The following is a 56,512-nucleotide window of genomic DNA, read 5'->3' on the forward strand; positions in this document are numbered from 1 at the left end:
CTGTCGGTGCCGAAGCGGCTCGTCGATAAATGATGCCGGTGTACCGCAGCCGCGACTAAGCGGCCTGGCCGCGCGCGACCGACAAGAAAAATGCCCCGAAAGCCGTCAGGCGTCCGGGGCATCGTTTTTTGCTGCGCGTGCCACAAGCGGCAAACGCCGCGCGTCACACCACGGTGATCGCGAGCGCGCTTTCGCGGTAGTGCTTCGCGGCCTTGTCGGTTTCGCCGAGATGCTCGAACAGCCGCGCGAGCGCGCGGTGCGCGCGCACCTTCAGCGCCTCGTTGTCGGCGAGCTTCAGCGCCGCCTCGAGGAACGACTGCGCCTTGCCCCACAGCTGCTGCTGCTGGCAGAGGCGGCCGAGCGCGAACAGCAGGTCCGCATCCTCCGGATGATCCTTCTTCCACCCTTCGGCCTTCTGGATCAGCGGCAGCGCATCGGCGCCGGCCGTGTCCGGATAGCGGCGCAGCAGACGCGCGTCCCAGTTGTGCGCGAGCGCATCCTCGACGATGCGGCGCGCTTCGGTACGGCGCTCGAGCGCGACCAGCAGCTCGGCCGCGAGATCGGCGAGGCGCGGCGACTGCCGCTCGGCCGGCGACAGCGACTGCCAGATCTCGAGCAGCGCATCCGCATCGTGACGGCGTTCGCGCAGCAGATTCTCGGCGGCCTGCTGCCGCAGCCGCACGGCCGCCGCCGGATGCAGCGCCTCGCGCTTCTCGAGCGCCTTCGCGAGCTTCAGCACTTCCGCCCAGTTCTTCAGCTGCTGCTGCGCGCGCAGCGCGACCTGCTGCGCATGAATGCGCTTGCCGCCCGCCTGCAGATCGGCGAGCGCGGCGAGCGCGCCGTCGGCATCGCGCGCGTCCGCACGCATGTCGGCCGTCGCGAGCAGCCGCGCGTCCTGCCATTCGGGCGCGTCGACCTTCGACAGCCACTCGTCGCGGCGCGTGTACTCGTGCATCCGATGCGCGGCGGTGGCCGCGACGAGGCTCGCCGCGCCCTGGTTCGCGTCGACGGCGAGCGCTTCGCGCGCGGCCTTCTCCGCACGCGAGAAACGGCCTGCGTACAGGTTCGCGATCGCATCGCGCAGCGATGCCTGGGCCTTCTCGTTGCGCGTACGCGCGCGATAGGCGGCGACCCGCTGCGGCATCCGCCAGATGTTGCGCACGATGCGCAGCAACGCATACACGACGATGAACAGCACGACGACGGATATCACGAACAGGTTCAGCGACACGTCGACGCGATACGGCGGATAGACGATCAGCACCTGCCCGGCGTCGAAACGCCCGACGGTGGCGAGCGCGACGGCGATCGCGAACAGGACCGCGAGCCAGACGATTCCTCGAAGCGTCATCGTTACCCCCGGCTCTTGAACTGCTGAACGGCGTTCAGGCTCGTGTTCAGGTTCGGCACCGCGACCGTCAGCGACGCGCCGTCGACCTGCTTGAGCAGATCCTCGACCGTCTGCGTGTCCTTCGACGCCTGATCGAAATACTTGCCGACCGACGCCTGCGCGGCGTGCAGGTCGGCCTTCATCGCGCTCTCGTTGCGCGCGAGCAGCGACAGCCGCGCGGCGAGCAGCCGCAGCTTCACGTTCTCGCGCACGAAGTAGCCCTGGTCGGGCGACGCGAGCATCGCGTCCGCGTTGTCGATCCGGCGCACCTGCACGAGGCCCTTCAGCTGCTGCGTCAGACCCGACGAGAAGTCGTGCCACCACGTCTTCCAGCGCGGTTCGCCTGCGGCGGCGGCTGATGCCGTGTCGGCAGGCGCGGCCTTCGGCGCCGCGTGCGGCACGATCGCCTCGCCGGACAGCGGCAGCGCGTCGATCCGCGCGATCGCGTCGTCGAGCTTGATCGCGAGCCCGGTCAGATCGGCCGACGGTGCGGCCTTCAGCTTCTCGATGTCCTGCGCGAGCGCCTTGCGCACCGTCACGGCCTGCGCGCTCTGCGACGTCGCGAGCCGCGCATCGGCATTCTGCAGCGCAATCAGCGCGAGCTGCGTATTGCCGGTCAGCTGCAGCTGCTGGCTCGCGCTCGACAGCATCTGATCGACTTCCTCGAGCATCCACGCATCGCGGTTGCGCGACAGATCCTGGTACTGCTGCTGCAGCGCCTGCTGCGCGCTTTGCGCATCGGCGAGCTTGCCGTCGAGCTGCGCGAGCTGCGTGTCGACCTGATGCGTGCTCGCGAGCGCCTGCTCGGTCTTCGTGCGCGTCTCGGCGACCTGCGCGTCGAGCGTCTTCTGGCGTGCGACGAGCGCATCGTCGAGCCGGTCGATCTTGCGGTTCAGCGCGTAGCCGCCGACACCCGCCGCGCAGCCGAGCACGACGACGACGAACCACAGCACCGCACTGCCGCCGCGGCGCGCGGGCGGTTCGGACGCGGTATACGAAGGTTGCGACGGCGGCGCGGAAGCGGCGGCCGGCTGGGAAGCGACGCTTTTGGAATCGTTGGTATCTGTCATGCGTTTAGTCACCGGTGCGGCTGTCGCCGGTTGGACGGCCTCGTCGGCCATCGTTCGAAACGCGCGGACGATGCGCTCATCGCCCGCGCCGGTCAGCGTAATCCTATCAAAACCCAATGCGCGCGCGGTCTGCTCGATCCGCGGATGCGGCGTCACGAGCGGCGCGTGCTTCAGCGCTTCGATCTCGGTGTCGTTCAGATGCGCGCGCGCGAGTTCGTGCAGGTTGCGCACGCCCTCCGAACTCGTGACGAGCCACGCGTGCGGCTCGCCGCCGAGCAGCGCATGCACGCGCTCCCACGTGCCGATGCGCGGCTCGGGCACGACGCGCCGGTAGGCGGCGACCAGCGTCACGTCGGCGCCCGCTTCCCGCAGTCGATCGGCGAGCCATTCGCGGCCGCCGTCGCCGCGCACGATCAGCACGCCCTTGCCGGCGAGCGCCGAGGCGCCGCCGAACGCGGCCTCGATGCTCGCGAACAATCCTTCGGAATCGTAGTGCGGTGCGCTGCCGTCGCTGCCCGGCTGCGGCGCGATCACGCGATACGCGGGCGGCGCGATGCCGTGACGCTCGAGCGCGGCGACGCTGCCGGGGCCGACCACGCCGACCGGCAGAGCGTTCGGCCAGATCGCGCCGTACTGCGCGAGTGCACGATCGATCGCGTTCGGCGACACGAAGATCACGAGCGCATAGTCGGCCAGCGCGGCGAACGCGGCCGCGAGCGGCGCCGGATCGTCGACCGGCGCGATGTCGATCAGCGGAAATTCGAGCACGTCGCAACCGGCGTCGGCCAGTTGCGCGGCGAGCCCGGCCGACTGGCCGTCGGGGCGCGTGAGAACGGCGGTGAATGCGCGCGCGCCGCCCGCCATCAGGCCTCGCCCTTGCCGGCCTGCGAGCCGGCGAGCAGTGCGCGGACGATCTCGAGCGCGCCCTGCGCCTCGAGTTCGTCGGAAACCGCGCGGCCGAGCGCGAGCGCATCGGCGACCGTCACGACGGACGCGCACTCCTCGGCCGTCAGCACGCGTGAGCCGTCGATCGTCGACACGCGGCCCGTCAGATAGAGCTCCCCGGCCCGCCACACGGCATGCGCGGCGAGCGGCACCTCGCAGCTGCCGCCGAGCGCGCGCGACACCATCCGCTCGGCCTCGACGGCGAGCGCCGTCTGCGCGTCGTGCAGCGGTTCGAGCCACGCGGCGACGTCCGCGCGGTGTGCGGCGATCTCGATGCCGAGCGCGCCCTGACCGGCTGCGGGCGGGCTGTCCTCGACGTCGAGCAGCGCGCGAATCCGCGCCTCCAGACCGAGCCGCTTCAGGCCCGCGGCGGCGAGAATGATCGCGGCGTAATCGCCGCGATCGAGCTTCGACAGCCGCGTATCGAGATTGCCGCGCAGCGGCAGCACCTGCAGGTGCGGATAACGCGCGCGCAGCATCGCTTCGCGGCGCAGGCTCGACGTGCCGACGACCGCGCCGGCCGGCAGCGCGTCGAGCGACGCGTAGTCGTTCGACACGAACGCGTCGCGCGGATCCTCGCGCTGCATGATCGCGGCGAGCGCGAAGCCGTCCGGCAGCATCATCGGCACGTCCTTCAGCGAGTGCACGGCGAGATCCGCGCGGCCGTCGGCGAGCGCGCTCTCGAGTTCCTTGACGAACAGTCCCTTGCCGCCGACCTTCGACAGCGTGCGATCGAGAATCTGATCGCCGCGCGTCGTCATCCCGAGGATTTTCACGTCACAAGCTGGATATAATTTGCGCAGCGCATCACGCACATGTTCGGCTTGCCACATCGCCAGGCGGCTTTCGCGCGAAGCGATCGTCAGCGTCGCCGGGGGCTGTGCCGGTCGCGGCCCGGCCGCGAGAATCTCGGAATTCATTGCAGGAACATCGAAGGACGGGATTGAAGATCGAACAATGGTAGCACGCACGCTTCGGCCCGCCCGGGCCGGGCGCCCGCGGCCGCCGCGCCCTCGCGCGGCCTGCGGCGCGGATGCGCGGATGCGCCGTACGTAGCTGGTTGCTTGACCGCAGTTCCCGCAGTTTCCGCAGTTCCTTTTGACTCGAGCTTTCCCAAGGAAACCCATCGTGAAGTCTTCCGGATCGGTGCGCGCGACGCGCCGCAATGCTGCCCTGCCCTCCTCCGACGCCCCGACGAGCGCCGTCGCCACCGCCGCGAACGGCCGTGCGAAACCGGCAACGAAACCGAAAGACCCGATACGTCGGACAAAACGTGCGGCCACGACGCGCACGGCGAGCGCGCGCACGGCAGCAACGCCGAAGTCGGGCGGGCGCACGCGCGAAGACAAGGATCGTCCGCTGTTCGAAGACATCCGTTTCCTCGGCCGCCTGCTCGGCGACGTCGTGCGCGAGCAGGAAGGCGACACGGTGTTCGACGTCGTCGAGACGATTCGTCAGACCGCGGTCAAGTTCCGCCGCGAGGACGACCGCGAAGCCGCGCAGACGCTCGAGAAGAAGCTGCGCAAGCTGACGCCCGAGCAGACGGTCAGCGTCGTGCGCGCGTTCAGCTATTTCTCGCACCTCGCGAACATCGCCGAGGATCGCCACCACAACCGCCGCCGCCGCATCCACGCGCTCGCGGGCTCGGCGCCGCAGCCGGGCACGGTCGCGCACGCGCTCGACAAGCTGAAGACGACCGGCAATGCATCGAAGCGCGTGCTGCAGCGCTTCTTCGACGACGCGCTGATCGTGCCGGTACTGACCGCGCACCCGACCGAGGTGCAGCGCAAGAGCATTCTCGACGCGCAGCACGACATCGCCCGGCTGCTCGCCGAACGCGATCAGGAACTGACCGCGCGCGAGCGCCAGCACAACGAAGCGATGCTGCGCGCGCGCGTGACCGCGCTGTGGCAGACGCGGATGCTGCGCGACGCGCGCCTGACGGTCGGCGACGAAATCGAGAACGCGCTGTCCTACTACCGCGCGACGTTCCTCGAGGAATTGCCCGCGCTGTACGGCGACATCGAGGCCGCGCTCGCGGAGCACGGGCTGGCGGCGCGCGTGCCGGCGTTCTTTCAGATGGGCAGCTGGATCGGCGGAGATCGCGACGGCAATCCGAACGTGACGGCCGCAACGCTCGACGAAGCGATCAATCGCCAGGCGGCGGTGATCCTCGAGCACTATCTCGAGCAGGTGCACAAGCTCGGCGCCGAGTTGTCGGTGTCGAACCTGCTGGTCGGCGCGAACGACGCGGTGAAAGCGCTCGCGGCCGCGTCGCCCGACCAGTCGCCGCACCGCGTCGACGAGCCGTACCGGCGCGCGCTGATCGGCATCTACACGCGCCTTGCCGCAAGTGCGCGCGTGCGGCTCGGCGAAGGCACGGTGCCCGTGCGCAGCGCAGGGCGCGGCGCCCCGCCCGTGCGCGCAACGCCGTATGCGGATTCCGACGAATTCGTCGCGGACCTGAAGGTACTGACCGCATCGCTCGCCGAACATCACGGCGCGTCGCTCGCCGCGCCGCGCCTCACGCCGCTCATGCGCGCGGCCGAAGTGTTCGGCTTCCACCTCGCGAGCATCGACCTGCGCCAGAGCTCCGACATTCACGAAGCGGTGGTCGCGGAGCTGTTCGCGCGCGCGGGTGTCGTGGCCGACTACGCGTCGCTCGAAGAGGCGGACAAGCTGCGCGTGCTGCTCGCCGCGCTGGCCGATCCGCGTCCGCTGCGCTCGCCGTACATCGAATACTCGGCGCTCGCGCAAAGCGAGCTCGGCGTGTTCGAAAAGGCCCGCGAAGTGCGTGCGCAGTTCGGCGCGCGCGCGGTGCGCAACTACATCATTTCGCACACGGAAACGGTCAGCGATCTCGTCGAGGTGCTGCTGCTGCAGAAGGAGACCGGCCTGCTCGAAGGCGCACTCGGCGCGCCGGACGGCCATGCGAAGAATGCGCTGATGGTGATCCCGCTGTTCGAGACGATTCCCGACCTGCGCGACGCGTCGCGGATCATGCGCGAGTATTTCGCGCTGCCGGGCGTCGATGCGTTGATCCACCATCAGGGCGACGAGCAGGAAGTCATGCTCGGCTACTCGGACAGCAACAAGGACGGCGGCTTCCTGACGTCGAACTGGGAGCTGTATCGCGCCGAGCTCGCGCTCGTCGAACTGTTCCGCGAGCGCAAGATCACGCTGCGGCTGTTCCACGGCCGCGGCGGCACGGTCGGCCGCGGCGGCGGCCCGACCTATCAGGCGATCCTCTCGCAGCCGCCGGGCACCGTAAACGGCCAGATCCGCCTGACCGAACAGGGCGAAGTGATTGCGAGCAAGTTCGCGAACCCCGAGATCGGCCGGCGCAACCTCGAGACGGTCGTCGCAGCGACGCTCGAGGCGTCGCTGCTGCCGCAGTCGAACGCGCCTGCGCAGCTGCCGGCGTTCGAGGGCGCGATGCAGACGCTGTCCGACACCGCGATGGCCGCGTACCGCGCGCTCGTCTACGAAACGCCGGGCTTCACCGACTACTTCTTCGCGTCGACGCCGATCACCGAAATCGCCGAGCTCAACATCGGCAGCCGCCCGGCGTCGCGCAAGCTGCAGGATCCGAAGAACCGCAGGATCGAGGATCTGCGCGCGATTCCGTGGGGCTTCTCGTGGGGCCAGTGCCGGCTGCTGCTGACCGGCTGGTACGGCTTCGGCAGCGCGGTCGCCACGTATCTGGACGGCGCGGCCGACGAAGCGGAACGCAGCAAGCGGCTTGCGTTGCTGAAGAAGATGAACAAGACCTGGCCGTTCTTCGCGAACCTGCTGTCGAACATGGACATGGTGCTCGCGAAGACCGATCTCGCCGTCGCGTCGCGCTACGCGGAACTTGTGCCGGACCGCAAGCTGCGCAACGCGGTGTTCGGACGCATCGTCGCCGAGTGGGAGCGCACGTCGCACGCGCTCGCGGAGATCACCGGACACGAGGAACGGCTCGCGACGAATCCGCTGCTCGCGCGCTCGATCAAGAACCGCTTCCCGTATCTCGATCCGCTGAATCACCTGCAGGTCGAACTGATCAAGCGCCACCGCGCCGGCGACACGAACGCGCGGCTGCGCCGCGGGATTCATCTGACGATCAACGGGATCGCGGCCGGGCTGCGCAATACGGGCTGACCCACGCGTGCCGCGCGCGCCGCATGGCGGGCGCTGCGCTGCCGAAGCCGCGACACGCGAATGCGCGTGTCGCGGCTTTTTTCATGCGCGGCGCGTCGATGCGCCGGGCGTCGATGCGTCGCGCGCGTTCAATGCGCGTCGATCAGCAGCGCGTCATGTTCGAACGATCCGTCGCCCTGCACCGCGTAGTACGCGCGCACTTCGTCCGGCGCGTGGGCCCAGAGCGCGCGAATGCCGGTCACGCTGTCGGCCGGCGTGCGGATCCGCGCGACCCACGTATCGAAATCGATCGGCAGCCGCCAGCGGCTCTTCACCTGCGCATCGAAGCCCGCGTCGCGGAACATCGCGAGCCACTCGTCGGCGCGATAGTCGCGCACGTGCGACGCGTCGCGCAGCACTTCGGCCGCCTGCAGATACGTGTCGAGCAACGGGTGGTCGTTGCCGGCGATGTCGATCATCAGCACGCGTCCGCCCGGCTTCAGCACGCGGCGCACTTCGGCGAGCGCCGCGCGCACGTCGTGCCAGTGGTGCGCGCTCATCCGGCTGACGACCCAGTCGAAGGTCGCCGCGTCGAACGGCAGACGCTCGGCCGGCCCCTGCCGCGTGCGAACGTTCGCGAGCCCGCGCTCGCGTGCGGCCGCATCGACGGTCGCGAGCATCGGCTCGGCGAGATCGTAGGCGACGACCTCGCGCACGTGCGGCGCGACCGCGAAGCTCGCGTGGCCCGCGCCGCAGCCGAGATCGAGCACGGCCGCCTCGGGTGTCGCGCGCACGGTATCGGCGAGCGTCTGCAGATCGGCGCCCGTCGCGTGAACGGTGCTCGTCAGATAGGCGGCGGCCGTCGAGCCGAATGCGTCGGCGACCTGATCGTGGTGTTTCATCGTGCACTCCTGTCGTGGGCGGGACGGGCGCTGACTCGCAGCGCGCGAATCGCTACAATAGGGCGGCGTTTGTACCAGTACAAGTCAAGCAGTTATTCTGGTATTCGTTACACCCGTCTGATCGTCGTGACGCTGCGGTCCGGTGCGTGTCGTGCGGCGCCCGTTGTACGTCGCACGTGGCCCGCGGCACATTGCACGTTGCACGCCGCCCCTTTTCTCATTTCCCGCATGAACCGTCCGTCCTCCGCTCCCACCCCGCCGCTCGATGCGACGCCCGCCCGCGCGCTGGGCGAATTCATTCGCGCGCACCGCGAACGCCTGTCGCCGCAGGCAGTCGGCCTGCCGCCCGGCCCGCGCCGTCGCACGCCGGGGCTGCGCCGCGAGGAAGTCGCGCAGCTGTGCGGCGTCAGCCCGACCTGGTACACGTGGATCGAGCAGGGGCGCCCGGTGTCGGCGTCGGCCGACGCGCTCGCACGAATCGCGGTCGCGCTGCAGCTGTCGAAGGCCGAGCGCGCGTATCTGTTCGAGCTCGCCGCGCAGCGCGATCCGGCCGAGCCCGACGTCGCGGCCGGCGACCTGCCGCCGACGCTCGCCGCCACCGTCGCGGCGATCGCGACGCCCGCGTACGTGCTCGATCGCCAATGGAACGCGCTCGCGTGGAACGCGCCGGCCGCCGCGCTGTTTACGGGCTGGCTCGACGGCGAGCACGACCGCAACCTGCTGCGCTTCACGTTCATGTCGCCGGCCGCACGCACGCTGATCGTCGATTGGGAAACCCGCGCGCGGCGGCTCGCGGCCGAATTCCGCGCCGATTCGATCCGTCATCTGACCGACGCGCCGACGCGCGCGCTGATCGATGCGCTGACGGCCGGCAGCGATGCGTTCGCGCAGTACTGGGCGTCGCAGGACGTATTCGAGCGCGAAGGCGGGCGGCGCGAATTCGACCATCCGGCCGACGGCCGGCTCGTCTATCAGCAGATCACGCTGAAGCCCGCGCATCGCGAGGATCTGAAACTCGTCGTGCTGGTGCGCGACTGACGCGACCGACCGACGCGCGCCTGCGGCGGACAGCAGCCGCGACAGCGGCGGCGGCCCTGCGCGCGAATGTTAGAATCGCGGGATTCCTCGGCGGCGCACGCCGCCCAACTCCCTCGAAGAATCGCCATGACGTCCCAACTGCACAAAAAGGGCGAGGCCTGGTCGGCCCGCTTCTCGGAACCGATGTCGGAGCTGGTCAAGCGCTACACGTCGTCGGTGTTTTTCGACAAGCGCCTGGCGCTCGTCGACATCGCCGGCTCGCTCGCGCACGCGAACATGCTCGCGGCGCAGAAGATCATCAGCGCCGACGATCTGGCCGCGATCGAGCGCGGGATGGCGCAGATCAAGGGCGAAATCGAGCGTGGCGAATTCGAATGGCAGCTCGATCTCGAGGACGTCCACCTGAACATCGAGGCGCGCCTGACCGCGCTGATCGGCGACGCAGGCAAGCGCCTGCATACGGGCCGCTCGCGTAACGACCAGGTCGCGACCGACATCCGTCTGTGGCTGCGCGGCGAAATCGACCGCATCGGCGGGCTGCTGAACGATCTGCGCGGCGCGCTGATCGACCTCGCCGAGCAAAACGCGGACACGATCATGCCGGGCTTCACGCACCTGCAGGTCGCACAGCCCGTCACGTTCGGCCATCATCTGCTCGCGTACGTCGAGATGTTCTCGCGCGACGCCGAGCGCATGCGCGACTGCCGCACGCGCGTGAACCGTCTGCCGCTCGGCGCGGCCGCGCTCGCGGGCACCAGCTATCCGATCGACCGTCATGCGGTCGCGAAGTCGCTCGGCTTCGACGGCATCTGCGCGAACTCGCTCGACGCGGTGTCCGACCGCGATTTCGCGATCGAATTCACGGCCGCGGCCGCACTCGTGATGACGCACGTGTCGCGCTTCTCCGAAGAGCTCGTGCTGTGGATGAGCCCGCGCGTCGGCTTCATCGACATCGCCGACCGCTTCTGCACGGGCAGCTCGATCATGCCGCAGAAGAAGAACCCGGACGTGCCCGAACTCGCGCGCGGCAAGACGGGCCGCGTGAACGGCCATCTGATGGCGCTGCTCACGCTGATGAAGGGCCAGCCGCTCGCGTACAACAAGGACAACCAGGAAGACAAGGAGCCGCTGTTCGACACGGTCGACACCGTCGCCGACACGCTGCGCATCTTCGCGGAGATGGTCGCCGGCATCACGGTAAAGCCGGCCGCGATGCGTGCGGCCGCGCTGCAGGGCTTCTCGACCGCAACCGACCTCGCCGACTATCTGGTCAAGCGCGGGCTGCCGTTCCGCGACGCGCACGAAGCGGTCGCGCATGCCGTGAAGATCTGCGACGACCGCGGCATTGACCTCGCGGATCTCTCGCTCGACGAGATGAAGCGCGAGCTGCCGAACGTCGCGCACCTGATCGGCGACGACGTGTTCGACTATCTGACGCTCGAAGGCTCGGTCGCGAGCCGCAACCACCCGGGCGGCACCGCGCCCGACCAGGTGCGTGCGGCCGCGCGGGCCGCGCGCGCCGCGCTCGGCAAGTAAGCGCAGCACCCTCACCGCGGACGCCTGCACGGCGTCCGTTTTTTTTCGCATGCGCCGCCACGCACCGCCCTTTTCCGGATGACCCCGATGACCTTCTCCGCCGCGCTCTTCGACATGGACGGCCTGCTCGTCGATTCGGAGCGGACCATCATGAACGCGTGGATCGACGTGTCGAACGCGCACGGCGTCGCGCTGACCGTGGCCGACTACCTGCAGATCGTCGGGCGCTCGTTCGCCGAGGGGCAGACGATCCTCGCGCGGCTGATCGGCGACGTGGACACGTTCGACGCCGTGCGCATGCGCGTACGCGAACAGCTGGCCGCGCCCGAACCGCATCCGAAGTTCCCGCTGAAACCCGGCGCGCTCGCACTGCTCGACACGCTCGCACAGGCCGGCATTCCCTGCGCGGTCGCGTCGTCGTCCGCGCAGGAGGTGATACGCGCGCGGCTCGACGCGGTCGGCGTGCTGCCGTACTTCCAGGCGATCGCGAGCGGCACCGAGGTCGCGCGCGGCAAGCCGGACCCGGCCGTGTACCGGCTCGCGGCCGAGCGCCTCGGCGTGCCCGCTCACGCGTGCGTCGCGTTCGAGGACAGCGACTTCGGCGTGCAGTCGGCGGCCGGTGCGGGCGCGTCGGTCGTCACCGTCCCCGATCTGAAGGCGCCGACGCCCGAGGTCGTCGCGCTGAGCCTGCACGTGCTCGCGTCGCTCGACGATGCGATCGCGCTGGTGCCGGCGTGGTTCGGCCGGCACGATACGCAGCTCGCCTAGGCACCGGTTCGCCGCGCGGCACGCGAGAGCGCCATGCAAAACGGGCACCGCAGGGTGCCCGTTTCGTTTTGCGTTTCGTTTGCGTTCCGCTTCGCGTCGCGCCGGAAAAAGCCGCGGCGGTCAGCGGTTGCCGGCCGTCTCGGACAGCCGCTTCATCGTCGCGATGCGTGCGCCGATCAGATCGACGCGTCCGTCCTCGCCGACGAGCGGCGCGGTCGCATCGCGAAACGCGAACCACGCGCGCTGCGCGCGCACGAGCGTCGCGGCCGAATGCGCGGGCATCTTGCGGCGCAGCTTCTGGTAATAGCGGTTCAGATCGAACACCGCGTGCTCGCATGCGGCGTCCTGGTCGCACGGCCGCACGCGGCCGACCGGCGCATCGCGCGTGACGTTCGCCGGCTTGCCGTTCGCCGGTGCCGCAGCGGCCTGCGCGCCGCTTCCGACCGCCGCCGGTATCGCGGCAGGCGGCGCGTAGCGTTCGGCCGCGGCACGCAGCGCGAGCGCGCGGCTGCGCACGGGCTGCAGCTGCATGTCGGCGCTCGCCATCGTGTACATCGTGCCGCTCGTCGTGTCGTAGACGGCCTTCAGCAGATGCGCTTCGTCCTTGCGCCACGTGAGCCAACGCCGCTGGCTCTCCTGCCAGCCGCGCTTCGCGTCGGCCGGTGCATTCTTCAGCAGGCGCGCGTAGGCGTCGTCCATCGCGGCCTGCCACTGCTGCTGCGCTTCGTTCATGCACTGGATCTGGCCGGCCGTCGACGACCGGTCGCGCCGCGCGAGGCACTGCCGCATCGCGACGTCGATCGGATCGGCCGCCGCGACTTCGGCATGCGCGAGGCCAGGCGCCGCCGAGCAGACCGCCCAGACGGCGAGCGCGGCGGCCGCCGCGCGCACCGCCCGGATTCGTCCCTGCGCCGCCATCAGTCGCGCACGCAGTCGACGAAGTACTCGACGCGGCCGTTCACCTCTTCCGCGACGAGACCGTGGATGTCGGTATGGAAGCCCGGGAAGCGCTCGTTGAAGTCGCGCGCGAACCGCAGGTAGTTCACGATCGTCTTGTTGAAGCGCTCGCCCGGAATCAGCAGCGGAATGCCCGGCGGGTACGGCGTCAGCAGGATGCTCGTCACGCGGCCTTCGAGCTCGTCGAGCGGCACGCGGTCGATCTTGCGGTGCGCGAGCTTCGCGAACGCGTCCGACGGCTTCATCGCGGGCTCCATGTCCGACAGATACATCTCGGTCGTCAGGCGCGCGATGTCGTTCGCGCGGTAGACGTCGTGGATCTGCGTGCAGAGATCGCGCAGCCCGACGCGCTCGTAGCGCGGATGCTGCGCGACGAATTCGGGCAGCACGCGCCAGAGCGGCTGGTTGTTGTCGTAGTCGTCCTTGAACTGCTGCAGCTCGGTCACCATCGAGTTCCAGCGGCCCTTCGTAATGCCGATCGTGAACATGATGAAGAACGAGTACAGGCCCGTCTTCTCGACGATGATGCCGTGCTCGGCCAGGTACTTGGTGACGATCGCGGCCGGAATGCCGGTCTCGCCGAACTCGCCGTCGACGTCGAGCCCCGGCGTGATGATCGTCGCCTTGATCGGGTCGAGCATGTTGAAGCCTTCGGCGAGCGGGCCGAAGCCGTGCCAGCGGTCGTTCGGCTTCAGCATCCAGGCTTCGCGCGAGCCGATCCCTTCTTCGGACAGATCCTCCGGGCCCCACACGCTGAAGAACCAGTCGTCGCCATATTCGGCGTCGACCTTGCGCATCGCGCGGCGGAAGTCGATTGCCTCGGCGATCGATTCCTCGACGAGCGCCGTGCCGCCGGGCGGCTCCATCATCGCGGCCGCGACGTCGCACGACGCGATGATCGCGTACTGCGGGCTCGTCGACGTATGCATCAGATACGCCTCGTTGAAGCGATGCTTGTCGAACGTGCGGTTCTCCGAATCCTGCACGACGATCTGCGATGCCTGCGAAATGCCGGCGAGCAGCTTGTGCGTCGAGTGCGTCGCGAACACGAGCGCGCCCGTGCGCGGACGGCCGTCGCCGATCGCGTGCATGTCGCGATAGAACGGATGGAACGCCGCGTGCGGCAGCCATGCTTCGTCGAAGTGCAGCGTGTCGAGCAGATCGCCGAGCAGGTCCTTGATCATCTCGACGTTGTACACGACGCCGTCGTAGGTGCTCTGCGTGATCGTCAGGATGCGCGGCTTCAGGTCGGGGTTCTGACGCAGCGCTTCGCGCGCGAACGGGTTCGCCTCGATCTTCTTGCGGATGTTCTCGGGCTTGAACTCGTCGCGCGGAATCGGGCCGATGATGCCGAAGTGGTTGCGCGTCGGCGTGAGGAACACGGGGATCGCGCCCGTCATCGTGATCGCGTGCAGGATCGACTTGTGGCAGTTGCGGTCGACGAGCACGATGTCGCCCGGCGCGACGGTCGCGTGCCAGACGATCTTGTTCGACGTCGATGTGCCGTTGGTCACGAAGAACAGATGATCGGCGCTGAAGATGCGCGCCGCGTTGCGCTCCGACGCCGCGACGGGGCCCGTATGGTCGAGCAGCTGGCCGAGTTCGTCGACCGCGTTGCAGACGTCCGCGCGCAGCATGTTCTCGCCGAAGAACTGGTGGAACATCTGGCCGAGCGGGTTCTTCAGGAACGCGACGCCGCCCGAATGGCCGGGGCAGTGCCACGAATACGAGCCTTCGTCCGCGTACTTGACGAGCTCCTTGAAGAACGGCGGCGCCAGCGAGTCGAGATAGACCTTCGCCTCGCGGATGATGTGGCGCGCGACGAACTCCGGCGTGTCCTCGAACATGTGGATGAAGCCGTGCAGCTCGCGCAGGATGTCGTTCGGCAGATGGCGCGACGTGCGCGTCTCGCCGTACAGGAAGATCGGGATGTCCGCATTGCGGCGGCGCACTTCGGTGACGAACGCGCGCAGCTCGATGATCGCGGTCGCGAGCTCGGGCAGTTCGCCGTCCGGGCCGATTTCGCCGAGCATGAGTTCGTCGTCGTCGATCGACAGGATGAAGCACGAGGCGCGGCTCGACTGCTGCGCGAACGACGTCAGATCGCCGTAGCTCGTGAGGCCGAGGACTTCCGCGCCCTCCTTCTCGATCGCTTCGGCCAGCGCCCGGATGCCGGAGCCCGAGATGTTCTCGGAGCGGAAATCTTCGTCGATGATCACGACGGGAAAACGAAACTTCATGGGCGATTCTCCAAAAAGAACGACCGCGGCGCGTCACGCGCAGCGGTCACCCGGAAACTGGTGAGACGTTATGCAAGCAGATCAGGTTTTCGGCAGCGTGACACCGCGCTGCCCCTGATACTTGCCGCCGCGATCGGCATACGACACGTCGCACACCTCGTCGCTCTCGAAGAAGAGCACCTGCGCGACGCCTTCGTTCGCGTAGATCTTCGCGGGCAACGGCGTGGTATTCGAGAATTCCAGCGTGACGTAGCCTTCCCATTCGGGTTCGAACGGCGTCACGTTGACGATGATCCCGCAGCGCGCGTACGTGGACTTGCCGAGGCAGACCGTCAGCACGGTGCGCGGGATGCGGAAATATTCGACGGTGCGGGCCAGCGCGAACGAGTTCGGCGGGATGATGCACACGTCGCCCTTGAAATCGACAAACGAGCCCTCGTCGAAGTTCTTCGGATCGACGATCGTCGAGTTGATGTTCGTGAAGATCTTGAATTCGTCCGCGCAGCGGATGTCGTAGCCGTAGCTCGACGTGCCGTAGCTGACGATCCGGCGACCGTCCTCGGACGCGCGGACCTGATCGGGCACGAACGGCTCGATCATCTTGTGCTCTTCGGCCATGCGCCGAATCCATTTGTCGGACTTGATGCTCATATCGGGGCGCCAGGAAACGCTGCGTGACGGTAAACGGAAACGAAGGCCGCCGGTTCGACGCGGCGGCCGCAGAAGGCGCACATTTTACGCGATCATCGGCGCGCGCACGCGGCGGCCGTCATCGGATCACGCCGCAGGCAAGCGCGGGCCCCGCGCCGTGCTGCGGAAACGCGGGGTCGCTCGCGTCGCGATGGACCAGCGCCGAGCGGTTCAGCGCCGAGCGCACGCCGTCGAGGGCCAGATCGGGCGCGACGATGAAACCGGCGGCGACGCCGTTCGCGTCGGCGTGGATGTTGCCGAGATCGCCGGCGACGCGCGCGCCCGCGCGCAGCCGATCGGCGGCGGGCGCGAACACCTGGCCCGCGCTCGAGCCGTCGCCCGCATTGCAGTCGCCGCGCTCGTGCACCTGCAGCGCATGATCGCTGTTCGGCGGCAGGCCGACGAGGTTGTAGGTCACCTGCACGCCGTCCGGGCGCTCGACGAACGTCACCGTGCCGCGCGTTTGCGAACCGACCGTCGGCTGCAGTTGCGCGTCCGCGCGTTTTTCGTGCGACGAGGAAAAGGAGGTGCAGCCGGCCAGCAGGCCCAGCACGGCGGCCGCCAGCAGCGCGCGTCGCGCGCGGCCCGCGTACGCGCCGAGATGTCGTTCGTTCATTCGATCCTCATGCCGGCCGGCGGCCGTTCGATGCGGCAGCCGTGCCGGGCGGGTAAAGGGACCCGGGGGAAAGTCGCCATGATACCGCGCCTTCCGGCGCCGTAAACAGCGGAAGGGCCCGCCCCGCAAGGGTTTTACGTATTTTGAACAACGATCGACGGGAACTTCGACGTCATGTCGCGCGCGCGCTCGGCAATCGCGAGCGCGACGCCGCGTGCGATGTCGCGATAGCGCCGCGCGAGCGCGCCGTCGGGCTCGGCCGCCACGGTCGGCGTGCCGCTGTCCGCGCGCTCGCGGATCGCGATGTCGAGCGGCAGGCTGCCGAGCACGGTGACGCCGTAGTCCTTCGCCATGCGCTCGGCGCCGCCGGCGCCGAAGATGTGCTCCTCGTGGCCGCAGTTCGAGCAGATGTGGATGCTCATGTTCTCGACGATCCCGAGGATCGGAATCCCCACCTTCTCGAACATCTTCAGCCCCTTCTTCGCGTCGAGCAGCGCGATGTCCTGCGGCGTCGTGACGATCACGGCGCCCGTCACCGGCACGCGCTGCGCGAGCGTGAGCTGGATGTCGCCCGTGCCGGGCGGCATGTCGACGATCAGGTAGTCGAGCTCGCGCCAGTTCGTCTGCCGCAGCAGCTGCTCGAGCGCGGACGTCGCCATCGGGCCGCGCCACACCATCGGGTTGTCTTCCTCGATCAGAAAGCCGATCGAGTTCGCCTGCAGCCCGTGGCCGACGAGCGGGTTCATCGACTGGTTGTCCGGCGATTCGGGGCGCTGGCCGTGGATGCCGAGCATCGTCGGCAGCGACGGGCCGTAGATATCGGCATCGAGGATGCCGACCGACGCGCCTTCGGCCGCGAGCGCGAGCGCGAGATTCACGGCCGTCGTGCTCTTGCCGACGCCGCCCTTGCCCGACGCGACCGCGACGATGTTCTTCACGTTCGGCAGCAGCTTCACGCCGCGCTGCACCGTGTGCGCGACGATCTCCTGCGACACCGCCACGCGCGCGTCGCGTACGCCCGGCACGGCCGTCAGCGCGGCCGCGATGCGCGCGCGCACGTCGTCGTACTGGCTGCGCGCCGGGTAGCCGAGCACCACGTCGACCGTCACGGCGTCGCCGTCGATCGCGACGTTGCGCACGCCCTTGTTCGCCGCGTACGGGCGGCCGGTATTGGGGTCGACGACAGCCGCCAGCGCGGCGTCGACTTGGGCCCGGTCAATGCTCATCGAAACTCCGTCAAAAACGTTTTTTTCGCGCGCAAACGTCAAGAAATATCAAATAACGCGGCGAATATCGAGAAAAGTGAAAGAATCTGTTGCATGCCATTGCGCGAACGCGCGAGCCGGCGCACTCTTCGCGTGCGGCACGCTATGGGGCCAAATCGGCCACCAACCGCCTATATTGTAGAGGCTGACGCGTCGCGCTGTCCGAACAGCCACGCTGGCGGACAGGGCATGCGGCCGCCTCGGCGGCTGCCGCCGGCGCAGGCCTGCCCTCCTTTTTCGGGCGGCCGTGCAGGGAGCCGTAACTGTTGTTGTTGTCGACTCGTTCAACCAAGAGAGGAATCCAAGATGAACATGAAAATCGCGACTCGCCTGTCCGTCTTCGCACTCGCCGGCGCCCTGCTGGCGGGCTGCGCATCGCAGCAAGGCACCAACACGGCCGTCGGCACGGGCACGGGTGCAGCGCTGGGCGCGGGCATCGGGGCGCTTGCCGGGGGCGGCAAGGGTGCGGCGATCGGCGCGGGCGTCGGTGCGCTGGTCGGCGGCGTGACGGGTTACAACTGGCAAGCGATCAAGAACAAGCTCGCGCCGTCGGCTGCGCAGACGGGCACGCAGGTCACCGAGCAGCCGGACGGCTCGCTGAAGCTGAACGTGCCGAGCTCGGTCACGTTCGCGACGAACCAGTACGCGATCACGCCGGCCTTCACGCCGCTGCTGAACGACCTGGCAACGACGCTGAACCAGAACCCGCAAGTGACGGCGTCGGTGATCGGCTACACCGACAGCACGGGCTCCGCGCAGCTGAACCAGACGCTGTCGCAGAACCGCGCGCAAAGCGTCGTCAACGCGCTGGTGCAGCGCGGCGTCGCGGGCAACCGCCTGTCGGCACAGGGCATGGGCCCGTCGAACCCGGTGGCCGACAACTCGACCGAAGCCGGCCGCGCACAGAACCGCCGCGTCGAGATCTACCTGCGCGCGCCGCAGCACCAGTAAATCGCGCACGACACGCCGGGCTGCGCCGCAGGATGCGCGCGCAGCCCCGCCGGACAAGGGATTGGAGGCGGCCGGTAACAAATCGAAAAAAATTTCGAACTTCTGTCGCGGTCCGTGGTCTTTCTTTACGGTACGCGGCTGGTGTTACCGGCGCGTCACCATTCTCCTCTTGTCGTTGTTGCTCCGGGGCCGAATTCGCCCCGGTTTTTTTTGCCCGCCGCTCGTCTGCTGCAACGCAACATCGTGCCGCACTGCCGGCCCGGCTGCCGAGCCGCCGCGCGCCCGCGCCGGCGCCGCGCCTGCCCGGTCCGCGCCCCTGCTAGAATCGCAGTTTCCGTCGTTTTCCGCTGTTCCTCTACAGACCCTATGTCCGCATCCGACCTCACTTCCGTGCAGGCCGCGGCGCCGCAAGGCCGCCGCCAGATCCTCGTTACGTCCGCCCTGCCCTATGCCAACGGCCAGATCCATATCGGCCACCTGGTCGAGTACATCCAGACCGACATCTGGGTGCGGACGCTGCGAATGCACGGGCACGAGGTCTACTACATCGGCGCCGACGACACGCACGGCACGCCGGTCATGCTGCGCGCCGAGAAGGAAGGCCTGACCCCGAAGCAGCTGATCGAGCGCGTGTGGGCCGAGCACAAGCGCGACTTCGACAGCTTCGGCGTGTCGTTCGACAACTTCTACTCGACCGATTCCGAAGAAAATCGCCAGCTGAGCGAGAAGATCTACCTCGCGCTGAAGGACAACGGGCTGATCGCCGAGCGCGAGATCGAGCAGGCGTACGACCCGGTCAAGGAAATGTTCCTGCCGGACCGCTTCATCAAGGGCGAGTGCCCGAAGTGCCACGCGAAGGACCAGTACGGCGACAGCTGCGAAGTGTGCGGCTCGACCTACCTGCCGACCGAGCTGCTGAACCCGTATTCGGTCGTGTCGGGCGCGACGCCCGTGCGCAAGACGTCGAAGCACTACTTCTTCCGCCTGTCCGACCCGCGCTGCGAGACGTTCCTGCGCGAATGGGTAAGCGGCCTCGCGCAGCCGGAAGCGACCAACAAGATGCGCGAATGGCTCGGCGACGCCGGCGAAGCCAAGCTCGCCGACTGGGACATCTCGCGCGACGCGCCGTATTTCGGCTTCGAGATCCCCGGCGCGCCGGGCAAGTACTTCTACGTGTGGCTCGATGCGCCGGTCGGCTACTACGCGAGCTTCAAGAATCTGTGCGATCGCAACGGCATCGACTTCGATGCGTGGATCCGCGCCGGTTCGAGCGCCGAGCAGTACCACTTCATCGGCAAGGACATCCTGTATTTCCACACGCTGTTCTGGCCGGCGATGCTGCAGTTCTCGGGCCACCGCACGCCGACCAACGTGTTCGCGCACGGCTTCCTGACCGTCGACGGCGCGAAGATGTCGAAGTCGCGCGGCACGTTCATCACCGCGCAGAGCTATATCGACACCGGCCTGAACCCCGAATGGCTGCGCTACTACTTCGCCGCGAAGCTGAACGCGACGATGGAAGACATCGACCTGAACCTCGACGATTTCCAGGCGCGCGTGAACAGCGACCTGGTCGGCAAGTACGTGAACATCGCGAGCCGCGCGGCGGGCTTCCTGATCAAGCGCTTCGACGGCCGCGTGCAGGACAGCGCAATGAACCATCCGCTCGTCGCGAAGCTGCGCGAAGCGATTCCGCAGATCGCCGCGCACTACGAGGCGCGCGAGTACGGCCGCGCGCTGCGCCACACAATGGAACTCGCCGACGAAGTGAACGCCTACGTCGACGGCGCCAAGCCGTGGGAGCTCGCGAAGGATCCGGCCAACGCGGTCGCGCTGCACGAAACCTGCAGCGTGAGCCTCGAAGCGTTCCGCCTGCTGTCGCTCGCGCTCAAGCCCGTGCTGCCGCGCGTGGCGGAAGCGGTCGAGGCGTTCTTCGGCATCGCGCCGCTCGCGTGGGCCGATGCCGCGAAGCCGCTGTCGTCCGCGCAGCCGATCAAGGCCTACCAGCACCTGATGACGCGCGTCGACGCGAAGCAGATCGAAGCGCTGCTCGCCGCCAACCGCGATTCGCTGCAGGCCGACGCAACGGCCGCCGGCGGTGCGGGCGCCGCGGCCGCGAAAGGTGCGAAAGCCGCGAAGGCCCATGCGAAACCGGTCGCCGGGAATCCGGTCGCCGCGAACGGCGCCGACGACGCAACGATCTCGATCGACGATTTCGCGAAGATCGATCTGCGCATCGCGAAGATCGTCGCGTGCCAGGCCGTCGAAGGGTCGGACAAGCTGCTGCAGCTGACGCTCGACGTCGGCGAGGAGAAGACGCGCAACGTGTTCTCCGGGATCAAGTCCGCGTATCAGCCCGAGCAGCTCGTCGGCAAGCTGACGGTCATGGTCGCGAACCTCGCGCCGCGCAAGATGAAGTTCGGGCTGTCCGAAGGGATGGTGCTCGCGGCCTCGGCGACCGACGAGAAGGCCGAACCGGGGCTCTATATCCTCGAGCCGCACAGCGGCGCGAAGCCCGGCATGCGCGTGAAGTAAGCAGCGCGCCTCGCCCGCCCGAACCGCCCCGCACCGCCCGTGCGGGGCTTTTTTTCGTCGGTCAGCAGCGCGGGCCGGCGAGCGTGTTCTCAGCGCCGCCCGAACCAGCGGTCGAAGCGCCGCGTGTAGTTGAGATCGACGCCCTGGAACGTGCCGCCGTACGCGGACACCGACCAGAAACGCGTCAGGTTGATCGTCGCCTTGAACGCGTTGCTCGCCGACTGCAGCCCCTGCTCGTAGCCGAGCACGAAGCGTTCGTTGATCGCCTTCGAGATCTGCACGACCTGCGGGTCGGTCAAGCCGACGTCGCTGCGGCCGATCGAGAATTCGTCGAGCCCGAAGGTCTGCGCGACGCGCTTGCCGGTCGCGCTGCCGAGCAGCGCGAGCGCGGCCGTCATCGTGTTCTGCTGGCCGATGTTGTTGCCCTGGTCGGTGCCGTGGCCGAACAGCAGCCACGACAGCTTTTCGTTGTCGGTCACGTTCGGCTCCGACACGAGCTTGACCGTCGGCGACTGGATCGTGCCCGTCACCTGCACGCCCGCTTCGACTTCCTGATTGCGCCGCATCGCGAGAATGTTGACGCCCGGATTCGATACCGGGCCGTTGAACGTGAAGAAGCCGTTCTCGATCGCGAGCTTGCGGCCGAACGACGTGTAGGTCGACCCTTCCGTCACGCGCACGTTGCCGATCGCGCGCAGCGGCACGCCCGGCGCGCTCATCACGGTGATCGTGCCGCGCAGGCCGAGATCGGCGCCGTGCCCTTTGAAGCGGAAGTTGTCGCCGAGGCCGATGTCGATGTTCGCGCGCGGCGCGAGCGACGGCGCAGGCTTGTCCGCGGCCTTTTGCGGCTTCGCGGCCGCGGTGCCGGTCTGCGTTTCGCCGCGCACCGTGCCGTCCGGCCGCACGATCACGACGTCGTCCGACAGATGCGGTGCCGATTCTTCCGGCAGATCGAACAACGCGCGATCGACGACGAACTTGCCGTCGATCGACAGCGCGCCGCGCGGCCCGTCGTTGGCGACCGTCGCCTTGCCGGACAGCGACAGCTTGCGGTCCGGCGCCGCGAACAGTTCGAGCTTGTCCGCGACGATGCTCGCGGTCAGGTCCGGCGCTTCGCCGTCCAGACGCACGCGACCGAGCGCGCGCAGCGTGCCGTCGCCGCCGTGGAACTCGACCTGCTGGAATTCGACGAGGTTTTCCGCGAGCCGCACGCGCACGACGCCGTCCTTCAGCTGCACGCCCTGATCGACGAGCGTCGCCGAGAGATCGTCGCCGGTCAGCATCCCGGACACGTTCGGCTTCGCCGGCGTGCCGGCGACCGTCAGCTTCAGCGCGGCGCGCCCGCCGAGCAGGTAGCTCGGGCCGAACAGGTTGCCGGTCGCCTTCAGCGACGGAATGTCGGCGTCGATGCGGCCCGACAGCGGCCCGTCGTCGGCGACGGCGAGCACGCCGTCGCGCGGCGCGAGCGGCACCGCGACGTTCGCATCGAGCGTGCCGATCCGGTTCGCCTTCGCGGCCGCGGTCACGTTCACGCGGTTGCCGGGGCCGAACGCGGCGCGCGCCGACAGATCGGTCAGCCCGAGCGATGCGATCCCGCGGCCGGTCTCGATCGTCACGTCGCCGCCGCGACGCTTCATCTGCAGATAGCCGGTCGCGGTCGCGCCGAGCGAAAAGTCCCAGTCGGCATCGAGTACGACGTCGGTCCGCACCGGCGGACGCTCGCCCGTCAGTTCCTGGCGCACTTCGAGGAAACGCGCGACCGATGCGCCGCTCACCGCACCGGCCGAACGAATCTGGCCGTGGTCGAACACGAACGACTTCAGGTCGATCGCCGCACCTTCGAGCGTGAGGCGCGCCGCACCGAGCGTCACGCGGCCCGTGCCGGCCGACACGGTCAGCGGCGTCTGCAGCGCGACGGCCGGCGTGCCGCGGTTCGCGAGACGCGTGACCGTGCCGTCCCAGCGCATGCCGTCGCGGCCCTCGGTCACGCCGCCGTTCGCCGCGAGCGTCATGTCGATCACGCGGCCGCCGGCGGCGCCGAGCGCCGATGCGTCGAACGTATGCTTCGCGCGCGTGCCCTCGAGGTTCGCGCGCAGCGACTTCAGCTGCAGCGAGCCGAGTGCGATGTCGCTCGCGTCCGCGGTGAACACGAGCGCGCCGTGCGCGCCGTCGCGGATGTCCGCGCGGCCCTGCGCGGCGCCGATCCGGTTCGACCCGACGACCACGTGCTCGGCCTTGTACGTGGCCGTCACGTTCGGGTGCGCGAAGCTGCCCGTCAGATCGCCCTGCGCCTGCACGAGCCCCTGCACGCCGAAGCCGAGCCGGTCGAGCTGCGGCGCATCGACGACGAAATTGAGCCGGTCGCCCGGCGCGCCGAAGCTGCCGTGCAAATCGACGCGGTTGCCGGCGATCGACAGATTCGCATTGCTCGGCAGGATGCGCGCGCCCGCGAGCTGCACGACGCCCGCGCCGGTCAGCGGCACGCCGTCGTAGACGCTGTCGCCGAGCTTGAACGTCGCCTTCGTCGACAGTTGCGGCGCAAACGCGCCCGATGCGGTCAGCGTGCCGTTCACGCGCGTGTCGCCGCGGCCGGCCGGCCCCTTGCCCTTCGCGGGCGCCTTGCCGGCACCCGCCTTCGGCGCGCTCGCGGCCGCGAGCAGCAGCGGATCGAACGCGGTCAGCGTGGCCTTCGCGTCGTAGCTCGAATGCGCGTCGTGGCGGAACGCGCCGGTCAGGTCGATCCGCCCTTTGCCGGCCGTCACGCGCGCCTCGCTGATCACCGTCTGCTGCGCGGTCAGCGCGACCTTCGCGCGTGCGCCGAGCGCGAGCTTCGGATCGGTCAGGTCGAAATCGACGGTCGTCGCGTCGCCGGCAAGCGTCACGCCGAGCGGGCCGCCGAGCCGCATCGGCCGCAGCGCGGCGACGAACGCGTTCAGATCGAGGTTCGCGACCTTCAGATCGAACCGGCCCTTGCCGCCGCTCAGCGTGCCGCCGCCCGTCACGCTCCCGTCGCGGATCAGCTTCAGCGCGAGTCCGTCGATGCGCTGCGCGTGCGCATCGAGATGCACGGTCGCGTGTGCGTCGACGATCGGCAGCAGATGATCGCCGAGCGTGCCGGGCTTCGCGTTCACGATCGACACCGGCCCCGTGACGGCGAAGCCGTGCGGCTGCGCGGCACCGGCCGGCGCCGTCACCGGCTCGAGTGCGGCGCGCACCGCGAGATCGGCGGCTGGCGCGCTCGGCGAAATCGCCTTCGGGTTCACGTGATCGAACGCGAGCGACGCGCGCGTGAGCGGCACCGTGCCGAACGGCGCGGCCTCGACGTGCGCGCGTCCGTTGAGCTTCATCCCGCTCGCGTCGACGTCGGCGACCAGCGCCTCGAGCGAGCCCGACACGCGCGCGCGCGCATCGACCGGCTCGTCGGCGAACTTGCCCGCATAGGTCGCGTCGCCCGTCAGCGCGAACGGCTTCATGCCGTCGAGCTTCGCACGCGCGGTCAGCGAGCCGTACGGCGTATCGATGCTGTCGAGCGCCAGTTCGTGATGGCGGCCGTCGCTGCGGCCGTTCAGCGCGATGCGATCGAGCTGCGTCGTCGAGGCGCCTTCGTGGATCGCCAGATGATCGATCCGCAGATCGCCGATCCGCAGCTGCAGCGGCAGCCGCAGGTCCTGCGGCGCCGCGCTCGGCGTCGACGGGCCCGGCGCGATCCGCACGTCGATCGTCCCCGCGCGCAGGTACGCGATCGACAGCCGCAGCGGCGCGCGTGTCAGTGCCCAGCGGCCGTCGAGGCGGTCGACGCGCACTTCGGTGCCCGCGCCGCCGGGGCTAGTCCATGCGACGTCGCGCAGCCGCACGCCGGTCGCGAGCGCGCCGCCCTGCAGCGTGCCGGCGAGCCGGCCGCCGAGCACGCGCACGGCCGTCTGCCACGCAAGCCGCGTGCCGCGCTCGGTCGTCGCCGCGGCGAACACGAGCGCGAGTGCGAGCACGACGAGCAGCACGAGCGCCACGAGCGTCCAGCCGGCCACCCGCAGCGCACGGCCGCGCCGCCGCGGGCGCGGCGGTTCGGCCGGCGCGCCGTCGGGCGAATCCGGATCGTGGGGCGGCGGCGTGTCGTTCGGGTCCTTCGTCATGCGGATCGTCGTCGGTGTAGCGGTTCGTTCAGAATGCGATGCCGAGCGTCAGGTACGGACGCACGCTGCGGTTGCGCAGCCCGTACGCGACGTCGACGTTGATCGGGCCGACCGGGCTGCGCCAGCGCGCGCCGATGCCGACGCCCGGATAGAACACCTTCTCGCCCCACGCATCGGTCGCGGTGCCGATGTCGAAGAACGTCGCGGCGCCCCAGTCGCGGTTGAACCAGTGCTGGTATTCGGCGGTGCCCGTCATCAGGTACTTGGTCGGCAGCACCGAGCCGTCGACGCTATTGCCGATGCTCTGGTAGCCGTAGCCGCGCACCGAGTTCGAGCCGCCCGCGCGGAACAGCAGCGACGCCGGCACCTGGGACGAGCTGCCGCTCGTGAATACGCCGCCGAGCTCGGCGCGGAACACGAACAGGTCGCGCTTGCCGATCGGCACGTACTGCTGGCCGCGCGCATAGCCGCGAATGAAGGTCTGGTCGGTCAGCACGCCCTTGATCGCGAAGCCGGCCTCCGCATGGATCAGGTTGCCCGAGCGCGGAAACAGCGGATCGTCGACATTGCGGCGCGTCCACGCCCACTGCGGCACCAGCGCGCGGCTCGTGGTCGGGCCCGCGCTGTTCTGGTCGAGCCGGTCCTGATAGAACATCAGCGAGTACGCATAGTCGATGAACTGCCCGGTGCGCGTCCGCTGCGCACCGACGCGCGCACTGTAGATGCGCGTGTCCGACACGTTGGTGTTCGTGTACGACGCGAGCACGCTGTTGGTCCAGCCGCGTTCGCCCGGCGGCATCGACAGCTGGATCTGCCCGTACTGCTGGATCTGGTCGAGCCGGCCCGATACGGTGAGCGGCCACGCGGCGCCGAACGTGTTGAGGTATGTGTACGAGCCCTGCACGTGCGGGCCCGTATCGGTCGCGTAGCCGACGCCGCCGCGTATGCTGTTGTACGGAAACTCGCTGACCTTCACGTGTACGGGCGTGCGCTCGGGCTTGCTGACGTCGTCGCCGACGTCGATCGCGACGCTCGCGTAGTACGGCGTGTTCTGCAGCTGCCGCTGCAGTTCGTTGATCCGCTGCACGTCGTAGATCTCGCCTTCGGACAGCGGATTCACGTTCGTGACGATCCGCTCCGGATAGCGGCGCACGCCGTCGACGTCGACCTTGCCGATCGTAAACGTCGGGCCGCTGTCGAACGTGACCGCGAGGGCCGCGCGCTGCGTGCGCGGGTCGATCCGCGCTTCGGACGACACGATCTTCGCGCCGAGGTAGCGACGCGCCTGCAACTGCCGCAGCGCCGCGTTCTTGGCGCCGTCCCAGTCGGACTGCGTAAACGGGTCGCCCGTCTTCAGCGAGAACGCGAAACGCGTGGCGGCTTCCTGCTTCGGATCTTCGGTGTCGACGGGTCCCTTGAACGTCAGGTCGACCGACGACACGAACGTCTGCGGTCCCGGTTCGACGGCGACGCGCACGTCGCGCTTGCCGTCGCGCGTGCGCACGTCGGTGCGCACGACCGGCGAGAAATAGCCGGCCGTCGCGGTCAGGTCGCGCACCTGCTGCGGCGTCGCGGTGACGAGGAAGTCGAACTGGTCGTCGGTGATGTCGTCGCGCTTCGCGAAGCGCGCGATGTCGAGATGCGCGCTCAGCAGCTTGCGGATCGCGCGCGGCGCGTCGATGTCGACCTGGTACTTGGCCTGCGCCGGCAGCGCGAAACAGGCGACGAGACAGCCTGCGAGCGCGGCGCGCGCGGTTGCGCCGGCGCGGCGCGGTGCCGGATCGCGCGAGGCGCGGCGGGCCGCGTCATGCGCCGGAAGTCGTTGCTGGTTCGCGTGCCCCGCCAAATATGACCTCGCCCTCGGTTGTCACGATTTCATGGAAAACCCTGTATTTGACCACAGGGTAGCGGCCGCGCCCGCGCGGACGCCGCTTTGATGCTTGGGCGCAACGCCCGGTGCGCCGCCGGACGCCGGACGCCGCGCACCGGGCGCCGGCCCGCCGATTCGACGCGCGATTGACGCCGGCTGTTCCCCGCGATGCGGTAAAATCCCGCCATCGCAGAACCCGGCGCGTCGTGCGCCATGCCAACGGAAAGCCAAGCCATGCCGTACCAGTCCGACGTCACGCAATTCCTGAACCAGCTCAAGCAGCAGAAGCCGACGCTCGAAGAAGAGCAGCGCAAGGGCCGCGCGCTGCTGTGGGACAAGCAGCCGATCGACCTCGACGAGCGCGCCGAGCAGCAGCAGTCGCGCGTGAAGCAAACGCCGTACGTCTACTACCAGAACTTCTGACGACGTGAGCACCGCCGACGAGGCCAGCGCCGCCCGCGAGGACGACGCGGTCGCCGCGCCCGCGGGTGCCGATTCGACGCCCGACACGGTCGACGGCGTCGCGGCGTTCGCTCGCCTGTACGGCGAGCCGTTGTTCAAGCTGCCGCAGGATCTCTACATCCCGCCCGATGCGCTCGAGGTCTTCCTCGAAGCGTTCGAAGGCCCGCTCGATCTGCTGCTGTACCTGATCCGCAAGCAGAACTTCAACGTGCTCGACATCCCGATGGCGCAGGTCACCGCGCAGTATCTCGGCTACGTCGACCAGATCCGCGCGTCGAATCTCGAGCTGGCCGCCGAATATCTGCTGATGGCCGCGATGCTGATCGAGATCAAGTCGCGCATGCTGCTGCCGGTGAAGAAGGCCGATACCGGCGAGGAAGCGGAAGATCCGCGCGCCGAGCTCGTGCGCCGGCTGCTCGAGTACGAGCAGATGAAGCTCGCCGCGCAGCGCCTCGACCAGTTGCCGCAGCTCGGCCGCGACTTCCTGCGCGCCGAGGTCTACATCGAGCAGAGCATCACGCCGCGCTTCCCGGACGTGAACGCGGACGACCTGCGCGCCGCCTGGGCCGACGTGCTCAAGCGCGCGAAGCTCGTCCAGCATCACAAGATTTCCCGCGAGGAACTGTCCGTTCGCGAACACATGAGCCTGATCCTGCGCCGGCTGCAGAACGCGCGCTTCATGGAGTTCGCGGATCTGTTCGACACGTCGCGCGGCGTGCCGGTCGTCGTCGTCAACTTCATCGCGATGCTCGAGCTCGCACGCGAATCGCTCGTCGAAATCACGCAGGCCGAGCCGTTCGCGCCGATCTACGTGCGCCTCGCGTACCTGCCCGCGTAACGCGCGGCCGGCCGCGACCGGTGAAATAGAACGACCGTTCCCTTTTCGGTGCGTCCGCTGGCCAAATCCACTACAATCCGCCGACGCCCGCCGCGTGGTCTGCGCGCGGGCGCGTTTCACTCCGACCCCGACGCCGCCTGCCGCGGCGGCAACGCGCGCACGCGCGAGGAATTCGCTACCCGATCATGAAAGTCATCAGCTCGATCCAGGAACTGCGCGACCAGCTGCGCGGCCAGAACCGCACGGCGTTCGTGCCGACGATGGGCAATCTGCACGAAGGCCATCTGTCGCTGATGCGCCTCGCGCGCCAGCACGGCGATCCGGTCGTGGCGAGCATTTTCGTCAACCGCCTGCAGTTCGGTCCGAACGAGGATTTCGACAAGTATCCGCGCACGCTCCAGGACGACATCGAGAAGCTGCAGAAGGAAAACGTCTACGTGCTGTTCGCGCCGACCGAGCGCGACATGTATCCGGAACCGCAGGAATACCGCGTGCAGCCGCCGGACGATCTCGGCGGCATTCTCGAAGGCGAGTTCCGGCCGGGCTTCTTCACGGGCGTCTGCACGGTCGTCGCCAAGCTGATGGCCTGCGTGCAGCCGCGCGTGGCCGTGTTCGGCAAGAAGGACTATCAGCAGCTGATGATCGTGCGGCGCATGTGCCAGCAGCTCGCGCTGCCGGTCGACATCGTCGCAGCCGAGACCGTGCGCGACACGGACGGCCTCGCGCTGTCGTCGCGCAACCGCTATCTGTCGGACGCCGAGCGCAGCGAAGCGCCGGAACTCGCGCGCACGCTGCAGCGCGTGCGCGAGCGCGTGCTGGCCGGCGAACGCGACCTCGGCAAGCTCGAGCACGACGCGCGCACCCATCTCGCGGACCGCGGCTGGGCGCCCGACTACATCTCGATCCGCCGCCGTGCGAACCTGATCGCACCGAACGCCGCCGAACTCGACGCCGGCGAGCCGCTCGTCGTGCTCGCAGCCGCGAAGCTCGGCGCGACGCGCCTCATCGACAACCTGGAAATCTGACGGCCGCCGAGCGCCCCGTCACGACGCATCACGGAGACATCATGCAGCGCCACATGCTCAAATCGAAAATCCATCGCGCGGCCGTCACGCACTGCGAGCTGCACTACGAAGGCTCGTGCGCGATCGACGAAGACCTGCTCGAAGCGGCGAACATCGTCGAAAACGAGCGGATCGACATCTGGAACATCAACAACGGCGAGCGGTTCTCGACGTACGCGATCAAGGGCGAGCGCGGCAGCGGGATGATCTCGCTGAACGGCTCGGCTGCGCGCCGCGCGCAGCTCGGCGATCTGGTCATCATCGCCGCGTTCGCGATGGTCGAGGAGGCCGAACTGCAGGCCGGCTGGAAGCCGAAGCTCGTGTTCATCGACGAAGGCAACAAGATCAAGGGCCACCGCGATCACGTGCCGACGCAAACCTGGACCTGAGCGGCCCGCCGCAACGACGAAGGGCTGGATCTCCGCCACGCGCGGACATCCAGCCCTTTTTATTTTTGGCCGTGGCCGGCGCTGCGCGCTCGGGCCGCCGGCCGGCATTCACGACGCCTTCGCGACCTTCGCCCCCTTCCCCGCGCTGCGCTCCGCCCATTCGACGATCGGCCCCCACTGCTCGAGATCCTTGTCGACGCGGCTTTTCGCGACGTCCCAGAGCGTCAGGCCGTGCGCGGCGATCTGTACGTAGTTCTGCGTGTCGCGCAGGTAGCCGAGCACCGGCAGTCCGAGCCCCTCGACGAAACGGTGCAGCTGGTCGGACGAACGCGTGCGCGCGTCGACGCGCATCCCGACTATGCCGACCTCGACGCTGCCCTTGCGTACGGCCTTTTCGGTCGCGAGGCGTTCGAGAAACTGCTGCGTCGCCAGAATATCGAACATCGACGGCTGCAACGGCACGATGACCTTGTCGGCCAGCTGCAGCGCGACGTTCAGCCGCGTGCCGTGCAGGCCGGCCGGCGTGTCGATCACCGCGTATTCGAGGCCGCGCGGCGGCTTCGACGGCGCGTCCGGATCGAGATTCCACGCCTCGATCGTCGGCAGCCCGGCCGGCCGCAGGTCGAGCCACGCATGCGCGGACTGCTGCCGGTCGAGATCGGCGAGCGCGACCCACGCGCCCTGCGCCGCGAAATAACCGGCAAGGTTGGTGGACAGCGTGCTCTTGCCGACGCCGCCCTTCGGATTCGCCACCACGATGACCGTCATGAATTCCCCCGAAAAAGCCGCGCGGCGCCGGCTGCATGGCCGGCGCCGCTCATTGCGGATACAGGGAGCGATGATATCGGTAAAACGGGTATCGCCGAAACGGGTTGCACCGATCCGCTGCCGTGCGCGGCCGGTACGCCTTCCCTATGTCGCTTACGCGCGTCGCGGTTCGGCGCCCGATGCGTCGAGCGCGAATGCGCCGCCGCCGAGCAGCGCCTGCACGACGAGCGTCACCGCCCAGAACGCCGGGTATTCCCAGCCGCCGTGCGGCGCGCCGAAACTCCAGCCGTTCGGCAGATGCGCCGAGACCGCGCCGAGCATGAACGGCAGCAGCACGAGCGCGGCGAGCCGCACGCGCACGCCGGCGAGCAGCGCGAGGCCGCCCACGAGCTCGACGAGCGTCGTCAGATAGGCGAGCCAGCCCGGCAGGCCGATCGACGCGAAAAACTGCGCGGTGCCGGGCAGCGTGAAGACGAATACCTTTTGCGCGACGTGCGCGAGATACAGCACACCGAGTGCGACACGCAGCAGCGTCGCGGCGAAATCGTTCAGGCGATCGGAATTCATGGCGGGTTCCTGTGAGAGTGAGTGATCGAATGGATCGCACTCTATTCGAAGCGATTTCTCGGATAAACACGCCGTTTCGCTTTCACTCGTTCTCAATGGGAATTAATCGAGGCAGGTGCCACGGGGCATGGGCCATGGGCCATGGGCCATGGGCCATGAGCCGTGAGTCACGAGTCAGAGCCGCGAGCCGCCGCTCGCCGGGCCTCGCCGGGCCTCGCCGGGCCTCGCCGGGCCTCGCCGGGCCTCGCCTAGGCTCGCCGGGCGGGGCCGGGCCAAGCCGAGCCGAGCCGAGCCGAGCCGAGCCGAGCCGAGCCAAGCCAAGCCAAGCCGAGCCGAGCCGAGCCGAGCCGGGCCGAGCCGGGCCGAGCCGGGCTGAGCTGAGTCAACCACGCCGAGCCGGGACACGCCGCTCCGAGCCCCACTCCCGCCCGCCGCCGCGCGACTCAGCGAAACGCCGCGTACAGCGCGCCGAGGTCCAGATGCGCGGCGAACGTGTCCGCGAGCCGCTCCAGCGACGCCTCGCGCAGCGCCGGATAATCGATCCGTTCGGCGCGATCGAGCCCGGCCCACGCGAGCAGCGCCGTGCATGCGTCCGGCGCGTCGAACAGTCCGTGCACGTAGGTCGCGAGAATCTGCCCGTCCGCGGACAGCGCGCCGTCTGCACGCATGCCGCCCGCCGCCGCGCCGTCTTCCGCCAGCTCGAGGGCCGGCGACGCGAGCGCGGGCCCGCGCGTGTCGCCCATATGGATTTCGTAGCCGTGTACCGCGGCGGCGCCCGGCAGCGCGAGGCGCCCGGTCACGTTCTTCAGCGTCTTGTCGGGCTGCAGCGTCGTCGCGAAATCGAGCAGCCCAAGCCCCGGCACGCTGCCGGGCGCGCCTTCGAGGCCGAGCGGATCGTCGAGCGTGCGGCCGAGCATCTGCATCCCGCCGCAGATGCCGATCACCTTGCCGCCGTAGCGCAGATGGCGCTGGATGACCGCTTCCCAGCCCGCCTCGCGCAGCCACGCGAGATCGCGCTGCACGCTCTTCGAGCCGGGCAGGATCAGCAGGTCGGCGTTCGGCACGGGGCCGCTTTTCCAGTACGTGAATTCGACCTGCGGATGCGCGCGCAGCGGATCGAAGTCGGTGTGATTGCTGATGCGCGGCAGCGCCGGCACGACGACGCGCAGCACGCCCGCGTCGCTGCGCGCGGCCGCGCTGCGCGCCTGCGCGGGCAGCATGTCCTCAGCATCGAGCAGCAGCCCGTGCAGATACGGCAGCACGCCGAACACCGGCTTGCCCGTCTGCGCGCGCAGCCAGTCGAGGCCCGGCTCCAGCAGCGCGATATCGCCGCGGAAGCGGTTGATCACGAAGCCGCGCACGCGCGCGCGCTCGCTGTCCGACAGGCATGCGAGCGTGCCGACGAGATGCGCGAACACGCCGCCGCGGTCGATGTCGGCGACCAGCACGACCGGACAGTCGACGCGCTCGGCAAAGCCCATGTTCGCGATGTCGCCTTCGCGCAGGTTGATCTCGGCCGGGCTGCCGGCACCTTCGACGATCACCGCGTCGTAACGCGAGCGCAGCCGCGCGTACGATTCGAGCACCGCATCGAACGCGACCGGCTTGTAGTCGTGATACGCGCGCGCGTTGAGGTTCGCGCGCGCCTTGCCGTGGATGATCACCTGCGCGCCGCGATCGCTGGTCGGCTTCAGCAGCACCGGATTGAAATCCGTATGCGGCGCGACGCCGGCGGCCAGCGCCTGCAGCGCCTGCGCGCGGCCGATCTCGCCGCCGTCGGTCGTGACCGCGCTGTTGAGCGCCATGTTCTGCGGCTTGAACGGCGCGACGCGCACGCCGGCGCGGCGCGCAAGGCGGCACAGGCCCGCGACGAGCGTGCTCTTGCCCGCGTCGGACGTCGTGCCCTGGATCATCAGCGTGCCGCGCGGCAGCAGGTCGGGTGCATTCATCGTGAGAAAAATCCGGAGCGACGCAAAGGCGGCATTATCGCCCGCGTCGCGACGCGCGGCGCCGTTACAATCACGCGATGATTCCGCACGACCTCACCTTCGTTCTCGGCGGCGCGCGCTCGGGCAAGAGCGCCTACGCCGAACGGCTCGCCGCCGACAGCGGCCGCCCCGTCACCTACATCGCGACGGCCGCCGCGACGGCCGACGATGCCGAATTCGCGAGCCGCATCGCGCACCATCGCGCGCGCCGGCCCGCGGACTGGGGCTTCGCCGATGCGCCGGTCGCGCTCGCCGAGACGCTCGCGCAACTCGACGATCCGCGCGCATGCCTGCTCGTCGACTGCCTGACGCTGTGGCTCGCGAACCTGCTGTGCCCGGCCGACGGCGAACCGCTCGACGCGGCACGCTACGCGGCGCACGTCGATGCGCTCGACGCGGCGCTGCGCGGCGCGCGCGCGAAGGTGATCGTGGTCAGCAACGAGATCGGCCTCGGCGTCGTACCGCTCGGCTCGGTCACGCGCCGCTACGTCGACGAACTCGGGCGGCTGAACCAGCGCATCGCGGCGCTCGCGACGCGCGTGACGCTGCTCGTCGCGGGCCTGCCGCTCGACATCAAGCCGGGAGCGCCGACATGCTGATGCTGTCGCTGCCGATCGTCGCGATGCTCGCGGTCGCGGCCGCGTTCGTCGACCGCGTATTCGGCGAGCCGGCCGGCTGGCATCCGCTCGTCGCGTTCGGACGGCTCGCGGCACGCATCGAGGCCGCGCTGAACACCGGCCGGCGCGGCCGCATCGCCGGCGTGGCCGCATGGGCGGCGGCCGTCGTGCCGCCGGTCGCGCTCGCCACCCTGCTCGCGGCCGCACTGCCGTGGCCGCTCGCGGCCGCGCTGCACGTCGCGCTGCTCTGGTTCGCGCTCGGCGCGAAGAGCCTCACCGAACACGTCGCGCCGATCGCCGCCGCGCTGCTGCGCCGCGACCTCGACGCGGCGCGCACGCTGACCGCGCGCATCGTGTCGCGCGACACGAGTGCGGCCGACGAAGAAGCGCTGTCGCGTGCGGCCGTCGAATCGGCGCTCGAAAACGGCAATGATGCGATCTTCGGCGCGCTGTTCTGGTTCGTCGTCGCCGGCGGCCCGGGCGCATTGCTGTTCCGCCTCGCGAACACGCTCGACGCGATGTGGGGCTACCGCACGCCGCGCTTCGCGACGTTCGGCTGGGCCGCCGCACGCATCGACGACGCGCTGAACTGGATCCCCGCGCGTCTGACCGCAGCGAGCTACGCGCTGCTCGGCGACACGGCCGCCGCCTGGCGCTGCTGGCGCACGCAGGCGCACCGCTGGGACAGCCCCAACGCGGGCCCCGTGATGGCGGCCGGCGCCGGGAGCCTGAACGTGCGGCTCGGCGGCCCGGCCGTCTATCACGGCGCGCTCGAGGATCGCCCCGCGCTCGGTACCGGCGCGCTCGCGACGGCCGCGCACGTCGTCGCCGCGCTCTCGCTCGTCACGCGCACGCTCGCACTGTGGCTCGCGCTGCTCGTCGCGAGCGCCGCGCTCGTCATGGCCGCTCATCATGTCTGATACTCCGATCGCGCACGGCGGCAATCTGTACGAAGCCGCGCGCCGCTACGGCATTCCCTACGAGGCATGGCTCGACCTGTCGACCGGCATCAACCCGGTCGGCTACCCGGTGCCGCCGGTGCCGGCCGACGCATGGCGGCGGCTGCCCGACGACGGCGATGGCCTCGCCGGCTGCGCGGCGCGCTACTACGGCGTGCGCGACGATGCGCACGTGCTGCCCGTCGCCGGCAGCCAGGCCGCGATCCGTGCGCTGCCTGCGCTGCTGCCGCCCGGCGACGCCGGCGTCGCACCGCTCGCATACGGCGAATATGCGCCCGCGTTCGCGCGGCACGGCCATCGCGTCGTGCCGCTCGACATCGCCGCCGACGCACTGCCGGCCACGCTGCGCCATGCGATCGTCGGCAACCCGAACAATCCGACCGCTGAATCGGTTTCCGTCGGGCGCCTGCTCGGCTGGCATGCGCAGCTCGCTGCGCGCGGCGGCACGCTGATCGTCGACGAAGCGTTTGCCGATACCGGCGCCGTCGATTCGCTCGCGTCCTACGCCGATCGGCCCGGTCTCGTCGTGCTGCGCTCGGTCGGCAAGTTCTTCGGTCTGGCCGGCATCCGCGCGGGCTTCGTGCTCGCGCACCCCGCGCAAATCGGCGCGCTGCGCGCGCTGCTCGGCGCGTGGACGGTCGGCGGTCCCGCGCGCCACGCGGTCGCCGCCGCGTTCGCCGATCGCGCCTGGCAGGCCGCCGCGCGCGAACGGCTCGCGGCCGACGGCGCACGACTCGCCGCGCTGCTGCGCGCGCACGGCTTCGCGGTGCGCGCGACGCCGCTGTACAGCTGGACCGACGACGCGCGCGCGGCGGCGCTGCATGCGGCGCTCGCGACGCGCGGCATCTGGACGCGCTACTTCGCGCAACCGTCGAGCGTGCGCATCGGGCTGCCGGGCAGCGAAGCCGAATGGCAGCGCATCGCCGACGCGCTCGCGCAATGCGTGCCGACGCTGGAGCGCGCATCGGCATGAACACCCGCTCGTTGCGCCCGCTGCTGTCCGCAGCCATGCTCGCGCTGCTCGCCCACGCGCCGCTCGCACACGCGGACGTCAGCGCACGCGACGACGCCGGCCTGACCGTCACGCTGCCCGCGCCCGCGCGACGCGTGATCAGCCTCGCGCCGCACGTGACCGAACTCCTGTACGCGGCCGGCGGCGGCGCCAAGCTCGTCGGCACCGTCACGTACAGCGATTACCCGCCGGCCGCGAAGTCGGTGCCGCGCGTCGGCGACAACAAGGCGCTCGACCTCGAGCGGATCGCCGCGCTGCGGCCGGACCTGATCGTCGTCTGGCGGCACGGCAATGCCGAGCGACAGACCGATGCGCTGCGTGCACTGCACATTCCGCTCTTCGTCAGCGATCCGAAGCATCTGGACGACATCGCGTCGTCGCTGCGCCGGCTCGGCACGCTGCTCGGCACGCAGCCGGCCGCCGATGCGGCGGCCGCGTCGTTCGAGCGCGACATCGCGGCCCTGCGTGCACGCTACGCGGCGCGCGCGCCCGTCACGGTGTTCTTCCAGGCATGGGACCGCCCTCTGATGACGCTGAACGGCACGCATCTGATCAGCGACGTGATCGCGCTGTGCGGCGGCCGCAACGTGTTCGCGTCGCTGAAGCCGCTCGTGCCGACCGTCACCGACGAAGCGGTGCTTGCCGCGAATCCGGAAGCGATCGTGACGACGAGCGGCGGCGCGACGCGCTCGGACCAGGCGCTGCCGAGCCTCGAACGCTGGCGTGCATGGCCCGCGATGACGGCCGTCGCGCGCAACAACCTGTTCGCGATCGACGGCGATCTGCTGACGCGACCCGCGCCGCGCATCGCGGACGGCGCAGCCGCGCTCTGTACCGACCTCGATGCTGCACGCGCGCGCCGGCCGGCGCACTGAAAGACGATCGCGGCCGCCGTTCTGCGCGCCGGCGCGTGAACCGGCGCATGCCGTGCCGATAACGCGCTACGCGTCGTCCCATTGCACGACGTCCCACGCATCGCCGCCATCGTCCGCTCGCAGCCAGACGACACCGCCCGTCGGCACGGGCCGCGCGAGCAGCGTGTCGAGCGGCACGCGCAGCACATGGGCCGCGAACGCGCGAATCACGCCCGCATGCGTGACGATCCATTGCGGGACGCCGAGCCGCGCGATCGCGTCCGCGCGCTGCACGACGCGTGCGGCAAACTGCGCGACGCTTTCGCCGCCGTGCGCACGCGCATGCATCAGATCGGCAGCCCATGCATCGAGCGCCGCACGGTCGATGTCGTTCCAGCGCTGCATTTCCCACGCGCCGAAATCGAGTTCCTGCCAGCCGGCGTCGCGTTCGCACGGCACGCCGCACATGTGCGCGAGCCGGTCGGCGACCGTCGCGCAGCGCGTGAGCGGACTCGTGCCGATGCACGCGGGCAGCGGCGCGCCGAGTGCGGTCAGCCGATCGTGCAGCAGGCGCGCGGCCGCGTCGGCAGAACCGGCGAGCGGCACGTCGGTGCGTCCGTAGCAGACCCCCGACGCGACCGCGACGGCCGGATGACGGATCAGGACGACATCCATCCGAGCATCACCAGATAGATCGCGAGCTCGCTCGCCTGCTGCGCGAAGCCGAGACAGTCGCCCGTATAGCCGCCGATCCGCTTCACGAAATAGCGCGCCGCACACGCGCGCACGAGCGCGAGTGCGACGAGCGCCGCGACGCCCGCGCGCCAGTCCGGCCAGAACAGCCACGGCAGACCGAATGCGGCCGCCATGCACGCTGCGCGCGCGTTCATCCGCTGCGCGACCGGCTTCGCCTTGCCTTCGGGCCGCACGTAGTCGAGCGACAGCAGCAGGCTCACGGCCGCCGCGCGGCTCGCCGCATGCGCGGCGATCATCGTCCACGCGGCGCGCAGCGGCGGCATCGCGGCCAGCGCCTGCCACTTCAGGCCGAGCGCGACGATCAGCGCGACCGCGCCGAACGTGCCGATCCGCGAGTCGTGCATGATGCGCAGCACGTCGTCGCGCGTATAGCCGCCGCCGAACGCGTCGCAGCTGTCGGCGAGACCGTCCTCGTGAAACGCGCCCGTCGCGAGCAGGGTCGCGGCCATCGACAGCCCGACGGCGATCGACGCGGGCAGCACGCGCAGCGCAGCGAGATAGACGAGCGCACCCCATGCGCCGACGCAGGCGCCGACGAGCGGGAAATAGCGCGCGGCCTGGTCGAGATCGCCGGCCGCGTAGCCGATCGCCTTCGGCACCGGCACGCGCGTGAAATAGCCGAGCGCGACGAAGAAGTACCGCACTTCCGCGCGCACGCCGCGGGCCGGCTCACGCATCACGATTGTCGACGCCCGCGGATTCGAAGCTCGCCATCTCGGCGAGAAACGCGGCGGCCGCGCGCACGAGCGGCAGCGCGAGCGCGGCACCCGTCCCTTCGCCGAGCCGCAGGTCGAGCGCGAGCAGCGGCTTCGCGCCGAAATGCTCGAGCATCCGCCGGTGGCCGGCCTCGTGCGATGCGTGCGAGAACACGCAGTAGTCGCGCACGCCCGGCGCGAGCCGCTCGGCGACGAGCAGCGCGGACGTCGAGATGAAGCCGTCGACGAGGATCGTCATCCGCTCGCTCGCGGCCGCGAGGTACGCGCCCGTCATCATCGCGATCTCGAAACCGCCGAACGTCGCGAGCACGTCGAGCGGCGCAATCGCGTGCGAGTGCCGCGCGAGCGCACGCGCAAGTACCGCGCGCTTGTGCGCGAGACCCTGATCGTCGAGACCCGTGCCGCGGCCGACGCACGCGTCGATCGGCACATCGAGCAGCCGGCTCATCAGGCACGCGGCCGCCGACGTGTTCGCGATCCCCATCTCGCCGAAGCCGATCACGTTCGTGCCGAGCGCCGCATGATGACGCACGCGCGCCGCGCCGGCCGCGAGCGCCGCCATCGCGTCGTCGCGCGTCATCGCCGGCTCGACCGCGAAATTGCGCGTGCCGCGGCCGATCGGCAGCGACACGAGCCGCTCGGACGCCGGCAACGGCGACGCGACGCCCGCATCGACGATCTCGAGTTCGCTTTGCGCGACGCCCGAGAACGCATTGATCGCCGCGCCGCCGGCGAGAAAGTTGGCGACCATCTGCGCGGTCACCGATTGCGGATACGGGCTCACGCCTTCCACCGCGATCCCGTGATCGCCGGCGAACACGATCATCGCCGGGCGCTGCACGCGCGGCTGCTCGGTGCGCTGGATCAGCCCGATCTGCAACGCGAGCGCCTCGAGCTGGCCGAGACTGCCAGGCGGCTTCGTCTTGTGGTCGATCACGTGCTGCAGGCGCTTGCGCAGCGCATCGTCGAGCGGCGCGATCGGCGGAAGGAATTCGGTCGGAGTGGTCATCGAAAGGGAGCCTCGTCGGCGCGGCTTGCGCCGTACGCCGGAACAATGGAAATCATGCGCGCCGCTCGGGCCACGCGGGCAGCAATGCATCGCGGCCGTTTTCACGGATCAGCACGAGCGGATAGCCGAACGCGTCGCTCGCCCGTTCGGGCGTGAGCACGTCGCATACCGGCCCGGACCATGCTTGGCCGCGGCCGTCGAGCAGCAGCGCATGCGTCGCGAAACGTCGCGCGAGATTCAGGTCGTGGCACGAGAACAGCACGGTGCGCGCGCGCGCGTGAACCCAGTCGGTCAGCGCGGTCAGGCAGTCGATCTGGTGATGCAGATCCAGATGCGCGAGCGGCTCGTCGAGCAGCATCAGCGGCGCGTCCTGGCACAGCGTCGCGGCCAGTGCGACGCGCTGCCGCTCGCCGCCCGACAGCGACAGCACGTCGCGCCCTGCGAGCGCGCTCAGGCCGAACGTCGCGAGCGCGGCGCGCGCCGCCTCGCGGTCTCCGTCGCGCTCCCAGCCCCAGCCGGCGAGATACGGAAAGCGGTTGAGCAGCACCGTGTCGAACACCGTCGCGCTGAATGCGTCGTGCAGTTGCTGCGGCATCAGCGCGCGGCGCTGCGCGAGTTGCGCGGGCGGCCATGCGGACAACGGCCGGCCGTCGATCTCGACATTGCCGCCGGCCGGCGGCCGCAGTCCCGCGAGCGTCGCGAGCAGCGTCGTCTTGCCGGCGCCGTTCGGGCCCGCGACGCACCAGATTTCGCCGGGCCGGAACGCCTGCGTGAACGCCGCGAGCAGCGTGCGTGCGCCGGCCTTCAGCGTCAGGTCGCGCGCTGCGTAGGCGCCTTGTTCTGCGGCATCGAACCTGGCCGCGGTCATCGTGTCGGCCTCCTCAGCAACATCCACAGGAACACCGGCACGCCGATCAGCGCGGTCATCACGCCGACCGGCAATTGCGCGGGCGCGATCGCGCTGCGCGCGAGCAGGTCGGCCGCCATCACGCCGCTGCCGCCCGCGAGCATCGCGGCGGGCAACAGCATGCGCTGATCGTTGCCGAACGCGAGCCGCAGCGCGTGCGGCACGACGAGGCCGACGAAGCCGATCGTGCCGGCCGTCGTGACCGCGGCCGCGGCGGCGAGCGATGCGGCGAGATAGACGCGCACGCGCAGCCGCGCGACCGGCACGCCGAGCGCGAGCGCCGCCGCGTCGCCGCGCAGCAGCACGTTCAGCTGCGGCGCGGCCGGCAGCGCGACGGCGGCGGCGAGCAGCAGCGCACCCCACGCGAACCATGGCGCGCTCGCGCCGTTCAGATCGCCGGTCAACCAGAACAGGATGCCGCGCAGCCGCGCATCGGGCGCGATCGACAGCAGCAGCGTGACGAGCGCGCCCCAGCCGGCGGCCATCACGACGCCGGTCAGCAGCAGCCGCGGCGATGCGTCGCGCGATTCGCCGCGCCACAGTTCGCGACGTGCGAGGCCAAGCACGAGCGCGATCGACACGAGCGCACCGGCGAACGCCGATGCATCGACGAGCCACCACGCACCGCCCGCAATCATCGCGGCGAGCGCGAAGCCGGCCGCGCCGCCCGACACGCCGAGCACGTACGGCTCCGCGAGCGGATTGCGCAGCAGGACCTGCAACAGCGCGCCGGCGAGCGCGAGCAACGCGCCGCACGCGAAGCCGGCCAACGCACGCGGAAGCCGCAGCGTGCGCACGATGTCGGCGAACAGCGCAGCATCGCCCGTCGCGTCGCTGCCGTGCGGCACGAGCGCCGCGAGCGCCTGCCACGGCGACATCGCCACGCTGCCGATCGACAGCGACGCGACGAGCAGTAGCGCGGCGGCGGCCGCGAGCGCGGCCCAGATCGCGGCGGCGCGACGCGCGTTCATACGGCGCGCAGCGCACGGCATGCCGTGCGCTGCGTGTGCGCGCGAATGCGCGCGATGGCCGCAGCCGGCACGGGCGCGGCGGCGCGGGAGGTCACGATGATCGGCAAACGAATCGTCCTGGTCGGGCGGGTTGGCGAAGCGAGGTGCGCGGCGCTGCGGCCGCGCGCGATCTGCGCAATATAGAGGAAAGCGCCGGCATCGACGCTGCCGCGCGGACGTCGGCCGCAGGTCGAGCATGTGGCGGCGTGCGCGAGCCAAGGTCGATGCTGCGGCGCCGCTGCGCGCGAGCGGCTGCCGCCCGCAGAGCGACGCGCACCATGGCGCCCGCCGCGCACGCATGCACACGCACCGGCGCAAACACAGACGCGGGCACGAACGGCGCCGCAGCGAACGGCGAAGCCGCACGCGGCACGCGGCGCCAGGCGGACGATTGGGGTCGGCATCGAAGAAAGTCCCGTGAAGCACTGCGCGTCCCGCCTCCCCGCAGGCCGCGCGTCACGAAGCCCGCACGGGCTCCCCGCCTCGGCCGGTATCCGGGCTGGCGGCGCACCGGCTCGCCTTCCCGCGCGAACGAACGCGCAGTGGCCCGCGCTTGCGTGCATTGCACGCGAAACGCGCCCGAGCCGGCCTGCATCGAACGATGCGGCCGCTTACCGTTGCGGGGGCAGCGCAGGCGAGCGGCGTCCTGGCGAACGCGCGCATTCCTGCTTCCCGTTTAACCGCGCGTGTCACGCGCGAGCACCGAGGCGGCGCCAGTTTAGGAGCGGGCCGCGCGAGCGTCAAGAATCGCGCCTGGCAAGCGCGAATCCCGCGCACGATCCGCGGATTCGCGGCAAGAAGCAGGGGTGTTACGACTGGAAACGTTACAGATGTCGGAATGCGCGTTATTCCGCGCTAAAATGCTGGGTCTTTAGAGGACGCAGCAGATGCTCAACGAACTCGAAACCCTATCTCAAAATATTGGCCGGCTGATTTCGCTGAACAAGCGCTATCACTCGGAACGGCTCGCGCTCGAGGAGCAGGTCGCGCAACTGCGCGCGGAAGCGGAAGCGGTGCGTGCGGAACTCGCGCAGCTGCGCGACGAACGCAATGCGCTCGAGGCCGAACGCGACACGCTGTCGGCGAAGATCGACGACGCGCAAGTCAAACTGAACGCGATCCTCGAAAAGCTGCCGCGCACGAAGAGCGCGGAGCAAGCCGACAATCAGCTCGACCTGCTGGATGCGCAGGCGCGCACCGATAGCGACGACGCGGCCAGCCACGGAGAACATGCATGAGCACGAAGCAGATCGAAGTCTCCATTCTCGGTCAGAGTTATCGTCTCGCCTGCTCGGCCGAAACGGAAGCGGCGCTGCTCGAAGCGGTCGCGCGCGTCGACGCGGAAATGTCGAAGATCCGCGCCAACAGCTCGGTGCGCGGCACCGATCGCATCGCGGTCATGGCCGCGCTGTCGCTCGCATCGGAATTGCTGCGACTGCAAACGAGCGTGCGGCACGGTGAAGCATTTCCGGCCGAGGAAATCCGGCGTACAATGCGCCAGATGAACGAACAACTCGGTGCGGTGCTCGCACAGCACGAGACGCAGTAAATCTTCGAATCGATGCGTCGATTCCCCTTGATCTCCACGATCAACGGTGGTCAAATTGGCGCAACGATTCACAGTTCAGTCAGCTTCCCTGCCTGGTTCGCCAAGGTCATATATTCCTTGAACCAATGCCATGTGCACGGTTGCGGAAATTTGTAGCACGGGCGCGCGCGTCACTCTGTCTGATGTACCCGAAGTGCTGCTAACTGCGACCAATTCTGAACCTCAGGTTCAGGATGCCGGCCTAGCGGCTAAGGCGGGGGCCTATCCAACGGCATCGGGCGAGTCCCGATGCCGTTTCCTTTTTCAGGGTCCGTCTGCGTATCGCCTGCGCACGCACGCTGTCGCTGCCACGCGTGCACGCGCCGATCGCGATCGCCCTCACACTGCCTCTTTTTGCGTCGATTACGATCCATGCAATTCTGGCTGATGAAGTCCGAACCGGACGAAGCGAGCATCGACGATCTCGCGCACGCCCCGCAACGCACGCTGCCGTGGACCGGCGTGCGCAACTATCAGGCGCGCAATTTCATGCGCGACACGATGAAGATCGGCGACGGCGTGCTGTTCTATCACTCGAGCTGCCCCGAACCGGGCATCGCGGGCCTCGCCGAAGTCGCGTCGACGCCCTACCCCGATCCCACGCAATTCGATCCGAAGAGCCCGTACTACGATCCGAAATCGTCGCCGGAATCGCCGCGCTGGCTGCTCGTCGACGTACGCTTCGTGAAGAAGACGCCGCTCGTGCCGCTCGCCGCGCTGCGCGAGCACGACGAGCTGGCCGACATGCGCGTGCTCGCGCGCGGCAATCGGCTGTCGATCACGCCCGTCACGCGCGCCGAATGGAAATTCATCACCGAAAAGCTGATGAAGTGACGATGTCGAACGTCAAATCCCGTCAGCTCGCGCCGCCCCGGCGGAACTCGCGACGCGCTCGCGCAGCCTAAGCATCCGCTGCCGGACCGATCGGGTGCGGCAGCGTTTTCGTTGCGCGGCCAGCCCGCGTCGTGCACGCGCGAACCGCGTGCGCGCCCTCGCACAAGGAGAGTCCAACAATGACCAAGAAATCCGCCGTCGCGCTGTCGCTCGCGCTCGCCGCCGCCGTTCCCGTCGCGTTGACGCTTGCGTCGCCTGCCGCGCACGCGCAGGCCATGAACCCCCATTTCCCGGAACCGGCCGGCGTGCTGTCGCTGTCGTCGCAGGCGAGCGCCGACGTGCCGCAGGACATCATTCACATCACGCTGTTCTACGAGCAACAGGCGAAGGATCCGGGCAGCCTGACGTCCGCGCTGAATCAGCGCGCCGACGCCGCGCTCGCGCAGGCGAAGGGCGTGTCGGGCGTATCCGCGCACACCGGCGCGTTCTCCGTCTATCCGAGCACCGATCGCGACGGCAAGATCTCCGCATGGCGCGGCCGCACGGAAGTCGTGCTCGAATCGCGCGATTTCGCCGCGGCGTCGAAGCTCGCGGGCCAGCTGTCGAATCTCATGCAGATCGCGAACGTCGAGTTCTCGCTGTCGCCCGAAGCGCAGCGCGCGGCCGAGCAGAAGCTCACGACCGAAGCGATCAAGTCGTTCCGTGCACGCGCGGACGAAGCGGCGAAAGCGTTCGGCTACAGCAGCTATACGATCCGCGACGTCAACGTCGGCAGCGGCCGCAACGTGCAGCCGTATCCGCGGATGATGGCGATGGCCGCCGCACCGATGGACAGCGCGAAGATGAGCGCACCGATTGCGGTCGAAGGCGGCAAGGCGACCGTGTCGGTGACGGTCAACGGTTCCGTGCAGATGAAGTAACCGTAGCGCGCGGGTCGCGCCGCGCCAGCAGCATGTAAAAACGCCGGCCCGCAGGCCGGCGTTTTTTGTTGCGCGATGCCGATACGCGCGCTTGCGCGCATCGGCCCCGCATCGGCTCGCATTACGCGGCGGCCGCAGCCGTGCGGCGGCGCCGATACGCCCACACCATCAGCGCGATGCCCGCGACGATCATCGGCAGCGACAGCCACTGCCCCATCGACAGCCCGAGTGCAAGCAGACCGAGGAAATCGTCGGGCTCGCGCGCGAATTCGACGGTGAAGCGCGCGAGGCCGTAGCCGATCAGGAACAGCGCGGAGACGGCGCCCATCGGCCGCGGTTTGCGCGCGAAGAAGAACAGCACGAAGAACAGCGCGATCCCTTCGAGCGCGATCTCGTAGAGCTGCGACGGATGACGCGGCAGCATCTGGTATTGCATGAACACGTCGGCGAGATGCCACTTCTCGACGAGCTCCGGGTGCTTCGGCAGCCACGCCGCATCGTCGCGCATCGCGCCGGGAAACAGCATCGCCCACGGCGCGCCCGGATCGGTCACGCGACCCCACAGCTCGCCGTTGATGAAGTTGCCGAGTCGCCCCGCGGCGAGCCCCGTCGGCACCATCGGCGCGACGAAGTCGGTCACCTGCAGCCAGTGGCGCTTGCGCTGCCACGCGAACAGCACCATCGCGAGCGTCACGCCGAGAAAGCCGCCGTGAAACGACATCCCGCCTTCCCACACCTTGAACACGTCGAGCGGATGCGACAGGTAGAAGCCGGCCTTGTAGAACAGCACGTAGCCGAGCCGGCCGCCGAGCACGGTGCCGAGCACGCCGTAGAACAGCATGTCGTCGATGTCCTTCGCGGTCCAGCCCTGCGCAGCGACGTGCGGCAGCTTCAGCCGGATCCGGCCGACGACGATCGCCGCGATGAAGCCGACGAGGTACATGAGGCCGTACCAGCGCACGGCCAGCGGCCCGAGGTGGATCGCAACGGGGTCGAAATTCGGGTGAATGATCATGGATTAGCGATGAAGTTTTCGAATGCGCACGGCGCCGGCTGACGCGCGGCACCGCGCATTGGACGGCACACGCGCGCCATCGTTCACGTCAGGCGGCGGGCGCCTGCGCACGCACGACCTCGATGAACGCGGCCAGCACGGGGCTTACGTCGCCGGTGCGCCAGACGAGGCCCGTCTCGACGACGGGCGCGTCGCCGGCGAGCGGCCGGTAGACCACGCCGGTGCGCCGCAGATTACGCAGCGATTGCGGCACCAGTGCGACGCCCATGCCGGCCGACACGAGGCTGACGATCGTCTGCATCTGGATCGCCTCCTGGCCGATGCGCGGTATCGCGCCGGCCGCGCCGTAGCAGCCCGTAATGATGTCATAAAAGCCGGGCGCCAAACGGCGCGGAAAGATCACGAGCGGCAGCGCGGCGATCTCGGCGAGGTGTACGGGCGTGTCTTCCGGCGCGTCGGACGCGCCCGCCGGCATCGCGACGACGAGCGGCTCGCGCACGACCGGCAGATACGACAGCCCGGCCGCATGACGCGGCGGCACGGGCGGAATCACGAGCCCCGCGTCGATCCGGCCCGCGACGAGCTCGTCGATCTGCACGTCGCTCGTCGCTTCCGCGAGCTGCAGGCGTACCTGCGGATAGCGCGCGCCGAATGCGCGCAGCAGCGACGGCAGCAGCCCGTAGTCGGCCGTCGAGACGAACGCGAGCGCGAGCGAACCGGCCTCGCCGCGCGCGAGGCGCCGCGCGAGCGGCGGCAGCGCATCGGCCGCCGCGAGGAGGCGCCGCACGTCGGGCAGCAGCGCCGCACCGACCGCCGTCAGCGCAACCGAGCGTTTCGTGCGGGCGAACAGCGCGACGCCGAGCGCGTCCTCGAGCGCGCGGATCGCCTGCGAGAGCGGCGGCTGCGTGATCGACAGCCGCTCGGCGGCGCGGCCGAAATGCCGCTCGTCGGCGACGGTCACGAAATAGCGCCACTGGCGCAGGTCGGGCGTCGGTTCGGCCATCGCTCACTCATTCGCAAAAACACTTAATAAGCGACAAATAATATATTGGACACGCGAATACGGAAACGCCATCCTTGTTCGAGCCGCACCGCACGGCGCGCCCGCGCGATTGGTCCGGCCCCACAACAATCGATGGAGCTCCCCATGTCGTACAACCGTCGCTCGAAGCACATCACGCAAGGCGTCGCCCGCTCGCCGAACCGTTCGATGTATTACGCCCTCGGCTATCAAAAGGAAGATTTCGACAAGCCGATGATCGGCATCGCCAACGGGCATTCGACGATCACGCCGTGCAACGCAGGGCTGCAGCGCCTGTCCGACGCGGCCGTCGAGGCGATCAAGGCGGCCGGCGCGAATCCGCAGATCTTCGGCACGCCCACGATCTCGGACGGCATGTCGATGGGCACCGAAGGGATGAAGTACTCGCTCGTGTCGCGCGAGGTGATCGCCGACTGCATCGAGACCTGCGTGCAGGGCCAATGGATGGACGGCGTCGTGGTGGTCGGCGGCTGCGACAAGAACATGCCGGGCGGGATGATCGCGCTCGCGCGGCTGAACGTGCCGGGCATCTATGTGTACGGCGGGACGATCCGCCCGGGCCACTGGAAAGGCAAGGATCTGACGATCGTCTCGGCGTTCGAGGCGGTCGGCGAATTCACGGCCGGGCGCATGTCGGACGAGGATTTCGAAGGCATCGAGCGCAACGCGTGCCCGACGTCGGGCTCGTGCGGCGGCATGTACACCGCGAACACGATGAGCTCGTCGTTCGAGGCGCTCGGCATGTCGCTGATGTATTCGTCGACGATGGCGAACCCCGATCAGGAAAAGGTCGATTCGGCCGCCGAATCGGCGCGTGTGCTCGTCGAAGCGGTGAAGCGCGACCTGAAGCCGCGCGACATCATCACGAAGCAGTCGATCGAGAACGCGGTGTCGCTGATCATGGCGACCGGCGGCTCGACCAATGCGGTGCTGCACTATCTCGCGATCGCGCATGCGGCCGAGGTCGACTGGACGATCGACGACTTCGAGCGGATCCGCAAGCGTGTGCCGGTGATCTGCGACCTGAAGCCGTCGGGCCGGTACGTCGCGACCGACCTGCACCGTGCGGGCGGCATTCCGCAGGTGCTGAAGATCCTGCTCGATGCGGGCCTGCTCCACGGCGACTGCGTCACGATCACGGGCCGCACGCTCGCCGAAGAGCTGAAGGACGTGCCGTCCGTGCCGCGCACCGACCAGCAGGTGATCTTCCCGATCGAGCGCGCGCTATACAAGGAAGGCCATCTCGCGATCCTGAAGGGCAATCTCGCCGAGGACGGCGCGGTCGCGAAGATCACCGGGCTGAAGAACCCGGTGATCACGGGCCCGGCGCGCGTGTTCGACGACGAGCAAAGCGCGATGGACGCGATCCTAGGCGACAAGATCCGCGCCGGCGACGTGCTCGTGCTGCGCTATCTCGGCCCGCAAGGCGGCCCCGGCATGCCCGAAATGCTCGCGCCGACGTCGGCGATCATCGGCAAGGGGCTCGGCGAATCGGTCGGCTTCATCACCGATGGCCGCTTCTCCGGCGGTACGTGGGGGATGGTCGTCGGCCACGTCGCGCCCGAGGCCTTCGTCGGCGGCACGATCGCGCTCGTGCAGGAAGGCGACTCGATCACGATCGACGCGCATAAGCTGCTGCTGCAGCTGAACGTCGACGATGCGGAGCTCGCGCGCCGCCGCGCCGCATGGAAGCAGCCGGCGCCGCGCTATACGAGCGGCGTGCTCGCCAAGTATGCCGCGCTCGCACGGCCGGCGAATCGGGGCGCGGTCACGGGGTGACGTGCGGCCCGTCATGCGGGCTGTTTTCGGCGGTGCGGCGGCTCGGCGGTGCGGCAGTCCGTCCGCCGCGCCCCATCGGCAGCGCGCCGAACCGGCGTCTTCTTTGCTCTTATAATGCGCGGACCGTGAAGCCGGCCGTGCCGCCGGCGGAGAACCGCATGAAACAAACGATATTGCGCGCGCTGCTCGCGACGCTGCTGGCCGGCGGCGCGGCGGCCGCGTCGGCGCAGCAGGCCGACGGACTGACGCTCGCGCAACGCAAGAACTGCATGGCCTGCCATGCGGTCGGCAAGCCGCTGATGGGCCCGTCGTTCCACGACATCGCGCGCCGCTATGCGCCGCGCGGCGATGCGGCCGACTATCTCGCGCAGTCGATCGTAAAGGGCAGCGTCGGCGTGTGGGGAAACGTGCCGATGCCGGCCAATACGCAGCTGACGACCGCCGAAGCGCATACGCTCGCGCAATGGGTGATGTCGCTGCACTGATTCGAATCGGATGAAAACCGGCTGCGGCGCGCTCGACATGCGGCCGCATCGCCGCTGCGCCGCTGCGCCGGAGTGGCCCGCTCGCCGTTCAGTCGGAACGCGTGCCGCGGCGCCGCGCGATTTCCTCGTCGACCGCGTCGCGCACCCAGTCCATCACCTCGGTTTCGAGCGCCAGCGCCACTTCGCGCGTGATCTGGCCGACCAGCCACGCCGAATGGTCGTGTAGCGCCTCGCGGCAGCGCGCTTCGATCGCGTCGCGCCCTGCGCCGGTCAGATAGGCGGTCAGACGGTTGCGCAGGCGCTCGGCGACATGCTGCGCATCCTCGGCCGTCAGCACTGCCACCGGCTCGTCGGCGGCGGGCACAACGGCTTCAGGCAGCGTGTCGTCGACCGCGGCGCGGCCCGGCGACCGTGCGGCTGCACTGGCGGCGTCCCCCGACGGCACGTCGGCGGCCAATGTCGACGACAGCGGCGCGCCCATCGCCGCGTCTTGCGCGACGACCTGCCGCGCGGCGCCCGGCTCGGCCGGCGCATCCGCATCGCGCGCCGCCGCCGCGTCGGCCGGCGGCCATTCGACTGCCGGCACGTCGGGTGTCGGCACCGGATGCACGGCGACGACTTCGGGATCGGCTTCGGCTTCCGGCGCGGCGGCCGGCACGGTAGACGACGCGGTAGCCGGCGCCGCGGCCGCGCCGCCCGGCACGAGCACATCGGTCAGTAGCGGCAGCGCCGCGTCGTCGTGCAGCGAGTGCTGCGCCTGCGGCGCCTGCGGCGGCACATCGGCTTCGCGCGCCTGCGCGCGTTCCGGCCGGCCCGGCACGAGAACGTCGGTCAGCGTCGGAATCGAGGATGGTTCGGGTTGTGTCACGCGAGCACTCCGTCGACGGTTTCGGCTAGCCGCCCTGCTTGTAATTGTTCAGCGCATAGCCGCGATCGCGGTAGAAGCGATAGCGTTCACGGCCTGCGGCCAGTTCGTCCGGCGCATTGCCGACCACTTCGAGCAGCCGCTCGAAGCGCGCGAACTGCGCGGGCACGGCCGCGCCGAGGTTCAGCAGCACGTGGTAATGCGGCGCCTTGTCGAGGTCGGCGGCGAGCACGATCGGCGTGCCGGCCGCGTGCGCGCTGTCGACGCCGCAATGCGGAATGAAGTCGAGCGGCGAAAACGTCCACAGCCGCTCGTCGAGCGCGCGCAGGCGTGCGGGCTCCGCGACCACGACGACCGGCTGCCCCGCCTGGTAGGCCTTGCGCAGCAGCCGGCACGCATACGCGAGCGAATCGCCGACGTTCGAATGGAAATCGATCCGCGTCATGACCCGCGTACCCGCATCGTCGTCGCTCGCGCCATTACTGGCCGGCGCGGTCGATCAGGAACTGCGCGAGCAACGGCACCGGACGGCCGGTCGCGCCCTTCGCCGCCCCGCTCTTCCACGCGGTGCCCGCGATGTCGAGGTGCGCCCACGGGTAGTTCTCGGTGAAGCGCGACAGGAAGCAGGCGGCCGTCACGCTGCCGGCCGGACGCCCGCCGATGTTGGCGAGATCCGCGAAGTTCGACTTCAGCTGATCTTGATACTCGTCGTCGAGCGGCAAACGCCATGCCGGATCGTTCGCCTCGCGCGACGCGTCGAGCAGTTCGCCCGCGAGCGCGTCGTCCTTCGAGAACAGCCCGCTGTTGTGATGGCCGAGCGCGATGATGCAGGCGCCCGTCAGCGTCGCGATGTCGATCACCGCCGCCGGCTTGAAACGCTCGGCGTACGTGAGCGCGTCGCACAGGATCAGGCGGCCTTCGGCGTCGGTGTTCAGCACCTCGATCGTCAGCCCCTTCATGCTCGTCACGACGTCGCCCGGCTTCGTCGCGTTGCCGCCCGGCATGTTCTCGCAGGTCGGGATGATGCCGACGACGTTCAGCTTCAGCCCCATCTCGGCGACCGCGCGAATCGTGCCGAGCACCGAGCCGGCGCCGCACATGTCGTACTTCATTTCGTCCATGCCCTCGCCCGGCTTCAGCGAGATGCCGCCCGTGTCGAAGGTGATGCCCTTGCCGACCAGCACGATCGGCGCGGCCTTCGCGGCGGCGCCCTGATAGTGCAGCACGATGAACTGCGGCGGCTCGACCGACGCGCGCGCGACCGACAGGAACGAGCCCATCTTCAGCGCCTGGATCTGTTTCAGGCCGAGCACCTCGGCCTTCATCCCCCAGTCCTTCGCGAGCTGCTTCGCGGTGTTCGCAAGATAGGTCGGCGTGCAGACGTTGCCCGGCAGGTTGCCGAGGTCGCGGGTCAGATCCATCCCGTTCGCGAGCGCGACGGCCTGCTTGACCGCGACCTTCGCGGCCTTCTCGTCGGCCGGCTCGACGCTGAACACCACGCGCTTCAACGTATGCGAGACCGGTTCCGGCTTGCTCTTCATCTGCGTGAACCGGTAGGTCTCGTTGCGCAGCGCGAGAATCGCCGCGCGCACGCCCCAGTCCGAGCCGCGCTCGTCGACCGGCAGCTGCGCGAGCGTGAACGTGACCTGGACGACCTTCGTCGCGAACAGCGCGCGCCATGCGGCCGTGACGGCGTCGTTGTAGGCTTTCTGGTTGAAAGCATCCTGCTTGCCGAGGCCGACCAGCAGCACGCGCGACGCGCCGATGCCCGACACCTCCGGCAGGAACAGCGTCTTGCCGCGCTTGCCGTCCATGTCGCCGGCCTTCACGACGCGCGAAATCAGTCCCTTGGTGGCCGTGTCGATGTCCAGCGCTGCGCCCGACAGCGTCTGCGCTTCGAAGATGCCGAGCACGATGCAGTCGGACTTCCCGGTCAGGAACCCCTTCGCCTCGCCTTTGCTCCAATCACAGCCTTTTATGCTAAAGTCCATCGCGCTTGTCCTCGGATAAAATCTGGGCTAAGGATGAAAGCCGCAATTATCCGCTATTTTTCCCGTGGCGGCGCGAGCGCCGCACCACGCGGGCGCTGCCTCCCGCCCTCTTCTCTTCAAGAATGATCTTCGAACGCTCCCTCCAGCGCGAGCTTGCGTATACGGCTGGTGCCGTGTTCATGGTGCTGCTCACGATCATGCTCACGACGATGATGATCCGCATCGTCGGCTATGCCGCGTCCGGCGAAGTCGACCCGAAGGACGTCCTCGTGCTGATCGGCCTGACCGTCATCGGCTATCTTGCGGTGATGCTCGTCGTCACGCTGTTCGTGTCGATCCTGTTCGTGCTCACCCGGTGGTACCGGGACTCCGAAATGGTCGTCTGGCTCGCGTCGGGCGTGAGCCTCACGCGGCTCATCAAGCCGATCGGCGTGTTCGCGACGCCCATCATCGTGCTGATCACGTTCTTCGCGTTCGTCGGCTGGCCGTGGTCGAACCAGCAGAGCCGGCTGATCAAGGCGCGCTTCCAGCAGCGCGACGAGATCTCGCTGCTCGCGCCCGGCCAGTTCCGCGAATCGGCGTCGAACCATCGCGTGTTCTTCATCGAGAAGATGACGCCCGACCAGAGCAAGGTGCAGAACGTGTTCGTCACGTCCACCGAGAACGGCAAGGTCAACGTCGTCGTGTCGCAGACGGGCCACACCGAAACCACGAAGGACGGCGACCGCTTCGTCGTGCTCGAGGACGGCCGCCGCTACGACGGCACGCCCGGCCAGCCGAACTTCAAGATCATGGAGTTCGAGCGCTACGGCGTGAAGATCACGAGCAAGCCGGTCGTCAACGTGCCGACCACGAGCAGCACGCCCACGCCCGAGCTGCTGCGTAACCCGACGCGCGACAACCTCGCGGAATTCGCGTGGCGCGCCGGCCTGCCGCTGATCGCGATCAACCTGATGGTGCTCGGCATTCCGCTCGCCTATCAGAACCCGCGCCGCAGCCGCACGATCAACCTCGTGATGGCCGTGCTGATCTATCTGACCTACTCGAACCTGCTGAACGTCGTGCAGGCGCAGATCGAGCAGGGCAAGATGTCGTTCGGCGTCGGGCTCGTCGCGCTGCACGTGGTCGTCGCGGCGATCGTCGCGTTCATCTTCTGGCTGCGGGTGCGCAATCGCCCGCTTTTCACACGCGCGCTGTTCGGCCGCTCGGGAGCATGATCGATGCGGCTCTATGAAAAGTACTTCGCGCGGCAGATCTACGTCACGTTCGTCTTCATCCTGTTCGCGTTCTCGGGCCTGTTCTTCTTCTTCGACCTGATCAGCGAACTGAACTCGGTCGGGCACGGCAACTACAAATTCGGCTACGCGGTGCTGCGCGTCGCGCTGCAGACGCCGTCGCGCTTCTACGAAATCATCCCGGTCGCCGCGCTGATCAGCGCGATCTACGTGTTCGCGCAAATGGCCGCGAACTCGGAGTTCACGATCTTCCGCGTCTCGGGCCTCGCGACCAACCAGGCGCTGCGCTCGCTGCTGAAGATCGGCGTGCCGCTCGTGATCGTCACCTACCTGATCGGCGAGTTCGTCGGCCCGTACGCCGACCAGCTGTCCGAGCGCGTGCGGCTGCAGGCGCTCGGCGCATCGGTGTCGTCGAACTTCCAGTCCGGCGTATGGGTGAAGGACACGCTCGCCGCGCGCGAGAACGGCGAGCAGGTCACGCGTTTCGTGAACGTCGGCAGCCTCGCGCCCGATTCGACGATCAGCAACGTGCGGATCTACGAATTCGACGCGAAATTCCAGCTGAAGAACGTGCGCATCGCGCAGACGGGACGCTACGAGCCGCCCGGCCACTGGCTGCTCAAGGGCGTGACCGAGACGGAACTGACGCCGATCCGGCCGATCGCCGGGCAAGCGCCCGATGCGCTGAACCCCGTGTACCGGTCGCAGCAGGTGTCGCTGCCCGAATACCGGCTGCGCTCGGATCTCACGCCGCAGATCCTGTCCGTGCTGCTCGTGTCGCCCGAGCGCATGTCGATCATCAACCTGTTCCGCTATATCCAGCACTTGCGCGAAAACCATCAGGACACGCAGCGCTACGACATCGCGCTGTGGCGCAAGCTGCTCTATCCGTTCGCGGTGTTCGTGATGCTCGTGCTGTCGCTGCCGTTCGCGTATCTGCATACGCGTGCGGGCGTGGTGGGCGTGAAGGTGTTCGGCGGCATCATGCTCGGGATGAGCTTCCAGCTCCTCAATACGCTGTTCTCGCATATCGGTACGCTGAACACGTGGCCCGCGCCGCTCACCGCAGCCACACCGGGCCTGATCTATCTCGCGCTCGGGCTGTTCGCACTGAAATGGGTCGACCGGCACTGAGCGCCGCGCGCCCGACGGAGGATTCGACATGAATGCGCACGGCATCGTCCTGTTCGGTCATGGCGCGCGCGATCCGCGCTGGGCCGAGCCGTTCGAGCGGCTCGCCGCGCGGCTGCGCGCCGCCGGCAGCGCCGCGCAGGTATCGCTCGCGTTCCTCGAACTGATGACGCCTTCGCTCGACGCCGCGGTTGCCGCACAGATTGCGGCCGGCTGCACGCGCGTGACCGTCGTGCCGGTGTTCTTCGGCCAGGGCGGCCACGTGCGGCGCGATCTGCCGCAACTGATCGACGCGTGCCGTGCCGCCCATCCCGGTGTCGAGATCCGCTGCGCGACGGCCGTCGGCGAAGACGACGGCGTGCTCGACGCGATCGCGCGCTACTGCATCGACCAGCTCGAACGCGACGCCTGAAAGGCAATGCGCAGCGCATAGCGCACCATGACAAACGCCGGCAGATGCCGGCGTTCGTATTTTGGGGGACGGCGCGAAGCCGTCGCATGCGGCGCCGTCGTCAGGCCGCGTTGCGCAGCCGGCCGCCCTCCGCTCCGCGTTGCGGCTGCCGCTCGGCGAGCGCATCGCCGATCATCAGCAGGCTCGGCTGCGCCGGATCGAGCCACGCCTGCGCCGCGCCGGCTGCCATCTCGGCGAGCGTGAGCGTCAGCGTACGCTCGCGCGCGGTGCTGCACGCCTCGACGATCGCGACCGGCGTCGTCGGCGCACGGCCCGCGTCGATCAGCTCCTGCGCGATGCCCGGCGCGCTGTCGCGCCCCATGTAGTAGACGATCGAGTCGGCACGCGCCGCTTCGCGAATCTCGTCGCTGCCCGGCGCGCGGCTGTGCGTCGCGAACGCGACGCTGCGTGCGACGCCGCGCAGCGTCAGCGAGCGCTTCAGCGTCGCCGCGCTCGCCAGTGCCGCCGTGATGCCCGGCACGACCTCGTAGTCGATGCCGGCCGCTTCGAGCGCACGCATTTCCTCGTCCGCGCGGCCGAACAGCATCGGATCGCCGCCCTTGAGCCGCACTACGCATGCGTGTTCGCGCGCCGCGTCGACGATCTGCTTGTTGATGAACTGCTGCGCGGTCGAGCGCTGCCCGCAGCGCTTGCCGACCGCGATCCTGCGTGCGTTCGGCGCGTAGTCGAGCATCTCGGGCTCGACGAGCGCGTCGTGCAGCACGACGTCGGCCGCGGCGAGCAGCCGCGCGCCGCGCACCGTGATGAGGTCCGCCGCGCCCGGCCCTGCGCCGATCAGATACACCTTGCCCATGTTTGTCGCTTCGCCTTCATGCGGGCGACGCTACCGGCGCGCGCCGCCGCGTGGCGGCAGCGCGATGCCGGTTACGCCGAAAACGCCCGGATCATCCCTGCGGCGACCGTATGATGGGTCGCCTCGTCGATCAGCACGAACGCGCCCGTGCCCGGATGCGCGTCGTACGTGTCGCACACGATCGGTTTTTGCAGCGTCAGCGCGACGCGGCCGATGTCGTTCATCTTCAGGTCCTGACGGTCGGTCGCGTGCGACAGCGTATGCACGTCGAGCACCTGCTTGACGCCGCCGATCTTCGCGAACACCGTGCTCGTCGTCTGCTTCAGCAGGTACTTGCGCTGCGGCGACAGCGGCGTCTCGTCGAACCAGCACAGGTCCGCCTCGAGCTTCTTCGCGGGCGCGACCGGCTCGGCGGCCGTCACGAACATGTCGCCGCGCGACACGTCGACGTCCTGGTCGAGACGGATCGTCACCGTCTGACCCGCGAACGCGTGCGGCACGGCCGCGGTGCCGCCCGGCACCGGCGCGATGATCTCGGCGACCGTCGCGGGACGGTTCGACGGCAGCACGACGATCTCGTCGCCGACCTTCACCTCGCCCGACTCGATGCGGCCCATGTAGCCGCGGAAGTCGTCGGCCGAGCTGCCGTCCTGACGCGCGACCCACTGCACCGGGAAGCGCAGCGCATCGTGCGCCTGCGTCGCGACCGGCAGCGACTCGAGCACGTCGAGCAGCGGCTCGCCCGCATACCACGGCATGCGCTCGCTCGCGCCGACGATGTTGTCGCCCTTGAGCGCCGACACCGGCACGAAGCGCACGTCGGTCAGCCCGAGCTGCTTCGCGAGCGCGACGTACGCGTCGCGGATCTCGTTGAAGCGCGCTTCGCTGTAGTCGACGAGGTCCATCTTGTTGATCGCGACGATCACGTGCTGCAGCGCGAGCAGCTTCACGATCGCGCTGTGGCGCTTCGTCTGCGGCAGCAGTTCGGCAACGCCGTTCTCGACCGTCACGCGCGTCGCGTCGATCAGGATGATCGCGGCATGCGCGGTCGACGCGCCCGTCACCATGTTGCGCGTGTACTGCTCGTGGCCCGGCGTGTCGGCGATGATGAACTTGCGCTTGGCCGTCGCGAAATAGCGATACGCGACGTCGATCGTGATGCCTTGCTCGCGCTCGGCTTCCAGCCCGTCGGTCAGCAGCGCGAGGTCGAGCTCGTCGCCGACCGTGCGCTTGTTCTTCGCACGCGACAGCGCGGACAGCTGGTCGGACAGCACGGCCTTGCTGTCGTACAGCAGGCGGCCGATCAGCGTGCTCTTGCCGTCGTCGACGCTGCCCGCGGTGATGAAGCGCAGCACGCCGAGGTCTTCGGTGTTCTCGATGATGCTCATGATGTGAATGTCCCCGTGTGCTTCAGAAATAGC

The 56,512-nt window shown here is 69.1% G+C and carries 51 protein-coding genes, 1 other RNA gene and 1 riboswitch (2 of these 53 cut by a window edge); of the genes, 25 read left to right on the top strand and 27 right to left on the bottom strand.

Translation table 11 applies throughout. The annotated features are described in order from the left end of the window. On the top strand, window positions 1-33 hold the final stretch of the coding sequence (locus NP80_RS25175; RefSeq protein WP_006408799.1) for an MFS transporter. It extends 1,272 nt beyond the left edge of the window; 33 of the gene's 1,305 nt are visible here — the last part of the coding sequence; its start codon lies beyond the left edge, outside the window; it ends in the stop codon at window positions 31-33. 130 nt (window positions 34-163) lie between these two features. Here the strand turns inward: NP80_RS25175 and NP80_RS25180 are convergent, their stop codons facing one another. The 3 genes from NP80_RS25180 to hemC are packed head-to-tail and all read right to left on the bottom strand — an operon-like array spanning window position 164 to window position 4,325. Further along, complete coding sequence (locus NP80_RS25180; RefSeq protein WP_006405813.1) at window positions 164-1,351, bottom strand: heme biosynthesis protein HemY; 1,188 nt, start codon at window positions 1,349-1,351, stop codon at window positions 164-166. A gap of 2 nt (window positions 1,352-1,353) precedes the next feature. Further along, window positions 1,354-3,324, bottom strand: coding sequence for a fused uroporphyrinogen-III synthase HemD/membrane protein HemX (hemDX, locus tag NP80_RS25185; protein ID WP_006408800.1), 1,971 nt, complete (start codon window positions 3,322-3,324; stop codon window positions 1,354-1,356). Further along, on the bottom strand, window positions 3,324-4,325 hold the full coding sequence (gene hemC / locus NP80_RS25190; RefSeq protein WP_006408798.1) for a hydroxymethylbilane synthase: 1,002 nt from the start codon (window positions 4,323-4,325) through the stop codon (window positions 3,324-3,326). Before hemC ends, hemDX begins: the two co-directional genes overlap by 1 nt. A gap of 208 nt (window positions 4,326-4,533) precedes the next feature. Between hemC and ppc the strand changes: the two genes are divergently transcribed. Further along, complete coding sequence (ppc, locus tag NP80_RS25195) at window positions 4,534-7,548, top strand: phosphoenolpyruvate carboxylase (protein WP_006408797.1); 3,015 nt, start codon at window positions 4,534-4,536, stop codon at window positions 7,546-7,548. A 128-nt stretch (window positions 7,549-7,676) separates the two neighbouring features. Here the strand turns inward: ppc and NP80_RS25200 are convergent, their stop codons facing one another. Further along, window positions 7,677-8,429: a class I SAM-dependent methyltransferase gene (locus NP80_RS25200; RefSeq protein WP_006408803.1), complete on the bottom strand. Its 753-nt coding sequence runs from the start codon at window positions 8,427-8,429 to the stop codon at window positions 7,677-7,679. Between the two features lie 228 nt (window positions 8,430-8,657). Between NP80_RS25200 and NP80_RS25205 the strand changes: the two genes are divergently transcribed. The 3 genes from NP80_RS25205 (at window position 8,658) to NP80_RS25215 (ending at window position 11,771) form a co-directional block, all read left to right on the top strand. Continuing rightward, on the top strand, window positions 8,658-9,467 hold the full coding sequence (locus NP80_RS25205) for a helix-turn-helix transcriptional regulator (protein ID WP_006408796.1): 810 nt from the start codon (window positions 8,658-8,660) through the stop codon (window positions 9,465-9,467). Between the two features lie 126 nt (window positions 9,468-9,593). Continuing rightward, window positions 9,594-11,003: an argininosuccinate lyase gene (gene argH, locus NP80_RS25210; protein WP_006405819.1), complete on the top strand. Its 1,410-nt coding sequence runs from the start codon at window positions 9,594-9,596 to the stop codon at window positions 11,001-11,003. Window positions 11,004-11,090: 87 nt separating this feature from the next. Then, window positions 11,091-11,771, top strand: a complete 681-nt coding sequence (locus tag NP80_RS25215) for an HAD family hydrolase (RefSeq protein WP_006408794.1) — start codon at window positions 11,091-11,093, stop codon at window positions 11,769-11,771. Between the two features lie 120 nt (window positions 11,772-11,891). On the opposite strand, the gene NP80_RS25220 is transcribed toward NP80_RS25215, so the two are convergent. From NP80_RS25220 to apbC, 5 genes are all read right to left on the bottom strand, one after another. Then, window positions 11,892-12,689: a lysozyme inhibitor LprI family protein gene (locus tag NP80_RS25220; protein WP_035488648.1), complete on the bottom strand. Its 798-nt coding sequence runs from the start codon at window positions 12,687-12,689 to the stop codon at window positions 11,892-11,894. Next, complete coding sequence (locus NP80_RS25225; protein WP_006410262.1) at window positions 12,689-14,968, bottom strand: arginine/lysine/ornithine decarboxylase; 2,280 nt, start codon at window positions 14,966-14,968, stop codon at window positions 12,689-12,691. Before NP80_RS25225 ends, NP80_RS25220 begins: the two co-directional genes overlap by 1 nt. Window positions 14,969-15,049: 81 nt before the next feature. Next, window positions 15,050-15,619, bottom strand: a complete 570-nt coding sequence (gene dcd / locus NP80_RS25230; protein ID WP_006398615.1) for a dCTP deaminase — start codon at window positions 15,617-15,619, stop codon at window positions 15,050-15,052. Window positions 15,620-15,737: 118 nt separating this feature from the next. Further along, window positions 15,738-16,274, bottom strand: a complete 537-nt coding sequence (locus tag NP80_RS25235) for a superoxide dismutase family protein (RefSeq protein ID WP_006398614.1) — start codon at window positions 16,272-16,274, stop codon at window positions 15,738-15,740. A 134-nt stretch (window positions 16,275-16,408) separates the two neighbouring features. After that, complete coding sequence (gene apbC / locus NP80_RS25240; RefSeq protein WP_006410263.1) at window positions 16,409-17,500, bottom strand: iron-sulfur cluster carrier protein ApbC; 1,092 nt, start codon at window positions 17,498-17,500, stop codon at window positions 16,409-16,411. A gap of 345 nt (window positions 17,501-17,845) precedes the next feature. Between apbC and NP80_RS25245 the strand changes: the two genes are divergently transcribed. Together NP80_RS25245 and metG are read left to right on the top strand one after the other, a co-directional pair. Beyond that, entirely contained in the window at window positions 17,846-18,490 is a 645-nt protein-coding gene (locus NP80_RS25245) for a YiaD family glycine zipper/OmpA-like lipoprotein (protein WP_006398612.1), read from the top strand. A 366-nt stretch (window positions 18,491-18,856) separates the two neighbouring features. Further along, window positions 18,857-21,025, top strand: coding sequence for a methionine--tRNA ligase (gene metG / locus NP80_RS25250; protein WP_006410259.1), 2,169 nt, complete (start codon window positions 18,857-18,859; stop codon window positions 21,023-21,025). A gap of 89 nt (window positions 21,026-21,114) precedes the next feature. Here metG and NP80_RS25255 read toward each other — a convergent pair whose 3' ends face one another. Together NP80_RS25255 and NP80_RS25260 are read right to left on the bottom strand one after the other, a co-directional pair. Next, window positions 21,115-25,155 (bottom strand): translocation/assembly module TamB domain-containing protein, encoded by a 4,041-nt coding sequence (locus NP80_RS25255; protein ID WP_045594219.1) that lies wholly within the window; start codon window positions 25,153-25,155, stop codon window positions 21,115-21,117. 28 nt (window positions 25,156-25,183) lie between these two features. Next, window positions 25,184-27,001 (bottom strand): autotransporter assembly complex protein TamA, encoded by a 1,818-nt coding sequence (locus tag NP80_RS25260; protein ID WP_006410544.1) that lies wholly within the window; start codon window positions 26,999-27,001, stop codon window positions 25,184-25,186. Window positions 27,002-27,259: 258 nt separating this feature from the next. Between NP80_RS25260 and NP80_RS25265 the strand changes: the two genes are divergently transcribed. The 4 genes from NP80_RS25265 to panD all read left to right on the top strand — a co-directional run bounded on the left by NP80_RS25265 (window position 27,260) and on the right by panD (window position 29,778). Next, the gene (locus NP80_RS25265) at window positions 27,260-27,448 is read left to right on the top strand and encodes a DUF3460 family protein (protein ID WP_006398608.1); all 189 of its coding nucleotides are present in this window, start codon (window positions 27,260-27,262) and stop codon (window positions 27,446-27,448) included. 4 nt (window positions 27,449-27,452) lie between these two features. Further along, complete coding sequence (locus NP80_RS25270; RefSeq protein WP_006398607.1) at window positions 27,453-28,325, top strand: segregation and condensation protein A; 873 nt, start codon at window positions 27,453-27,455, stop codon at window positions 28,323-28,325. 185 nt (window positions 28,326-28,510) lie between these two features. Next, window positions 28,511-29,350 carry a pantoate--beta-alanine ligase gene (panC, locus tag NP80_RS25275; protein WP_006410543.1) on the top strand — a complete coding sequence of 280 codons (840 nt, stop codon included), beginning with the start codon at window positions 28,511-28,513 and terminating at the stop codon, window positions 29,348-29,350. Between the two features lie 41 nt (window positions 29,351-29,391). Further along, window positions 29,392-29,778 carry an aspartate 1-decarboxylase gene (gene panD, locus NP80_RS25280; protein ID WP_006398605.1) on the top strand — a complete coding sequence of 129 codons (387 nt, stop codon included), beginning with the start codon at window positions 29,392-29,394 and terminating at the stop codon, window positions 29,776-29,778. A gap of 108 nt (window positions 29,779-29,886) precedes the next feature. Here the strand turns inward: panD and NP80_RS25285 are convergent, their stop codons facing one another. The 3 genes from NP80_RS25285 to NP80_RS25295 form a co-directional block, all read right to left on the bottom strand. Continuing rightward, window positions 29,887-30,546: a ParA family protein gene (locus NP80_RS25285; protein ID WP_006398604.1), complete on the bottom strand. Its 660-nt coding sequence runs from the start codon at window positions 30,544-30,546 to the stop codon at window positions 29,887-29,889. A gap of 153 nt (window positions 30,547-30,699) precedes the next feature. Beyond that, complete coding sequence (locus NP80_RS25290; RefSeq protein WP_006405828.1) at window positions 30,700-31,113, bottom strand: DoxX family protein; 414 nt, start codon at window positions 31,111-31,113, stop codon at window positions 30,700-30,702. 443 nt (window positions 31,114-31,556) lie between these two features. Beyond that, window positions 31,557-33,062 carry a cobyric acid synthase gene (locus NP80_RS25295; RefSeq protein WP_006410952.1) on the bottom strand — a complete coding sequence of 502 codons (1,506 nt, stop codon included), beginning with the start codon at window positions 33,060-33,062 and terminating at the stop codon, window positions 31,557-31,559. Window positions 33,063-33,139: 77 nt separating this feature from the next. Between NP80_RS25295 and cobU the strand changes: the two genes are divergently transcribed. The 4 genes from cobU to NP80_RS25315 are packed head-to-tail and all read left to right on the top strand — an operon-like array spanning window position 33,140 to window position 36,564. Further along, window positions 33,140-33,700 carry a bifunctional adenosylcobinamide kinase/adenosylcobinamide-phosphate guanylyltransferase gene (gene cobU, locus NP80_RS25300; protein WP_006405831.1) on the top strand — a complete coding sequence of 187 codons (561 nt, stop codon included), beginning with the start codon at window positions 33,140-33,142 and terminating at the stop codon, window positions 33,698-33,700. Next, complete coding sequence (cbiB, locus tag NP80_RS25305; protein ID WP_045594221.1) at window positions 33,694-34,638, top strand: adenosylcobinamide-phosphate synthase CbiB; 945 nt, start codon at window positions 33,694-33,696, stop codon at window positions 34,636-34,638. Before cobU ends, cbiB begins: the two co-directional genes overlap by 7 nt. Beyond that, window positions 34,631-35,650 carry a threonine-phosphate decarboxylase CobD gene (cobD, locus tag NP80_RS25310; protein ID WP_045594223.1) on the top strand — a complete coding sequence of 340 codons (1,020 nt, stop codon included), beginning with the start codon at window positions 34,631-34,633 and terminating at the stop codon, window positions 35,648-35,650. The genes cbiB and cobD overlap by 8 nt, the downstream gene beginning before the upstream one ends. Next, entirely contained in the window at window positions 35,647-36,564 is a 918-nt protein-coding gene (locus NP80_RS25315; protein WP_035946626.1) for a cobalamin-binding protein, read from the top strand. Before cobD ends, NP80_RS25315 begins: the two co-directional genes overlap by 4 nt. Before the next feature lie 66 nt (window positions 36,565-36,630). Here NP80_RS25315 and cobC read toward each other — a convergent pair whose 3' ends face one another. The 5 genes from cobC to NP80_RS25340 are packed head-to-tail and all read right to left on the bottom strand — an operon-like array spanning window position 36,631 to window position 40,902. Continuing rightward, complete coding sequence (gene cobC, locus NP80_RS25320; protein ID WP_006409914.1) at window positions 36,631-37,218, bottom strand: alpha-ribazole phosphatase; 588 nt, start codon at window positions 37,216-37,218, stop codon at window positions 36,631-36,633. Continuing rightward, window positions 37,203-37,976, bottom strand: coding sequence for an adenosylcobinamide-GDP ribazoletransferase (locus NP80_RS25325; RefSeq protein WP_006409915.1), 774 nt, complete (start codon window positions 37,974-37,976; stop codon window positions 37,203-37,205). The genes cobC and NP80_RS25325 overlap by 16 nt, the downstream gene beginning before the upstream one ends. Then, complete coding sequence (gene cobT, locus NP80_RS25330; RefSeq protein ID WP_006409913.1) at window positions 37,969-39,024, bottom strand: nicotinate-nucleotide--dimethylbenzimidazole phosphoribosyltransferase; 1,056 nt, start codon at window positions 39,022-39,024, stop codon at window positions 37,969-37,971. The genes NP80_RS25325 and cobT overlap by 8 nt, the downstream gene beginning before the upstream one ends. Before the next feature lie 52 nt (window positions 39,025-39,076). Continuing rightward, window positions 39,077-39,892, bottom strand: coding sequence for an ABC transporter ATP-binding protein (locus NP80_RS25335; RefSeq protein WP_006409917.1), 816 nt, complete (start codon window positions 39,890-39,892; stop codon window positions 39,077-39,079). Next, entirely contained in the window at window positions 39,889-40,902 is a 1,014-nt protein-coding gene (locus tag NP80_RS25340; protein ID WP_045594362.1) for a FecCD family ABC transporter permease, read from the bottom strand. Before NP80_RS25340 ends, NP80_RS25335 begins: the two co-directional genes overlap by 4 nt. Window positions 40,903-41,409: 507 nt before the next feature. After that, a riboswitch (cobalamin riboswitch) is annotated at window positions 41,410-41,663 on the bottom strand. Window positions 41,664-41,828: 165 nt separating this feature from the next. Here NP80_RS25340 and NP80_RS25350 point away from each other — a divergent pair. From NP80_RS25350 to NP80_RS25365, 5 genes are all read left to right on the top strand, one after another. Continuing rightward, window positions 41,829-42,179, top strand: coding sequence for a hypothetical protein (locus tag NP80_RS25350; RefSeq protein ID WP_006398592.1), 351 nt, complete (start codon window positions 41,829-41,831; stop codon window positions 42,177-42,179). After that, a complete protein-coding gene (locus NP80_RS25355; protein WP_006398591.1) occupies window positions 42,176-42,490 on the top strand; it encodes a cell division protein ZapA in 315 nt (104 codons plus the stop codon). The genes NP80_RS25350 and NP80_RS25355 overlap by 4 nt, the downstream gene beginning before the upstream one ends. 82 nt (window positions 42,491-42,572) lie before the next feature. Further along, window positions 42,573-42,754: non-coding RNA, 6S RNA (gene ssrS / locus NP80_RS30385), on the top strand. 147 nt (window positions 42,755-42,901) lie between these two features. Continuing rightward, the gene (locus NP80_RS25360; RefSeq protein ID WP_006405841.1) at window positions 42,902-43,363 is read left to right on the top strand and encodes an EVE domain-containing protein; all 462 of its coding nucleotides are present in this window, start codon (window positions 42,902-42,904) and stop codon (window positions 43,361-43,363) included. Window positions 43,364-43,542: 179 nt separating this feature from the next. Then, window positions 43,543-44,283, top strand: coding sequence for an SIMPL domain-containing protein (locus tag NP80_RS25365; RefSeq protein WP_006408958.1), 741 nt, complete (start codon window positions 43,543-43,545; stop codon window positions 44,281-44,283). A gap of 121 nt (window positions 44,284-44,404) precedes the next feature. On the opposite strand, the gene lgt is transcribed toward NP80_RS25365, so the two are convergent. Both lgt and NP80_RS25375 read right to left on the bottom strand, forming a co-directional pair. Next, window positions 44,405-45,298, bottom strand: coding sequence for a prolipoprotein diacylglyceryl transferase (gene lgt / locus NP80_RS25370; protein ID WP_006398588.1), 894 nt, complete (start codon window positions 45,296-45,298; stop codon window positions 44,405-44,407). An 88-nt stretch (window positions 45,299-45,386) separates the two neighbouring features. Next, complete coding sequence (locus tag NP80_RS25375) at window positions 45,387-46,301, bottom strand: LysR family transcriptional regulator (protein ID WP_006405842.1); 915 nt, start codon at window positions 46,299-46,301, stop codon at window positions 45,387-45,389. A 144-nt stretch (window positions 46,302-46,445) separates the two neighbouring features. Here NP80_RS25375 and ilvD point away from each other — a divergent pair, with 144 nt between their 5' ends. Together ilvD and NP80_RS25385 are read left to right on the top strand one after the other, a co-directional pair. Continuing rightward, window positions 46,446-48,119, top strand: a complete 1,674-nt coding sequence (gene ilvD, locus NP80_RS25380; protein ID WP_006410689.1) for a dihydroxy-acid dehydratase — start codon at window positions 46,446-46,448, stop codon at window positions 48,117-48,119. Window positions 48,120-48,277: 158 nt separating this feature from the next. Further along, on the top strand, window positions 48,278-48,604 hold the full coding sequence (locus NP80_RS25385) for a c-type cytochrome (RefSeq protein ID WP_035488727.1): 327 nt from the start codon (window positions 48,278-48,280) through the stop codon (window positions 48,602-48,604). Window positions 48,605-48,692: 88 nt separating this feature from the next. Here NP80_RS25385 and NP80_RS25390 read toward each other — a convergent pair whose 3' ends face one another. From NP80_RS25390 to NP80_RS25400, 3 genes are read right to left on the bottom strand one after another with little or no spacing between them, the layout of a single operon-like run. Continuing rightward, window positions 48,693-49,472: a DUF2486 family protein gene (locus NP80_RS25390; protein ID WP_045594225.1), complete on the bottom strand. Its 780-nt coding sequence runs from the start codon at window positions 49,470-49,472 to the stop codon at window positions 48,693-48,695. Between the two features lie 25 nt (window positions 49,473-49,497). Next, window positions 49,498-49,914 carry a DNA polymerase III subunit chi gene (locus NP80_RS25395; RefSeq protein WP_006398582.1) on the bottom strand — a complete coding sequence of 139 codons (417 nt, stop codon included), beginning with the start codon at window positions 49,912-49,914 and terminating at the stop codon, window positions 49,498-49,500. Window positions 49,915-49,948: 34 nt separating this feature from the next. Next, window positions 49,949-51,460 (bottom strand): leucyl aminopeptidase, encoded by a 1,512-nt coding sequence (locus tag NP80_RS25400; protein ID WP_006405845.1) that lies wholly within the window; start codon window positions 51,458-51,460, stop codon window positions 49,949-49,951. Between the two features lie 122 nt (window positions 51,461-51,582). Here NP80_RS25400 and lptF point away from each other — a divergent pair, with 122 nt between their 5' ends. From lptF to NP80_RS25415, 3 genes are read left to right on the top strand one after another with little or no spacing between them, the layout of a single operon-like run. Next, window positions 51,583-52,677, top strand: a complete 1,095-nt coding sequence (gene lptF / locus NP80_RS25405; RefSeq protein ID WP_006398580.1) for an LPS export ABC transporter permease LptF — start codon at window positions 51,583-51,585, stop codon at window positions 52,675-52,677. A 3-nt stretch (window positions 52,678-52,680) separates the two neighbouring features. Further along, window positions 52,681-53,829 (top strand): LPS export ABC transporter permease LptG, encoded by a 1,149-nt coding sequence (gene lptG, locus NP80_RS25410; RefSeq protein WP_006405846.1) that lies wholly within the window; start codon window positions 52,681-52,683, stop codon window positions 53,827-53,829. Between the two features lie 28 nt (window positions 53,830-53,857). Then, window positions 53,858-54,238, top strand: coding sequence for a sirohydrochlorin chelatase (locus NP80_RS25415; protein WP_006405847.1), 381 nt, complete (start codon window positions 53,858-53,860; stop codon window positions 54,236-54,238). 100 nt (window positions 54,239-54,338) lie between these two features. Here NP80_RS25415 and cobA read toward each other — a convergent pair whose 3' ends face one another. From cobA to cysD, 3 genes are all read right to left on the bottom strand, one after another. Then, the gene (cobA, locus tag NP80_RS25420; protein WP_006409271.1) at window positions 54,339-55,091 is read right to left on the bottom strand and encodes a uroporphyrinogen-III C-methyltransferase; all 753 of its coding nucleotides are present in this window, start codon (window positions 55,089-55,091) and stop codon (window positions 54,339-54,341) included. Window positions 55,092-55,162: 71 nt separating this feature from the next. Beyond that, window positions 55,163-56,479, bottom strand: a complete 1,317-nt coding sequence (locus NP80_RS25425) for a sulfate adenylyltransferase subunit 1 (protein WP_006405849.1) — start codon at window positions 56,477-56,479, stop codon at window positions 55,163-55,165. A gap of 22 nt (window positions 56,480-56,501) precedes the next feature. Further along, a protein-coding gene (gene cysD / locus NP80_RS25430) for a sulfate adenylyltransferase subunit CysD (protein ID WP_006405850.1) crosses the window boundary here: on the bottom strand, window positions 56,502-56,512 show its 3' portion. The gene runs 952 nt beyond the window's last position; only the last 11 of its 963 coding nucleotides appear in the window; its start codon lies off the right edge, out of view; the stop codon is at window positions 56,502-56,504.

This window comes from Burkholderia multivorans ATCC BAA-247 (genome assembly GCF_000959525.1).
Taxonomy (GTDB): domain Bacteria; phylum Pseudomonadota; class Gammaproteobacteria; order Burkholderiales; family Burkholderiaceae; genus Burkholderia; species Burkholderia multivorans.

Bases quoted from the DNA above. Each gene is read 5' to 3' on its own strand.
- cobT (WP_006409913.1), bottom strand. From the start codon at position 39,024: ATGACCACTCCGACCGAATTCCTTCCGCCGATCGCGCCGCTCGACGAT.
- NP80_RS25220 (WP_035488648.1), bottom strand. From the start codon at position 12,689: ATGGCGGCGCAGGGACGAATCCGGGCGGTGCGCGCGGCGGCCGCCGCG.
- hemDX (WP_006408800.1), bottom strand. From the start codon at position 3,324: ATGGCGGGCGGCGCGCGCGCATTCACCGCCGTTCTCACGCGCCCCGAC.
- NP80_RS25315 (WP_035946626.1), top strand. From the start codon at position 35,647: ATGAACACCCGCTCGTTGCGCCCGCTGCTGTCCGCAGCCATGCTCGCG.
- panD (WP_006398605.1), top strand. From the start codon at position 29,392: ATGCAGCGCCACATGCTCAAATCGAAAATCCATCGCGCGGCCGTCACG.
- cobU (WP_006405831.1), top strand. From the start codon at position 33,140: ATGATTCCGCACGACCTCACCTTCGTTCTCGGCGGCGCGCGCTCGGGC.
- NP80_RS25285 (WP_006398604.1), bottom strand. From the start codon at position 30,546: ATGACGGTCATCGTGGTGGCGAATCCGAAGGGCGGCGTCGGCAAGAGC.
- NP80_RS25355 (WP_006398591.1), top strand. From the start codon at position 42,176: ATGAGCACGAAGCAGATCGAAGTCTCCATTCTCGGTCAGAGTTATCGT.
- NP80_RS25360 (WP_006405841.1), top strand. From the start codon at position 42,902: ATGCAATTCTGGCTGATGAAGTCCGAACCGGACGAAGCGAGCATCGAC.
- NP80_RS25335 (WP_006409917.1), bottom strand. From the start codon at position 39,892: ATGACCGCGGCCAGGTTCGATGCCGCAGAACAAGGCGCCTACGCAGCG.
- NP80_RS25245 (WP_006398612.1), top strand. From the start codon at position 17,846: ATGAACATGAAAATCGCGACTCGCCTGTCCGTCTTCGCACTCGCCGGC.
- NP80_RS25200 (WP_006408803.1), bottom strand. From the start codon at position 8,429: ATGAAACACCACGATCAGGTCGCCGACGCATTCGGCTCGACGGCCGCC.
- lgt (WP_006398588.1), bottom strand. From the start codon at position 45,298: ATGATCATTCACCCGAATTTCGACCCCGTTGCGATCCACCTCGGGCCG.
- NP80_RS25425 (WP_006405849.1), bottom strand. From the start codon at position 56,479: ATGAGCATCATCGAGAACACCGAAGACCTCGGCGTGCTGCGCTTCATC.
- NP80_RS25235 (WP_006398614.1), bottom strand. From the start codon at position 16,274: ATGAACGAACGACATCTCGGCGCGTACGCGGGCCGCGCGCGACGCGCG.
- NP80_RS25415 (WP_006405847.1), top strand. From the start codon at position 53,858: ATGAATGCGCACGGCATCGTCCTGTTCGGTCATGGCGCGCGCGATCCG.
- NP80_RS25365 (WP_006408958.1), top strand. From the start codon at position 43,543: ATGACCAAGAAATCCGCCGTCGCGCTGTCGCTCGCGCTCGCCGCCGCC.
- NP80_RS25205 (WP_006408796.1), top strand. From the start codon at position 8,658: ATGAACCGTCCGTCCTCCGCTCCCACCCCGCCGCTCGATGCGACGCCC.
- lptF (WP_006398580.1), top strand. From the start codon at position 51,583: ATGATCTTCGAACGCTCCCTCCAGCGCGAGCTTGCGTATACGGCTGGT.
- NP80_RS25265 (WP_006398608.1), top strand. From the start codon at position 27,260: ATGCCGTACCAGTCCGACGTCACGCAATTCCTGAACCAGCTCAAGCAG.
- NP80_RS25395 (WP_006398582.1), bottom strand. From the start codon at position 49,914: ATGACGCGGATCGATTTCCATTCGAACGTCGGCGATTCGCTCGCGTAT.
- NP80_RS25375 (WP_006405842.1), bottom strand. From the start codon at position 46,301: ATGGCCGAACCGACGCCCGACCTGCGCCAGTGGCGCTATTTCGTGACC.
- argH (WP_006405819.1), top strand. From the start codon at position 9,594: ATGACGTCCCAACTGCACAAAAAGGGCGAGGCCTGGTCGGCCCGCTTC.
- NP80_RS25180 (WP_006405813.1), bottom strand. From the start codon at position 1,351: ATGACGCTTCGAGGAATCGTCTGGCTCGCGGTCCTGTTCGCGATCGCC.
- metG (WP_006410259.1), top strand. From the start codon at position 18,857: ATGTCCGCATCCGACCTCACTTCCGTGCAGGCCGCGGCGCCGCAAGGC.
- NP80_RS25325 (WP_006409915.1), bottom strand. From the start codon at position 37,976: ATGCGTGAGCCGGCCCGCGGCGTGCGCGCGGAAGTGCGGTACTTCTTC.
- ilvD (WP_006410689.1), top strand. From the start codon at position 46,446: ATGTCGTACAACCGTCGCTCGAAGCACATCACGCAAGGCGTCGCCCGC.
- panC (WP_006410543.1), top strand. From the start codon at position 28,511: ATGAAAGTCATCAGCTCGATCCAGGAACTGCGCGACCAGCTGCGCGGC.
- NP80_RS25255 (WP_045594219.1), bottom strand. From the start codon at position 25,155: ATGACGAAGGACCCGAACGACACGCCGCCGCCCCACGATCCGGATTCG.
- NP80_RS25225 (WP_006410262.1), bottom strand. From the start codon at position 14,968: ATGAAGTTTCGTTTTCCCGTCGTGATCATCGACGAAGATTTCCGCTCC.
- NP80_RS25400 (WP_006405845.1), bottom strand. From the start codon at position 51,460: ATGGACTTTAGCATAAAAGGCTGTGATTGGAGCAAAGGCGAGGCGAAG.
- cobC (WP_006409914.1), bottom strand. From the start codon at position 37,218: ATGGATGTCGTCCTGATCCGTCATCCGGCCGTCGCGGTCGCGTCGGGG.
- NP80_RS25385 (WP_035488727.1), top strand. From the start codon at position 48,278: ATGAAACAAACGATATTGCGCGCGCTGCTCGCGACGCTGCTGGCCGGC.
- hemC (WP_006408798.1), bottom strand. From the start codon at position 4,325: ATGAATTCCGAGATTCTCGCGGCCGGGCCGCGACCGGCACAGCCCCCG.
- cobA (WP_006409271.1), bottom strand. From the start codon at position 55,091: ATGGGCAAGGTGTATCTGATCGGCGCAGGGCCGGGCGCGGCGGACCTC.
- NP80_RS25350 (WP_006398592.1), top strand. From the start codon at position 41,829: ATGCTCAACGAACTCGAAACCCTATCTCAAAATATTGGCCGGCTGATT.
- NP80_RS25295 (WP_006410952.1), bottom strand. From the start codon at position 33,062: ATGAATGCACCCGACCTGCTGCCGCGCGGCACGCTGATGATCCAGGGC.
- NP80_RS25290 (WP_006405828.1), bottom strand. From the start codon at position 31,113: ATGAATTCCGATCGCCTGAACGATTTCGCCGCGACGCTGCTGCGTGTC.
- cobD (WP_045594223.1), top strand. From the start codon at position 34,631: ATGTCTGATACTCCGATCGCGCACGGCGGCAATCTGTACGAAGCCGCG.
- NP80_RS25340 (WP_045594362.1), bottom strand. From the start codon at position 40,902: ATGAACGCGCGTCGCGCCGCCGCGATCTGGGCCGCGCTCGCGGCCGCC.
- cbiB (WP_045594221.1), top strand. From the start codon at position 33,694: ATGCTGATGCTGTCGCTGCCGATCGTCGCGATGCTCGCGGTCGCGGCC.
- apbC (WP_006410263.1), bottom strand. From the start codon at position 17,500: ATGAGCATTGACCGGGCCCAAGTCGACGCCGCGCTGGCGGCTGTCGTC.
- NP80_RS25215 (WP_006408794.1), top strand. From the start codon at position 11,091: ATGACCTTCTCCGCCGCGCTCTTCGACATGGACGGCCTGCTCGTCGAT.
- lptG (WP_006405846.1), top strand. From the start codon at position 52,681: ATGCGGCTCTATGAAAAGTACTTCGCGCGGCAGATCTACGTCACGTTC.
- dcd (WP_006398615.1), bottom strand. From the start codon at position 15,619: ATGAGCATCAAGTCCGACAAATGGATTCGGCGCATGGCCGAAGAGCAC.